General features: G+C 63.7%; 54 protein-coding genes (2 of these 54 running past the window's edge). 26 read left to right on the top strand and 28 right to left on the bottom strand.

The window, feature by feature from the left end; translation table 11 throughout:
* A protein-coding gene (locus tag NX784_RS08150) for a GNAT family N-acetyltransferase (RefSeq protein WP_258816151.1) crosses the window boundary here: on the top strand, window positions 1–562 show its 3' portion. The gene continues 602 nt to the left of window position 1, outside the view; 562 of the gene's 1,164 nt are visible here — the last part of the coding sequence; its start codon lies off the left edge, out of view; it ends in the stop codon at window positions 560–562.
* Here NX784_RS08150 and NX784_RS08145 read toward each other — a convergent pair.
* The 3 genes from NX784_RS08145 to NX784_RS08135 are packed head-to-tail and all read right to left on the bottom strand — an operon-like array spanning window position 516 to window position 3,388.
* Complete coding sequence (locus NX784_RS08145) at window positions 516–1,223, bottom strand: hypothetical protein (protein ID WP_258816150.1); 708 nt, start codon at window positions 1,221–1,223, stop codon at window positions 516–518. The two genes, NX784_RS08150 and NX784_RS08145, sit on opposite strands and share 47 nt — an antisense overlap.
* A 43-nt stretch (window positions 1,224–1,266) precedes the next feature.
* Window positions 1,267–2,700, bottom strand: a complete 1,434-nt coding sequence (locus NX784_RS08140; protein ID WP_258816149.1) for a sensor histidine kinase — start codon at window positions 2,698–2,700, stop codon at window positions 1,267–1,269.
* A gap of 4 nt (window positions 2,701–2,704) precedes the next feature.
* Window positions 2,705–3,388, bottom strand: a complete 684-nt coding sequence (locus NX784_RS08135) for a response regulator (RefSeq protein ID WP_258816148.1) — start codon at window positions 3,386–3,388, stop codon at window positions 2,705–2,707.
* Window positions 3,389–3,545: 157 nt separating this feature from the next.
* Here NX784_RS08135 and NX784_RS08130 point away from each other — a divergent pair, with 157 nt between their 5' ends.
* The 14 genes from NX784_RS08130 to NX784_RS08065 all read left to right on the top strand — a co-directional run bounded on the left by NX784_RS08130 (window position 3,546) and on the right by NX784_RS08065 (window position 19,393).
* Window positions 3,546–4,931, top strand: a complete 1,386-nt coding sequence (locus NX784_RS08130; protein WP_258816147.1) for a porin — start codon at window positions 3,546–3,548, stop codon at window positions 4,929–4,931.
* Between the two features lie 89 nt (window positions 4,932–5,020).
* A complete protein-coding gene (locus NX784_RS08125) occupies window positions 5,021–6,016 on the top strand; it encodes an ABC transporter substrate-binding protein (RefSeq protein ID WP_258816146.1) in 996 nt (331 codons plus the stop codon).
* Window positions 6,016–6,789, top strand: a complete 774-nt coding sequence (locus tag NX784_RS08120; RefSeq protein WP_258816145.1) for an ABC transporter ATP-binding protein — start codon at window positions 6,016–6,018, stop codon at window positions 6,787–6,789. The genes NX784_RS08125 and NX784_RS08120 overlap by 1 nt, the downstream gene beginning before the upstream one ends.
* Before the next feature lie 11 nt (window positions 6,790–6,800).
* Complete coding sequence (locus NX784_RS08115; protein WP_258816144.1) at window positions 6,801–7,664, top strand: ABC transporter permease; 864 nt, start codon at window positions 6,801–6,803, stop codon at window positions 7,662–7,664.
* A 462-nt stretch (window positions 7,665–8,126) separates the two neighbouring features.
* Window positions 8,127–8,984: an alpha/beta hydrolase gene (locus NX784_RS08110; protein ID WP_258816143.1), complete on the top strand. Its 858-nt coding sequence runs from the start codon at window positions 8,127–8,129 to the stop codon at window positions 8,982–8,984.
* Window positions 8,985–9,003: 19 nt separating this feature from the next.
* Window positions 9,004–9,243: an acyl carrier protein gene (locus tag NX784_RS08105; protein WP_258816142.1), complete on the top strand. Its 240-nt coding sequence runs from the start codon at window positions 9,004–9,006 to the stop codon at window positions 9,241–9,243.
* Complete coding sequence (locus tag NX784_RS08100) at window positions 9,240–10,448, top strand: beta-ketoacyl-[acyl-carrier-protein] synthase family protein (protein WP_258816141.1); 1,209 nt, start codon at window positions 9,240–9,242, stop codon at window positions 10,446–10,448. The genes NX784_RS08105 and NX784_RS08100 overlap by 4 nt, the downstream gene beginning before the upstream one ends.
* A gap of 147 nt (window positions 10,449–10,595) precedes the next feature.
* Entirely contained in the window at window positions 10,596–10,733 is a 138-nt protein-coding gene (locus tag NX784_RS08095; protein WP_258816140.1) for a hypothetical protein, read from the top strand.
* Window positions 10,734–10,833: 100 nt separating this feature from the next.
* The gene (locus tag NX784_RS08090; RefSeq protein WP_258816139.1) at window positions 10,834–12,165 is read left to right on the top strand and encodes a TolC family protein; all 1,332 of its coding nucleotides are present in this window, start codon (window positions 10,834–10,836) and stop codon (window positions 12,163–12,165) included.
* A complete protein-coding gene (locus NX784_RS08085) occupies window positions 12,162–13,232 on the top strand; it encodes an efflux RND transporter periplasmic adaptor subunit (RefSeq protein WP_258816138.1) in 1,071 nt (356 codons plus the stop codon). The genes NX784_RS08090 and NX784_RS08085 overlap by 4 nt, the downstream gene beginning before the upstream one ends.
* Window positions 13,229–16,282, top strand: a complete 3,054-nt coding sequence (locus NX784_RS08080) for an efflux RND transporter permease subunit (protein ID WP_258816137.1) — start codon at window positions 13,229–13,231, stop codon at window positions 16,280–16,282. The genes NX784_RS08085 and NX784_RS08080 overlap by 4 nt, the downstream gene beginning before the upstream one ends.
* A 24-nt stretch (window positions 16,283–16,306) precedes the next feature.
* On the top strand, window positions 16,307–17,284 hold the full coding sequence (locus NX784_RS08075; protein ID WP_258816136.1) for a hypothetical protein: 978 nt from the start codon (window positions 16,307–16,309) through the stop codon (window positions 17,282–17,284).
* Window positions 17,285–17,362: 78 nt separating this feature from the next.
* Complete coding sequence (locus NX784_RS08070; protein ID WP_258816135.1) at window positions 17,363–18,025, top strand: response regulator; 663 nt, start codon at window positions 17,363–17,365, stop codon at window positions 18,023–18,025.
* Between the two features lie 18 nt (window positions 18,026–18,043).
* A complete protein-coding gene (locus NX784_RS08065) occupies window positions 18,044–19,393 on the top strand; it encodes an ATP-binding protein (RefSeq protein ID WP_258816134.1) in 1,350 nt (449 codons plus the stop codon).
* Here NX784_RS08065 and NX784_RS08060 read toward each other — a convergent pair.
* From NX784_RS08060 to leuC, 6 genes are all read right to left on the bottom strand, one after another.
* Window positions 19,390–20,037, bottom strand: a complete 648-nt coding sequence (locus NX784_RS08060) for an SRPBCC family protein (protein WP_258816133.1) — start codon at window positions 20,035–20,037, stop codon at window positions 19,390–19,392. The genes NX784_RS08065 and NX784_RS08060 overlap by 4 nt on opposite strands.
* Window positions 20,038–20,499: 462 nt before the next feature.
* Window positions 20,500–21,435 carry a 2-hydroxyacid dehydrogenase gene (locus NX784_RS08055; protein ID WP_370662919.1) on the bottom strand — a complete coding sequence of 312 codons (936 nt, stop codon included), beginning with the start codon at window positions 21,433–21,435 and terminating at the stop codon, window positions 20,500–20,502.
* Window positions 21,436–21,498: 63 nt separating this feature from the next.
* Window positions 21,499–22,272: a sulfite exporter TauE/SafE family protein gene (locus NX784_RS08050; RefSeq protein WP_258816131.1), complete on the bottom strand. Its 774-nt coding sequence runs from the start codon at window positions 22,270–22,272 to the stop codon at window positions 21,499–21,501.
* Between the two features lie 84 nt (window positions 22,273–22,356).
* Window positions 22,357–23,691, bottom strand: coding sequence for a 2-hydroxycarboxylate transporter family protein (locus NX784_RS08045; protein ID WP_258816130.1), 1,335 nt, complete (start codon window positions 23,689–23,691; stop codon window positions 22,357–22,359).
* Between the two features lie 81 nt (window positions 23,692–23,772).
* Window positions 23,773–24,432, bottom strand: a complete 660-nt coding sequence (gene leuD, locus NX784_RS08040) for a 3-isopropylmalate dehydratase small subunit (RefSeq protein ID WP_370662918.1) — start codon at window positions 24,430–24,432, stop codon at window positions 23,773–23,775.
* A gap of 1 nt (window position 24,433) precedes the next feature.
* On the bottom strand, window positions 24,434–25,849 hold the full coding sequence (gene leuC, locus NX784_RS08035; RefSeq protein WP_258816128.1) for a 3-isopropylmalate dehydratase large subunit: 1,416 nt from the start codon (window positions 25,847–25,849) through the stop codon (window positions 24,434–24,436).
* 113 nt (window positions 25,850–25,962) lie between these two features.
* Here leuC and NX784_RS08030 point away from each other — a divergent pair, with 113 nt between their 5' ends.
* Window positions 25,963–26,877, top strand: a complete 915-nt coding sequence (locus NX784_RS08030) for a LysR family transcriptional regulator (RefSeq protein WP_105378313.1) — start codon at window positions 25,963–25,965, stop codon at window positions 26,875–26,877.
* Here the strand turns inward: NX784_RS08030 and NX784_RS08025 are convergent.
* The 5 genes from NX784_RS08025 to NX784_RS08005 all read right to left on the bottom strand — a co-directional run bounded on the left by NX784_RS08025 (window position 26,840) and on the right by NX784_RS08005 (window position 35,026).
* Complete coding sequence (locus NX784_RS08025; RefSeq protein WP_258816127.1) at window positions 26,840–28,492, bottom strand: methyl-accepting chemotaxis protein; 1,653 nt, start codon at window positions 28,490–28,492, stop codon at window positions 26,840–26,842. The genes NX784_RS08030 and NX784_RS08025 overlap by 38 nt on opposite strands.
* A gap of 109 nt (window positions 28,493–28,601) precedes the next feature.
* Window positions 28,602–29,684, bottom strand: a complete 1,083-nt coding sequence (locus tag NX784_RS08020) for a porin (RefSeq protein ID WP_258816126.1) — start codon at window positions 29,682–29,684, stop codon at window positions 28,602–28,604.
* 125 nt (window positions 29,685–29,809) lie between these two features.
* On the bottom strand, window positions 29,810–32,116 hold the full coding sequence (locus NX784_RS08015) for an NADP-dependent malic enzyme (RefSeq protein ID WP_258816125.1): 2,307 nt from the start codon (window positions 32,114–32,116) through the stop codon (window positions 29,810–29,812).
* A gap of 241 nt (window positions 32,117–32,357) precedes the next feature.
* Window positions 32,358–33,707, bottom strand: a complete 1,350-nt coding sequence (gene dctA / locus NX784_RS08010) for a C4-dicarboxylate transporter DctA (RefSeq protein ID WP_258816124.1) — start codon at window positions 33,705–33,707, stop codon at window positions 32,358–32,360.
* A gap of 152 nt (window positions 33,708–33,859) precedes the next feature.
* The gene (locus NX784_RS08005; RefSeq protein ID WP_105378317.1) at window positions 33,860–35,026 is read right to left on the bottom strand and encodes a mandelate racemase/muconate lactonizing enzyme family protein; all 1,167 of its coding nucleotides are present in this window, start codon (window positions 35,024–35,026) and stop codon (window positions 33,860–33,862) included.
* 118 nt (window positions 35,027–35,144) lie between these two features.
* On the opposite strand from NX784_RS08005, the gene NX784_RS08000 reads away from it, so the two are divergent.
* The 3 genes from NX784_RS08000 to NX784_RS07990 all read left to right on the top strand — a co-directional run bounded on the left by NX784_RS08000 (window position 35,145) and on the right by NX784_RS07990 (window position 40,007).
* Window positions 35,145–36,089 (top strand): LysR family transcriptional regulator, encoded by a 945-nt coding sequence (locus tag NX784_RS08000; protein ID WP_258816123.1) that lies wholly within the window; start codon window positions 35,145–35,147, stop codon window positions 36,087–36,089.
* A gap of 214 nt (window positions 36,090–36,303) precedes the next feature.
* Window positions 36,304–39,045, top strand: coding sequence for a DNA mismatch repair protein MutS (gene mutS, locus NX784_RS07995; protein WP_370662917.1), 2,742 nt, complete (start codon window positions 36,304–36,306; stop codon window positions 39,043–39,045).
* 2 nt (window positions 39,046–39,047) lie between these two features.
* On the top strand, window positions 39,048–40,007 hold the full coding sequence (locus NX784_RS07990) for a hypothetical protein (RefSeq protein ID WP_258816121.1): 960 nt from the start codon (window positions 39,048–39,050) through the stop codon (window positions 40,005–40,007).
* A gap of 28 nt (window positions 40,008–40,035) precedes the next feature.
* Here NX784_RS07990 and NX784_RS07985 read toward each other — a convergent pair whose 3' ends face one another.
* The gene (locus tag NX784_RS07985; protein WP_258816120.1) at window positions 40,036–40,578 is read right to left on the bottom strand and encodes an FKBP-type peptidyl-prolyl cis-trans isomerase; all 543 of its coding nucleotides are present in this window, start codon (window positions 40,576–40,578) and stop codon (window positions 40,036–40,038) included.
* Window positions 40,579–40,784: 206 nt separating this feature from the next.
* Here NX784_RS07985 and NX784_RS07980 point away from each other — a divergent pair, with 206 nt between their 5' ends.
* From NX784_RS07980 to NX784_RS07970, 3 genes are all read left to right on the top strand, one after another.
* Window positions 40,785–41,906 carry a cupin domain-containing protein gene (locus tag NX784_RS07980; RefSeq protein ID WP_258816119.1) on the top strand — a complete coding sequence of 374 codons (1,122 nt, stop codon included), beginning with the start codon at window positions 40,785–40,787 and terminating at the stop codon, window positions 41,904–41,906.
* 13 nt (window positions 41,907–41,919) lie between these two features.
* Complete coding sequence (locus tag NX784_RS07975; protein WP_258816118.1) at window positions 41,920–42,399, top strand: DUF7931 domain-containing protein; 480 nt, start codon at window positions 41,920–41,922, stop codon at window positions 42,397–42,399.
* Between the two features lie 274 nt (window positions 42,400–42,673).
* Window positions 42,674–42,946, top strand: a complete 273-nt coding sequence (locus tag NX784_RS07970; protein WP_105378322.1) for a hypothetical protein — start codon at window positions 42,674–42,676, stop codon at window positions 42,944–42,946.
* A 281-nt stretch (window positions 42,947–43,227) separates the two neighbouring features.
* Here NX784_RS07970 and bamC read toward each other — a convergent pair whose 3' ends face one another.
* The 9 genes from bamC to NX784_RS07925 all read right to left on the bottom strand — a co-directional run bounded on the left by bamC (window position 43,228) and on the right by NX784_RS07925 (window position 51,350).
* Window positions 43,228–44,343, bottom strand: coding sequence for an NlpB/DapX family lipoprotein (bamC, locus tag NX784_RS07965; protein WP_258816117.1), 1,116 nt, complete (start codon window positions 44,341–44,343; stop codon window positions 43,228–43,230).
* Window positions 44,344–44,399: 56 nt separating this feature from the next.
* Entirely contained in the window at window positions 44,400–45,296 is an 897-nt protein-coding gene (gene dapA / locus NX784_RS07960; protein ID WP_258816116.1) for a 4-hydroxy-tetrahydrodipicolinate synthase, read from the bottom strand.
* A gap of 112 nt (window positions 45,297–45,408) precedes the next feature.
* Complete coding sequence (locus NX784_RS07955) at window positions 45,409–45,963, bottom strand: class I SAM-dependent methyltransferase (protein WP_258816115.1); 555 nt, start codon at window positions 45,961–45,963, stop codon at window positions 45,409–45,411.
* A complete protein-coding gene (locus NX784_RS07950; protein ID WP_258816114.1) occupies window positions 45,963–47,165 on the bottom strand; it encodes a tryptophan--tRNA ligase in 1,203 nt (400 codons plus the stop codon). The genes NX784_RS07955 and NX784_RS07950 overlap by 1 nt, the downstream gene beginning before the upstream one ends.
* A 7-nt stretch (window positions 47,166–47,172) precedes the next feature.
* Window positions 47,173–47,844: a site-2 protease family protein gene (locus NX784_RS07945; RefSeq protein WP_258816113.1), complete on the bottom strand. Its 672-nt coding sequence runs from the start codon at window positions 47,842–47,844 to the stop codon at window positions 47,173–47,175.
* A gap of 43 nt (window positions 47,845–47,887) precedes the next feature.
* The gene (locus tag NX784_RS07940) at window positions 47,888–48,511 is read right to left on the bottom strand and encodes an L-threonylcarbamoyladenylate synthase (RefSeq protein ID WP_258816112.1); all 624 of its coding nucleotides are present in this window, start codon (window positions 48,509–48,511) and stop codon (window positions 47,888–47,890) included.
* The gene (htpX, locus tag NX784_RS07935) at window positions 48,508–49,407 is read right to left on the bottom strand and encodes a protease HtpX (RefSeq protein WP_258816111.1); all 900 of its coding nucleotides are present in this window, start codon (window positions 49,405–49,407) and stop codon (window positions 48,508–48,510) included. The genes NX784_RS07940 and htpX overlap by 4 nt, the downstream gene beginning before the upstream one ends.
* Window positions 49,408–49,523: 116 nt before the next feature.
* A complete protein-coding gene (locus NX784_RS07930; protein ID WP_258816110.1) occupies window positions 49,524–50,354 on the bottom strand; it encodes a 3',5'-nucleoside bisphosphate phosphatase in 831 nt (276 codons plus the stop codon).
* A 120-nt stretch (window positions 50,355–50,474) separates the two neighbouring features.
* The gene (locus NX784_RS07925; RefSeq protein ID WP_258816109.1) at window positions 50,475–51,350 is read right to left on the bottom strand and encodes an alpha/beta fold hydrolase; all 876 of its coding nucleotides are present in this window, start codon (window positions 51,348–51,350) and stop codon (window positions 50,475–50,477) included.
* A gap of 167 nt (window positions 51,351–51,517) precedes the next feature.
* On the opposite strand from NX784_RS07925, the gene NX784_RS07920 reads away from it, so the two are divergent.
* The 4 genes from NX784_RS07920 to NX784_RS07905 all read left to right on the top strand — a co-directional run bounded on the left by NX784_RS07920 (window position 51,518) and on the right by NX784_RS07905 (window position 54,290).
* Window positions 51,518–52,042, top strand: a complete 525-nt coding sequence (locus NX784_RS07920; protein WP_258816108.1) for a gamma carbonic anhydrase family protein — start codon at window positions 51,518–51,520, stop codon at window positions 52,040–52,042.
* Window positions 52,043–52,045: 3 nt separating this feature from the next.
* On the top strand, window positions 52,046–53,002 hold the full coding sequence (gene hslO, locus NX784_RS07915; protein ID WP_258816107.1) for an Hsp33 family molecular chaperone HslO: 957 nt from the start codon (window positions 52,046–52,048) through the stop codon (window positions 53,000–53,002).
* 123 nt (window positions 53,003–53,125) lie between these two features.
* Window positions 53,126–53,614 carry a Dps family protein gene (locus NX784_RS07910; RefSeq protein ID WP_258816106.1) on the top strand — a complete coding sequence of 163 codons (489 nt, stop codon included), beginning with the start codon at window positions 53,126–53,128 and terminating at the stop codon, window positions 53,612–53,614.
* A 250-nt stretch (window positions 53,615–53,864) separates the two neighbouring features.
* A complete protein-coding gene (locus NX784_RS07905) occupies window positions 53,865–54,290 on the top strand; it encodes a PAAR domain-containing protein (RefSeq protein WP_258816105.1) in 426 nt (141 codons plus the stop codon).
* A gap of 163 nt (window positions 54,291–54,453) precedes the next feature.
* On the opposite strand, the gene NX784_RS07900 is transcribed toward NX784_RS07905, so the two are convergent.
* From NX784_RS07900 to kdsA, 4 genes are all read right to left on the bottom strand, one after another.
* Window positions 54,454–54,732 carry a helix-turn-helix domain-containing protein gene (locus NX784_RS07900; RefSeq protein ID WP_258816104.1) on the bottom strand — a complete coding sequence of 93 codons (279 nt, stop codon included), beginning with the start codon at window positions 54,730–54,732 and terminating at the stop codon, window positions 54,454–54,456.
* Window positions 54,733–54,736: 4 nt separating this feature from the next.
* Entirely contained in the window at window positions 54,737–55,087 is a 351-nt protein-coding gene (gene ftsB, locus NX784_RS07895; protein WP_258816103.1) for a cell division protein FtsB, read from the bottom strand.
* Between the two features lie 68 nt (window positions 55,088–55,155).
* Complete coding sequence (gene eno, locus NX784_RS07890; RefSeq protein WP_258816102.1) at window positions 55,156–56,442, bottom strand: phosphopyruvate hydratase; 1,287 nt, start codon at window positions 56,440–56,442, stop codon at window positions 55,156–55,158.
* A gap of 118 nt (window positions 56,443–56,560) precedes the next feature.
* A protein-coding gene (gene kdsA, locus NX784_RS07885) for a 3-deoxy-8-phosphooctulonate synthase (RefSeq protein ID WP_258816101.1) crosses the window boundary here: on the bottom strand, window positions 56,561–56,827 show its 3' end. The gene runs 585 nt beyond the window's last position; the window shows 267 of its 852 coding nt (coding positions 586–852); its start codon lies beyond the right edge, outside the window; the stop codon is at window positions 56,561–56,563.

Raw genomic sequence — 56,827 nt, 5'->3', positions numbered from 1 at the left:
ACGCTTTGAAAAACTGGCTCGTCATGGCCTCCTGCTGTCCTATGTGATCCGCTGCGGTAACGAGGATGTTGCAGTCGTTCTTGGCTCGCGTTCACCGCGCGTGTGGCACGTCCACAAAATCGTCGGTCAGCAGAAATACATGCGCTTATCGGTAGGCATGAGTGCAATGCATCTGGCGGTGTTGGACGTACTGGCCAATTTCACCTTCCGGTTGATCGACTACGGCTACGGTACACCCAATGCCGAATTCCGCTCAACGCACGTGCTGAAGTCGCGCGGCCAAGTCCTCCTGCACCGTTCGCGCAGCCTAATGGGTCTGCTGCTGACGTTTCACGACAAGTACAACACCATGAACGAAGCGCTGATCCGTCGAATCACGTCCGCAAAAAATGGTGCGCACAACGCAAGCAGACCATCAAAAAGACGATGCCAAAGGTCGGGAAGGCGGCAGGCACTTCCTGACCGATTAACGTCAGTTGACATGCGCCTGCCGCACATTAACGGTACGCCGGGCGCTAAGACAAGATGTTTACGGCTCGCGCCGCCACTAAGCCAACTGTGAGCAAGGACGCAAACGCTTCCACCATAAATAACAACTTGGCGCGCACACTCAGCGGCAGCGTATCGGTCGGCGAAAACGCCGTCGCATTCGTGAACGACACAAAGACGTAATCGAAAAAGCCCGGTGTCCATGTCTCGTGCCCTGGGCAATCCGCATTCATTTGAGGGAACATCAAATCAGCGACCGGTTGTTTGATCAAGTCACGTGCTGCCGGACCGCCGCGGTCCATATTCCAGAACCACAAGGCAAATACGACGATGTTTGTCAGCCAGATGTTCAACGCGTCGATCAGAAGGCTCTGTCCAGTGGTTCCTCTCGCACCGTAAAGTAGAGCCTTCAGTACGCCAAACAGCGACTGAAAATTGATGAGTGTAATAATTATCGTCAGTACGATTGCAGCCTGACGAATTTTCCGGCGCCGATGATGAATCAGGGTCCAGTGATGCTGGCTCGTCGCGCGCAGCATCTGGGTATGCATCCATGCGGTCGCCACCGACAGCGGAACGAGCAAGGCCAGTTCGACCACGGACGCAAGCCACCATGGAAATGCGGTCAGATCATTGATGAGAAACGCATTGAGCGCCGCCGTGACAACGATTGCGGCGCGTGCGATCCATATCTCCCGCATATGTCGCTTCAGGTTGCTTTCGAGGTTAGGCATAAGTAACTCTTTAACTTTACGATACGAATGTTCACAATTTCACTCACGAGCATTCACGCAAATCTGGGTGACTCAGCGCCTGCAATTCCGCTGGTACGCCTACGACGGCCAGCGGGAGCTTGACGTCGACCTGCAATCCTCTAGCCTGGTCCCCTGCCCCCATTCGGATCTCTCCGTTCAGTGAGTCACAGATCTCCTTGACGATCGACAACCCCAACCCGAAGCTGTTCGGCTTGTCAGGATTCGCGCGGTAGAAACGTTCGAACACACGATCCAAATGCGGCGGCGCGATACCAGGCCCCGTATCGACGATGCGCAGCAGAGCGCAATTACCGGCGCGCTGGATTCGCACGCTGACCGAGCCTGGCCCGTCCATGTGTTTGATGGCGTTGTCGATCAGGTTGAACGTGACCTCGCGTACAAGATGGGACGGCGCCGCCAGGACAAGCCCGGCATCGGACGCATCCAGGCCAAGCTCGATGTTGCAACGCTGGGCCAACGGCGCAAGCTCCTCGATCACTGAGGTGACGATCTCGCTCAGTACACTGTATGAGGAAGCCTGCTCGCGGGCACCATGCGGGCGGCCCTGCTCGATGCTGGCCAGGATCAGCAGTTGGTTGATCACCTTCGTGCCCTGGACCGTCGTGTTCTGCATGGCGGCAAGCAGGGCCTTCTGCTCGGGCGTAATCCGCTCGTCACGCATGCCGTAGTTCAGCTGCGAGGTCAAAATGGCGAATGACGTGCGCAGGTGATGCGCGGTGCTGGCGACGAACCGCTCGTAGGCGGACAGAGTCTGATCCAATCTTACGACGTAGCCGTTCAACGCACCAATTACGGGCAGCAACTCGCGCGGCACCGCGTCCGCGTCCAGTTGTTCGAGTGAGCCCGGCTGGCGTTCAGCGACACGTTCGCTGAATTGCATCAAGGGGCGCAGCAGCCAGCGGAATGCGACGGCCAGTGCCGCGAGTACGAGCGCAAGCAGTATGAGGTGCTCGCGCGCGGTCATCAAGAACAGCCGTTTCCGCAGCGCCGCGTGCCCCCGCATCGTCTGCGCCACCTCGACTGTGATGTGGCCGCCATCGCGCAGGTCTTGACCGTAGGCGACCACGCGGACGGGTTCGCCCCGCACACGGCTTTTGAAATAGGTCTCCTGGTCGCCCTGGCCGGGCGACTGCGACGAAGTGAGCGCAGCGTCTCCATCGAGCAGACGGCCATCCGCCCTGCGCACCGCGTAGAACACCCGATCCTGGTTTTCGTCGGCGAACAATTCAAATGCGGCCGGCGGTGCGCCGTTACTGGCGCCGCCGTCGGCTGCCATCTGTTCGGCGATGATTCGCGCCGATCCTTTCAGCAATTGGCGCTGAACTTCCGTCGCAACACGGTCAGCGCTGCGATAAGTGACCACCAGGTCGATTGCCGAGCAGACCAGCATCGGCAAGAACACCCATGCCGCAAGACGCGATTTGAGGCTGTGCATCGTCTCAGGCCTCGATTGCACTCAACATATAGCCCAGCCCGCGCAAGGTGATGATGGCGACCCCGCTGTCTTCCAGTTTCTTGCGCAGGCGGACGATGTAGACCTCGAGCGCCTTCGGCGTGACCATGTCGTTCAATATGACCAGGCTGTCGGCGAGGTCCTGCTTGGAGACCGTCTTGCCCACCTTGCGCAGCAGGGCCTCAAGCACCGCGTGCTCGCGCGGAGTCAGTTGCAACAGCTGGTCACGGACGCGGAAGATCTTCGAATTGCTGTCGTAATGAAGATTGCCGCAACTGACCAGCGGGTTCGCCTTGCCGCTGGAGCGTCGCAACAGCGAGCGCAAACGTGCCTCCAGCTCCTGGATGTCGAACGGCTTCGCGAGGTAGTCGTCCGCGCCGAGGTTCAAGTGCTCGACGATGCATTGCAGCGAATCCTGTGCGCTGATGATCAGTACAGGTACCCCGTTGTCCTGACTGCGCAGCCGGCGCAGCAATGTCTGTCCGCTCAGCTGCGGCAGGGTCAGGTCGAGCAGAATCGCATCGTAGGTCTGCGTACGGAGCAAGAGGTCGGCCTCCTCACCGCTGAACGCCTGTTCGACTGCATACCCGGACTGGTTCAGCAACCGGGTCAGCCAGCCCGACAAGTCACGATTATCTTCGGTAAGTAAGAGTTTCATTTCGATAATCATGTGCCTTACGGTCGCGTGCGGCAAGTCCTGAAGATTAATTTTTGGATAGACAGTTGATTGTAGGCATTTAGTAGGGTTGCCATTCCTATAGTGGGTTCCGTATGCCTGAAACGACATGGCTACAGCCACCCCACACATAAAAACGATGGAGACCCGTATGAAAAAGCTGATGGCAATCGCCGTTTTCGGCACGCTGAGCGCGGCCGCGCAGGCACAGACCCAATCCGTGCAGGAGTTGCAGGACGCGCTGGCGAAGGCGCAGAAGGCGGCTGCCGACGCGCAGCTTGCGGCCGCGCAGGCGCAACAGGCACTGGCTCAGGTGCAGCAAGCCATGGCCGCGCACGACGCCCACCCTGCAGCCGACAGCGCCGCGGCCAATCGCACGGCCGCGACCGGTCCCGCGACGTCGAGCGACGAGACCGGCCGTCAGATCGATCCCCTGGGGGCCAGCTCCGCAGGCTCCGGTGGGTTGGTGTACCGTCGTGGCGGCGACGTCGTGCGCCTGTACGGCTTGATTGACCTGAGCATGAGCCGCAAGACCAATGCCGACGCCGCCGGCCACACCCAGAACGACATGTCGGTTGCCTGGTTCAGCGGCAACCGCTGGGGTCTCGAGGGCGAACACCTGTTGCCCGATACCGGCGGCCTCAAGGCAATCTTCAAGCTCGAGAGCGAATACGAACTCCCTACCGGGAACATGGACACCCCTGGCGTCCTCTTTAACCGGGATGCCTGGCTGGGCCTGGAAAGCCCGACGTTGGGTAAACTGACCTTTGGCCGCCAGAACACGCTCGCACGCGAATTCTCGAAGATCTACGGCGACGCCTACGGCAGCGCCGGCGTCACCTATGACGAGGGCGGCTACACCAACAACAACAACTTCAAGCAATTTATTTTCTACTCGGGCAGCGCCACCGGCACCCGCTACGACAAGGGCATCGTGTGGAAGAAGAGCTACGGCAAACTGATGGCGGGCCTGGGTTACCAAGTGGGCGGCGAACCCGGTAACAATCGCGAGGGCACCACGAAGTCGATCGCGCTGGCCTACAACGGCGGCGACCTCAACGTATCAGGCTTCTACAACACGGCTGTCGTCAACGACTTCACGCACACGTCCTACTCGGTCGGCGGCAACTACAAGATCGGCATGGTGCGCATGAATGCCGGCTATGTCCACTACACGGCTGAACAGCCGGCGGCCCTCGGCGACCGCCACGACAACGCGTACACGATTTCCGCAAAGTTCGCGCCGGGCGGTCACTTCGACTATGAGCTGGGCTGGCAGACAATGAACGCGACCAACGCAGCCGTCAACGGTGGCGGCTTCGTCCTGAATGCCTATGCCGACACGTCGGGCGCCAAAGCGACTGCAACCGGCAAGCGCAAGACGGTGTATGGCTCAGTGTTCTATCACTTCGACAAGCGCACCGAACTGTACCTCGCATCGGACTACCTCAGCACGGACGGCAGCTACAAGGCCGCGCAGGCGCATGGCGCCGACTCCCAGTTTGAACTCGCCACCGGCTTGCGCTTCCGTTTCTGAGCAGGCAGCAGTAATGTAGACGGGCCGGGCGGGCAGCGCCGGCATACGGCGCGCTGCCCGGCCACGACAATAACCAATAAGGAGACAACATGAACGTTCCATACAAAACCTTGGCTGCCATTACATTCGCATTGCTGGCCGGGCAAGCATCCGCCGCGGAGAAAATCACCATCATGGTCGGCGGCATGGAAAAGCAGATCTACCTGCCGGCCAAGCTGGCCGAGCAGCTCGGCTACCTGAAGGAGACCGGGCTGGACATCGAACTGCTCAGCGAACCGGCCGGCGTCAACGCCGAGACCGAAATGCTGTCCGGCGCGGCCCAGGGCGTCGTCGGTTTCTACGACCACACGATCGATCTCCAGGCCCGCGGCAAGATGGTGGAATCGGTGGTGCAGTTCAGCCAGGCCCCCGGCGAAGTCATCCTCGTATCGAAGGCCGCGTCCGCGCGCATCAAGTCGCCTGCCGACTTCAAGGGCAAGACGCTGGGTGTGACGGGCCTCGGCTCGTCGACGAATTTCCTGACCCAGTACCTGGCCGCGCGCGCCGGCGTCAAGTACAGCGAGTTCACGACGTTGCCGGTGGGCGCCGGCTCGACCTTCATCGCCGCCATGGGACAGGGCAAGATCGACGCGGGCATGACCACCGAGCCGACCATCGCGCGCCTGGTCTCGACGAATGCGGCAAGCGTACTGGTCGACTTGCGCAGCCTGAAGAGCACGGTGGCAGCGCTGGGCGGTCCGTATCCCGCCGCGTCGCTGTACATGCAGACCTCGTGGGTCAACAGCCACAAGGAGCAGGTCCAGAAGATCGTGACAGCCTTCGTCAAGACGCTCCGCTACATCAACACGCACAGCGCCAAAGAGATCGCCGAGAAACTCCCGCCAGAATACTATGCGGGCAACAAGCAGCTGTACATCGACGCGCTCGAGTCGGGCAAGCAGATGTTCACGCCAGACGGCGTGATGCCGGCCGAGGGCCCGGCGACCGTCCTGAAGGTTCTCGCCACCTTCGACAAGGCCGTGGAGGGCAAGACGATCAACCTGTCCAGCACCTATACGACGGAATTCGTGAAAGCAGCCAAGTAATGAATGCCCCCGCAATCGAACTCAGTAACGTCAGCCGCAAATTTGTCAGCCCCGAGGGCAAGGTCACGTTGGCCCTGCGTGATTTCAGTCTGCAGGTGAGAGAGGGCGAATTCTGCGCCATTGTCGGTCCGACCGGCTGCGGCAAGTCGACCACGCTCGGCATGATCACTGGACTGAACCCACCCTCCTCCGGTTCGGTAAAGGTGTTCGGCAAGCCCGTCACCGGCATCGACCCGAGAATCGGGTTCGTCTTCCAGGCCGATGCAGTCTTCCCCTGGAAAAACGTGCTCGACAACGTGGCGAGCGGCCCGATTTTCCGTGGCCTCGACCCGAGCGCAGCGCGCGACAAGGCGGCCGACTGGGTGCACAGGGTCGGCCTGGCCGGCTTCGAACACCATTACCCGCACCAGCTGTCGGGCGGCATGCGCAAACGCGTGGCGTTGGCGCAGACCTTTATCAACGAACCGGCCATCCTTTTGATGGACGAGCCGTTTTCAGCGCTGGACGTGCAGACGCGCGCCATGATGCAGGAAGAACTGCTCGGCCTGTGGTCGGAGCGCAAGGCATCGGTCGTCTTCGTGACACATGACATCGACGAGGCAATCACGCTGGCCGACCGAGTGGTCGTGCTCACCAAAGGACCTGGTTCCGTCAAGAGCGTGTACGACATTCCGCTGCCGCGTCCACGCGCCGCCGAGGCGCGCTATACCGCCGAGTTCATCGAGCTGTCCCGGCAGATCTGGGCCGACCTCAAGGCCGAAGTCACTATTTAACAGGGCATACCATGAACACGACAATATCCACGATGACGCCGACGGTCCCCAGCACGGAGGAACGATTGGCGTTGCGGCGCGCACAGAATTACCGGCGCCTGGTGATCGGGTTGCGGACCGGCCTTGCGCTGGCCGTCATCGCGGCCTGGGAAATGTCCGTCCGGATCGGCTGGCTCGACCCGTTCTTCTTCTCCCAACCGAGTGCTATCTACCAGCAACTGGTCACGTGGCTGACCGAAGGGACAGGACAGGGCCCGCTGTGGAGCGAACTGCTCGTAACGATGGAAGAAACGGCGCTCGGCTTCCTCATCGGCAGCGTGCTTGGCATCGTCTTCGGCATCGCCCTGGGACGCAACAAGCTCGCGGCGGACGTCTTCAGCGTCTACATCAAAGTGGCCAATGCGATACCACGCGTCGTGCTCGGTTCGATCTTCATCATCATGTTCGGCCTCGGCATGGGCTCGAAGGTAGCACTGGCCGTCGTCATGGTGTTCTTCGTGGTGTTCGGGAACGCCTTCCAGGGTGTGCGCGAAGCGGACCGCAACATGATCGCGAACGCCTACATTTTGGGTGCCAACGCGCGTCAGGTGACCACTTCGGTCGTCCTGCCGTCGGCGCTGAGCTGGATCCTGGCCAGCCTGCACGTCAGCTTCGGTTTTGCGCTGGTCGGCGCAGTCGTCGGCGAATTCTTGGGCGCCCGTCACGGCATCGGCCTGTTGATCTCGACGGCACAGGGCACGTTTAATGCCGCCGGCGTGTTCGCGGCCATGATTGTCCTGGCCGTCGTGGCGCTGGGAGCAGAATACTTGTTGACGGCTGTCGAAAACAAACTCCTGAAGTGGAAGCCACCTCAGTTCGTTGAAATGGGCATGTAGGTCTTCATCCGGCGGAACGTCGTCGTACGGCGCGGGATCGACAAGACGCGCGGTGCAGGTCACGCCTGCACCGTTCGCCGCCGCAAGCATTGATCGTTAGCCCTATCGAAACGCTTGGGTCCGCGCCGGCCCAAGCTTGACTCTATACGCTGACGGAAAACACCGAAGCGCCAGGGTACTCGTTCGCCGATGTCCCCTTTTGCCGCACGTGTGCCGTCCACCGGGTCTCGTTTCTATCGCCGAACGGACACATGCGCTTTTCAGCGACGTTCGGTCACCTCGGGAAACGGTGCTGGAAATCTAGGCCGGCATCTGAAGCGGCGCGTACCCGATACGGATTGTGACATTACAAAAATGTAATGATAATGATGATCTTTACGTACTTCATGGGCGATGTGATCTGCGATACTGTACGCAGAATGTTGGCATCTCGCTAATAAAGTATGAGCTTGGCTGCATTGCATGAGATCTCCCCACAATCCTTCGCTTGCAAAAATCCTCTTGTTCCACGGGCTGATGTCGTCGCCGCAAGAGTTCGGGCTGATCGCGCATGCCATACGTAGCAAAGGTCTGCCGTACGAAGCCGTAACGGTTCCGAGCTACACACTCGCCAGCGACAATGCGCCCGATTGGCGTCGCTGGCGTGCCGCAGGCAGCGACGTCATCAATGCACATGTATCGGACGATGGTCCCGTAATACTCGGCGGGCTTTGCATGGGTGGTGTTCTCGCTGCCGCGGTGGCGCTCCAGGTGCCCCGGCGGGTCGCGGGACTGGTGTTGATGTCGCCCAGTTTCGACTTCGATGGATGGGGCGTTTCGCCCCTTCGTTACCTGCGCCATATCGGCTATTGGACTGGGCTGGACCGTTTTTTCTTCGTGGCCGAGCAGGAGCCGTACGGCGTAAAGAACGAGCGGATCCGCGAGTGGATCGCGCGAGAACTGCATGAACGGAACCAATCGGCCGCAGGCCCCGCCCGCGTACCGCTACGCGCATTGCGCGAGGCCGAGCGCATGATGAAAGACGTCCGGGCGCGCTTGCACGAACTGACCTGTCCGATATTAATGATCCATGCGCGCGAGGACGAAATTACCAGCCTCGACAGTGTCGTTCGCCTCTTCGACGCGCTACCGCAAACCGACAAGGAACTGGTCGTCCTGGAAAACAGTTACCACATGATCACGATCGACAATGACCGTCAGCAAATCCCTATGCTGCTCGACCGATTTTGCCGGCGGCTCTCGGCAGACGCCGTCGTTGTCCCGCAGGAGAATCGGGCACTCGTCCACTCGGAGGATGTGCGCGGAACCGTCTCGTTATAGCATCTCTTCCAATGTGACTATGAACACTTTAGAACAACTCACGCAGTTGCTGCACGACAAGTTCGACATCGACAAGACATCGCTTCAGCCCGACCTGCCTTTGTCCGAGTACGGATTGGACTCGCTGGCGCTGGCCGAGCTGCTGTTCACGATCGAGGAAGAATTCGATATCAAGTTTCCGGACCGGCCGGAAAACATCAATACGCTAGCAGAACTTTCAGCGGCGATCGACGAACTGCGATTATCCCAACAAGCATGAAGCGCCGGGTCGCGATCACGGGTCTCGGGTTGATCTCGCCCCATGGCGACTCGCCGCTGGGTGTGTTCGACGCACTGCTCGCGGGCCGCTCGGCAGTCTCCGTGTGGGATGAGGACGGCGCGCCGGCGGCTGCCGTTGCGCGGGCACCGTTCGACGTCACGCGCTGGTTTACGCGGCTGCAACTGGCGGGCGTGGACCGAGTCAGCCAGATCGCCGTCGCGGCCGCACAAATGGCCCGCGATGACGCCGGCATCGATACGTTCGACGCGTCGACAGGCGTCTACGTCGGTACCGGCATGGGCGGCGCCACGGCAGTCGAAGAGTCGTTCCGCAGTCATCACGAGTCCGGACGCGTGCCTCCCTTGTCGGTGCCTGCGTTCATGCCGAACGCGCCGGCGGCACACGTTGCCATGCGTGAAAAAGTACACGGTCCGGTGTACACCTACTCCATCGCCTGTGCGTCATCTGCCGTGGCGCTTGCAGAAGCCGCAAAGGCAGTCGCATATGGCGAGATCGACTGCGCGCTTGCCGGCGGGAGTGAAGCGCTGCTGGTACCGGGCGCGATCCGTGCCTGGCACGCCTTGCAGACGCTGGCACGGCTCGATGACGAACCAGGGCGGGCGTGTCGTCCCTTCAGTGTCGACCGTACCGGCCTCGTCCTCGGCGAAGGGGCGGCGTTCGTCGTGCTCGAGCCGTATGACGACGCACTCGCCCGCGGCGCACGCATTTACGCTGAATTCGCCGGCAGCGGCGTGTCGTGCGACGCGACGCACCTTACGAAACCGGACACCGATGGCCAGATCAGCGCTCTGAAGGCTGCTTTGCGTAACAGCGGTCTGACTCCCGGCGATATCGGCTACTGCAATGCACATGGCACCGCCACGCGGATCGGCGACGTCGTGGAGTGCACCGCGCTCGAACGCGTGTGGGGCGAAGCGATCGGCAAGCTGGCCGTGAGCTCGACGAAATCCATGCATGGCCACCTGCTGGGTGCCGCGGGTGCGCTCGAAGCCATCGTCACCATATTGGCGGTGTACCGTGGGGCCATTCCGCCCAATATGCATTGTGACAGGCAAGATGCCGATTGCAACGTCGCACTGGTTCGCGAGCCCGGCCACGCTGCGCCGGCACTCCATGCCGCGATCAGCAATTCATTCGCGTTCGGTGGAACAAACGCCACTCTGGTCTTCAAGCGGGCAACGTAGCGCAGGGATACGTGCGCATTTCGTCGCCTGTTCACCGTGACCTCGGTGAACAAACCTGTTTCAGGGCGGACCGGCCCTTCGAACCGGACGTCGTCACGTCGGGGCGACCTCAGGCGATTCAAGATACAAGTTGTGTGTCGCGGGATCATGCGTGACCGTGCGCTCGCGCGGCATGGTATTGAGCGGCCCACGTACGGCGAACAGTGGCGCGCCGCCACGACGGTGGGCGTCCGTCCCGTCGTCATTAGCGACAAAGACGAGCTTGCGCTGCAGGTCGACCAGTGAATGCAACAGTCCTTTAATGGTCCATTCATTGTCCGATTGGTAAGCTGGTAAACAATGTCACGTGTGCCCCGCTACGATGGTCTACCAATTCCTTTCGTGTATGTGTTGTCTGGCACTAGCCGGCTGTGCGACGTACCGGCCGCTGCCGCTCGAGCCTGTCCCCGAGCCGCCCGGGCATCCTGCCCAGATCCAGGTCGACACGCGCAGCCTGCCGTTTCCCGTATTGGCTGCGCACCGCTTCGATCCGCGCGACGGCCTCGACGAGATCGAGGTCGCGACGCTGGCCGTGGTGAACAATCCCGATCTGAAACTGGCGCGCGACGATCTTGCCGTGTCGCGTGCCCAGGCGTTCGCCGCCGGCCTGCTGCCCGACCCGCAGTTGGCGCTGGCCGGCGATTTGTCGAATAGCGGCGGCGGCACACGCGCTTTCAGTTTTGGCCTCAACTACGACGTCGGCGCGTTGATCAATCACGCCGCCGGCCGCCGCGCCGCCCAGGCCGACGTCCAGAAGACCGACCTGGCGCTGCTGTGGCAGGAATGGCAGGTCGCCTCGCAGGCGCGGCTGGCGTTCGTCCGGTTGACCCATGGCCGGCGCCTGCTGGCCGTGCTGGACGCGAACCGGGCGCTGTTCGCCGACCGCGCCACGCGCACGGAACAAGCGCAGCAGCGCGGCCTGCTCACCAGCGACGCCGTGCTGCCCAATCTCACGGCGCTGCAGGACATCGATAAACAAATCCACGACCTGCAGCGCCAGCTGAGCCAGACTGCGCATGACCTGAACACCTTGCTCGGCCTGGACGCCCGCTTCGATCTGCGCCTCCAGGACGGCACGCCGCCCGCGTTCGCGGACGAGGGTGCGGCGGACGGCGCGCTGACCGACCTTCCCCGGCGCCGTCCCGATCTGCGCGCCCTGGTCGCAGGCTACACGGCACAGGACCAGCGTTACCGCGCGGCGCTGCTGGCCCAGTTTCCTTCACTGAACGTGGGTCTGACCCGCTCGCGCGACAACAGCAACGTGTATTCGAACAGCCTGGGCATCACGCTGTCGCTGCCCTTGCTGAACCGCAACCGCGGCAACATCGCCATCGAGCAGGCCACGCGCCAGAAACTGCACGACGAATACCAGGTGCGCGTCCAGGCGGCGCGTAACGAGATCCGCGCCGTCCTCGATCAGCAGCGCCTCGACCGCGCGCAGCTGGAACGCATCGATACCGCGCTGGCCCGGCTGGAGCCGGCCATCCAACGCAGTGAGCTGGCGGCGCGCGCCGGGTTGATCGATGCGCTCGCGTACGCGAATGCGCGCGCAGCGCTGCTGGCCAAGCAGGCCGAGCAGATCACCCTGCAGCAGCAGATCGCCGAACAGCGCGTCGCGCTGCAAACCTTGCTCGGGATCGTCCCCGATGCATCCTCGACGGAACATCCCCAACCATGAAGACATCCATTCTCGTGATCGGCGCCCTCGTCGTGGCCGTGGGTGCCGCGGCCGCATGGCATTGGCACGCCGGGGCCGGCACCGCCGATGCCGCGCCGGAAAAGGCGGGAGAGCCCAGCGCGCTGGTTCGCGTGCAGCAGGTGGCCCGCCAGAGCATGCCCCGGACCCTGGACACCTTCGGCGACATTGCAGCGGGCAAGCCGGAATCGCTCAGCTTTCCACAACCCGGCCAGCTGCTCCGCTTGCCGCTGGTGCCGGGGCAGCGCCTGCGCCGCGGCGATACCGTCGCGGTAATCGGTACCGATCCGAATACCACCGCCGCCTATGCGCAGGCAGCGAACGCGGTCGGCTTCGCCCAACGCGAACTGAAGCGCCAGCAGGAACTCGCTGGCCTGCAGCTGGCCACGCAGTCCCAGGTCGATGCCGCGCGCAAGCAGCTGGAGGACAGCCAGGCTGCGCTGGCGGCGCAGGCGAAACTGGGCGGGGCCCATGCGAGCATGACGCTGACGGCGCCTTTCGACGCGGTCGTGACCGCATTGCCTGTCGCGCAGGGCGAACGTGTCGCCGCCGGTGCACCGGTCGCACAGCTTGGTCCCACCGGCCACCCGCGCGCACTGCTGGCGATCGAGCCGGCCCGCAGCGCGGCCGTGAAACCGGGCATGGCGGTCACGCTCAAGCCGCTGCTGGACGGTGCCGCACCGATCACGGCGCACGTCGCGACTGTCGATGGCGTGATCGATCCGAAGAGCCAGATGGTGACCGCGATCGTGGACCTGCCGGCGAGCGCGGCTGCGGGCCTTGTGGTCGGGACGCGCGTGGAGGCGACGATCACGCTTGGCGAAGGTAACGCCTGGAGCGTCCCCCGCCAGGCCGTGCTGAGCGACGACCAGGGCAGCTACCTGTTCCAGGTCGCGGGCGGCCATGCGCGTCGCGTCGCCGTGAACGTGCTGGGCGAGACGGCGCGGACCTATGGCGTGGACGGTCCGATCGACCCGGCGCAACAGGTCGTCGTGCTCGGCAACTACGAGCTGCACGACGGCATGCCGGTACGCGAGGCGAAGCAATGACGCTGGCCGGGTGGACCCAGGCGCACCGGCGCTCGATTCTGTTCCTGCTCGCGCTGCTGGCGTTGGCGGGCCTCGTCGCGGCGTTCCGCCTGCCGGTATCGTTGTTCCCGACCGTGGACTTTCCGCGCGTGGTTGTCTCGATCGATGCGGGCGACCAGCCGGCCGAACAGATGGAAATGCTGGTCACGCGGCCGGTCGAGGAAGCGGTGCGCCGGGTGCCGGGTATGCGCAACGTGCGCTCGACCACGAGCCGGGGTTCGGCCGAAGTCTCGATCACCTTCGACTGGGGCCTCGACATGGCGGCCGCCGCGCTGCAGGTGAACGCCGCCATCGCCCAGGTGCAGGGCACGCTGCCGGCGGCGACGCAGGTGCTCGTGCGGCGCATGGACCCGACCGTGTTCCCGATCATCGCCTACAGCCTGGTTTCGAGCACGATGTCCGAGGTTGCACTGCACGACCTGGCCGAGTTCACGTTGCGTCCCGCGCTGTCGAGCGTGGATGGCGTGGCGCGCGTGCAGGTGCAGGGTGGCGCGATCGAGGAATACCGCGTGACGGTCGATCCGGCGCGCCTCGCGGCGGTCGGCCTGGCGCTGGACGACGTGGCGAAGGCCGTGTCGGCGGCGAACGTGATCAGCGCGGTCGGCCGCCTGGAAGACCACTACAAGCTGTATCTCGCAGTGTCGGACACCCGCCTCGATTCCCTCGCGCGGCTACGCGCACTGGTGCTGCGCAACCCCGCGGGCGGCATGGTGCGGCTCGCCGACGTCGCCGGCGTCGATGCCAGCACGGCCCCGAACTGGACCCGCGTGACCGCCGACGGCCGCGACGCCGTGCTGTTCTCCGTCTACCAGCAGCCGGGCAGCAACAGCGTGCAGATCGCGCAGGACATCAAGGCGCGCCTGGACGGCCTGCGCAAGCAACTGCCGCCAGGCGTGCAGATCGCCAGCTGGTACGACCAGAGCGAACTGGTGACGGCGTCGGCGGCCAGCGTGCGCGACGCCGTCCTGATCGGCATCGGCCTGTCGGCGGCCGTCCTGCTGCTGTTCCTGCGTAACCTGAAGGTCACGCTGATCGCGATCGTCGTCGTGCCGGCCGTGCTGGCCAGTACCGTCGTGCTGCTGTACGTGCTCGGCATGAGCTTCAACATCATGACCCTGGGCGGCATGGCGGCCGCGGTCGGCCTGATCATCGACGATGCGATCGTGATGATCGAGCACATCATGCGACGTCTCCAGGGCGGCGAAGGCGAGGTGCACAAGCGCGTGATGGCCGCCGCGCTGGAATTCCTGCGTCCGCTGGCCGGTTCCAGCGCGTCGACGCTGGTGATCTTCGTGCCCCTGGCTTTCCTCTCCGGCGTGACCGGCGCGTTCTTCAAGGCGCTGTCGCTGACGATGGCGGCGGCGCTGTTCATCTCCTTCCTGGTCAGCTGGCTGGCGGTGCCGCTGCTGGCCGACCGCTTCCTGAATGCGAAGGACGCCGAGCACGCACCCGATTCGCGCCTTGTGCGCTGGCTGCACGGGCACTACCGGCGCGTGTTCGGTGCGCTGCTGGCGCGGCCCTGGCTGCTCTTGATCGGCGTCCTGCCGCTGCTGCTGGCCGGTGTTGCCGCCTACCGCGCGGTCGGTTCCGGCTTCATGCCGGCCATGGACGAAGGCGGCTTCGTGCTCGACTACCGCGCGCCGCCCGGCACCGCGCTGACCGAGACCGACCGCCTGCTGCGCCAGGTCGAAGGCATCATCCGCGCGACCCCCGACGTCGCCACCTATTCGCGCCGCACCGGCGCCGGCCTGGGCGGCGGCCTGAACGAAGCCAACCAGGGCGACTTCTTCGTGCGTCTGAAACCGTCGGGACGGCGTCCGGTGGACCAGGTGATGGACGATATCCGCGGCCGCATCGAGCACCAGGTGCCGGGCGTCGAGGTCGAGATGGCCCAGCTGATGGAAGACCTGATCGGCGATTTGACCGCCGTGCCGCAGCCGGTCGAAATCAAGATCTTCGGCGACCGTCCAGGCACGCTGGCCGCGAGCGCGCGGGCGGTGGCGGCGCGCCTCTCCAAGATCGACGGCGTGGTCGACGTCAAGGATGGCATCAACCCGGCCGGCGACGCGCTCGACATCCGCGTCGATCCGGCGCGGGCGGCACTCGAGGGCATGGACGCCGACGCCATCACGCGCTATGTGTCCAGCGTCCTCTCAGGCACCGTCGCGACGCACGTGCCAGGGGGCGTCAAGATGGTCGACGTGCGCATCTGGGTACCGCAGAACCAGCGCACCACCGAGACCGATCTGCGCCAGCTGCGCGTGGTCGCGCCGGACGGCCACGTGTTCCCGCTGCAGCGCGTGGCCGGGATCCATGCGGTCACCGGCCAGGCGCAGATCACCCGCGAGAACCTCAAGCGCATGGTGGCCGTCACCGCACGCATCAGCGGGCGCGACCTCGGCTCCGTGATCGCCGATGTCCAGAAAATGATGGCCCAGCCGCGCACGCTGCCTGCCGACAGCTATTACCAGCTGGGTGGCCTGTACGAGCAGCAGCAGATCGCCTTCCATGGCCTGATGGCGGTGTTCGCCGCCGCCAGCGCGCTCGTGTTCCTGCTGCTGCTGTTCATGTACGAGAGCTTCCGGCTGGCGCTGTCGATCCTCGTCACCGCGCTACTGGCCGTGTCGGCCGTGTTCATCGGCCTGTGGCTGACCCACATCGAGCTGAACATCTCGGCCATGATGGGCATGACCATGATCATCGGCATGGCCACGGAGGTCGCGATCTTTTACTACTCGGAGCAGCAGGAGCTGGTCGCCGACCGTCCTCGCGAGCAGGCCTTGCTGGAAGCGGGATTGAACCGCATGCGGCCGATCGCGATGACGACGCTGGCCGCGATCCTGACCTTGCTGCCGCTCGCGTTCGCGCTCGGGCGCGGCGCCGAGATGCAGCAGCCGCTGGCGATCGCCATCATTTCCGGACTGGTCGTGCAGTTGCCGCTCGTGCTGCTGCTGATGCCGGTCCTGTTCCACCTGATGCGCGGACGCTCGTCCGGCGCCGACGAAGCCTGACGTTGTCCTTCATAAGGAGAAACCGTGAAACCTGTCCTGATCAAACCGTTCTTCGCCGGCGCCGCGTTGGCGGCCTGCCTGTCCTCGGCCGCCGCCGCGGAGCCCGTCCATTACACCGTGCAGCAGCGCTGGGACCTCGGCCCGGCGACGCGCTGGGACTATGCCGCCATCGACACGCAGCGCAACCGCCTGTTCGTCACGCGTGGCGACCGGGTGCAGGTGCTCGACGCCGCCAGCGGCAAGCCGGTCGGCGAGATCCCGGATACGGCGGGCGTGCACGGCGTGGCATTTGCACAGGATCTCAAGCTCGGCTTCACCAGCAACGGCCGCGCGAATACCGTCACCGTATTCGATCTTGATACGCTGAAGATCAAGGGCGATTGGAAGGTAGCGGGCGCCAACCCGGACGCCATCCTGTACGACTCCGCCACCCGCAAGCTGTACACGTTCAACGGCAAGAGCCAGGACGTGAGCGTGTTCGACGCCGCCAGCGGCAAGCCACTTGCCACGATTCCCGTCGGCGGCAGGCCGGAGTTCGCGGTCACCGACGGCAAGCGCGTCTACGTGAACATCGAGGACAAGAACGAGATCGTTGCCATCGACGCCGGCACGGACCGCGTGCTCGCGCACTGGCCGCTGGCCGGCTGCGACGAACCGAGCGGACTGGCGCTGGACAGCGCGCACGCGCGGCTGTTCTCGGTATGCGGCAACCGCGCGATGATGGTCACCGACAGCGCGAGCGGCAAGGTGGTGGCGCGCATCGCGATCGGCGACCATCCGGACGCGGCATACTACGATGCCGGCACCGCCACGGTGTTGTCCTCCAATGGCGCGGGCACGCTGAGCGTGGTGCGCCAGCTGGACGCCGACCGTTACGCGCCGGCGGTCGAGGTGCCGACCGCGAAGGGCGCGCGCACGATGGCGTTCGATCCGGCGAGCCATCGGGTGTTCCTGCCGACCGTCGTCGACAAGACGTTCATCATGGTCGTGGTCGGCCCATGAGCGCACGGTTTGCGGTAAGCTGGCGGCGCGATTTCCGAGGTGTCCCATGACAAATTCACGCTCCCGCGACAACCACCCATGCGCCTGCTGCTGATCGAGGACGACCCGATGATCGGCGACAGCATCGCCGAAGGCCTGCGCGCGGAACGCTATGCGCTCGACTGGGTGCAGGACAGCGGGGCCGCCCAGCTGGCGCTGGTGACGGACGTCTACGACCTGTTGTTGCTCGACCTCGGCCTACCGGGCCGAGACGGCCTCGAAGTACTGCGCCAGTACCGCGCCCGCGGCGGCCAGGCACCGGTCCTGATCATCACGGCGCGGGACAGCACCGCCGACCGCGTACGGGGACTGGACGGCGGTGCCGACGATTACCTGGTCAAACCGTTCGACCTGGAAGAGTTGTTCGCGCGGGTGCGCGCGCTGCTCAGGCGCGGCGCCGGCCGCGCGCAACCCGACATCGTGCACCGCGGCGTGACCTTGCGCCTGACCGCGCACGAGGCCCTGCTCGATGGGAAACCGTTACCGTTGTCGGCGCGCGAGTTCGCGCTGCTGGCCGCGTTGCTCGACCCGCCCGGACGCGTCATGTCGAAGGCATTGCTGGAACAGAAGCTGTACGGCTGGAACGAAGAAGTCGAGAGCAATACCGTCGACGTCTACGTGCACCGCCTGCGCAAGAAGCTCGGCGCGGATTTCATCAGGAACGTGCGCGGCGTGGGTTATTTGGCGCCGCTGGCTTCGTGAGGCCCGCATGAGGACCTCATGAGGACAATCCGCAGCCAGCTGCTGCTCGGCCTTTTGGGCGGGACCCTGGCCTGCACGCTCGTGGCCGGTGGCGCCATCTACTTCAAGGTCCTGGAAGAGTCCAACGAACTGTTCGACTACCAGCTGCGCCAGATGGCGACGACGCTGCCGACCACGCACGCCGGCTTGCCGGCGCGGCACCAACATGGCGATCCCGAGGAGGAGGTGATGATCCAGGTCTGGGACAGGTCCGGGCGGCTCGGTTACGTCTCGACCACCGCGCACGTCCTGCCTGCCGCGGCGCGGCCCGGCTACGCGACACTGACCGGCAACGACGATACGTGGCGCGTGTATCTCGCCGAGCGCGGCGGCGACCGGGTACAGGTGGCGCAATCCGTGTCGGCGCGTGAAGAACTCGCGGCGCGGCTGGCGTTGCGCTCGCTGCTCCCGTTCCTGGTCATGCTGCCGATACTGGGGGTGCTGATCTATGCCGTGGTGGGGCGCAGCCTGAAACCCTTGACGCGGCTCGCGCAAGCACTGGGCCGCCGGTCGCCGAGCGACCTCCAGCCACTCGCCGAGCGGGACGAGCCGCCCGAGCTCAGGCCCGTCGTCGCGGCAATGGACGACCTGCTGCTGCGGCTCGACCATGCACTGCATAGCCAGCGGACCTTCGTGGCGGACGCGGCGCATGAGCTCCGTACGCCGCTGACCGCCCTGCAGCTGCAGTTGCAACTGGCGGAGCGCGCTGGTGACGACGAACAGCGCGCAGCCGCCTTCACCAAGCTGCATCAGCGCCTCGATCGCGCCATCCATCTGGTGCAGCAGTTGCTCACTGCGGCGCGGCAGGAAGGCGGCGCTGGAGAGGCGGCCCAGGTACCGGTCAATCTGCTGGAAGTGGCGCGTGCCTGCATCGGGGAGCGCTACGACCAGGCCAGCGCGAAGAACATCGACCTGGGCATCGTCGAGGCCGAGGCGGATCTCGATGGTCCGTGCCTGCCCGGTAACGCCGATGGTCTGCGTATCCTGATCGGCAACCTGCTCGACAATGCGTTGCGCTACACGGCGCCCGGCGGCCGCATCGACGTGACCGTCGCGCAAACCGAGCGGGAGATCGTGCTGCAGGTGGCCGACGACGGCATCGGCATCGCGCCTGCGGAGCGCAACCGGGTGTTCGATCGGTTCTACCGGGGCGCGGGGCATGCCGAATGGGGCAGTGGGCTGGGCCTGTCGATCGTACGCAGCGTCGCCAATGCGCATCGAGCCACCGTGGCACTTGACGACGGGCCGACAGGGCGTGGGCTGTTGGTGACGGTGCGCTTTAGCATGCCTGACAAGACCGTCGGCGCCGGATCGAGCATTCGGCGTTAGTCACCGGCACCGGCAGATTGTTTACGGCGCAGCATTTCCAAACGCAGGCTTTCCAGATCCTTTCGAATACGGGATGCGATGGCCGCATCGCCGATCCCGAACGGTAGCCAGTACCCCATGGTCGCCTTGCTGTCGTAGGTGACGACTGTTTGTCCATTCAACGCCTGCAGGGATGTCGTGACATCGCCCTGCTTGACACTACCCGACACGACATGCGAAACGAGTCTCGTGCCTGGAAAAAGCTCGACACGTCTCACGTAGTCGAACGGGATGCTGAACCAGCCGAATCGCACCTTGCCCGCCTGCCGGACCAGCATGCTGTCTTCCGTACGCGATAGAATGCGGCTCTCGTCCAGGTCGGCCAGGAATTCGGTCATATGGTCATAGTCCGTCAGGACGGCATATGCCTGCCGGGCGCTGACCGGCACCGCAAACTGCGCATGAGCGGTGACGACATCACCCTGCCGGGTCACCTTGACCTGCATCTCCTCCTCGGGGCGTGCGGCATGGCTGCCAACCGGCGTGGCCAACAGCAGGGCAAGGGACAGAGCCCGGCATGCGGGTCGGAGGTCGGAAGAAAGGAACATGTACGGGCACGCGGCGAAGGAACACGAGCATATTAGACCACGTTGGCTGAATTCCATGCCCTTCCATCCGCTGGCCTTAGCGGTACAACGACGGCCTTGTCCTGGTTGGCGCCCTGCCCGGCCGATACTTTTCTGAATTATGACTGTCCCACACGAAGTTCACGCCGCCACGGCGAATACCATTGCTGCACAGCCATCGGCCGAAAAACATACGGCTATCAATCCGCAGGGTGTGAAGCCGGGCAAGAGCACCTTCTCTCCTATGATGCATGGGTGTATTCTCGAGTAAGCAAACGGGAAAGATAGAAAAACCTACGCCAGATGCTACGCTAACGAATCGCGGCAGTTCGTTGGTCGCGACAGCGTTCATTTGCTCCCATAAAGCACCTTTTCGCCCTCCAAGGGCTCGCGTCAACCAAGTAAATAATTTATACTATTTACTTGCTTTAAGAAAATGCGCCTCAAAGGGAGTTGAGACTCCTACTTTTCCGGCGCAATTTGAACACTACAATGCTGCGACTAATACGGCGCAGACGAGACTCTATCGCGCGGAGTGCCACCAGCAAGAACATCGGCCACATTGTCGAGCGCACGATGGCCCATCGCCACTCTCGTCTCGACGGTCGCCGCGCCCATATGCGGGGTCATGAACACATTCGGCAGATCTTTGACTCGCAGATCGTATTCAGGCTCCGAGCAAAAGACGTCGAGTCCCACGGCTGCGATATGACCGCCGCTTAACGCCGCGATCAGGTCATCTTCGTCAACGAGCGTGCCTCGAGAGGTATTCACCAGCACCGCGCCGCGAGGCAGCAACGCCATCATGTCACTATCGAAATACGCGTTCGATGAAGACCCGCCAGGAACATGCAGGGAAAGTATCTGGCAGTGCGGCAGCATCTCGCGTACGTCGCTGAAGTATGTCGCACCGTGTTCCAGATCGGGATTCAGTCGATGCCGATTGTGGTACAGCACTTTGATGCCAAACCCACGTGCGCGCTTCGCGACAGCTTGGCCGATGCGGCCCATGCCAATGATGCCAAGTGATTTACCGTGCACGTCGATCCCCAGCATGTCGCTCAACCCGAATCGCTGGCGCCACCCCTGGTCCATAATCGAAGCGTATTCGCGTCCTCTCCGCATGGCACCCAGCATCAGAAAGAGTGTGGGATCTGCGGTTGCCTCGGTAACGACATCAGGTGTGTTCGTGACAAAGATCCGACGTGCGTTGGCGGCTGCGACATCGATGTGCTCATATCCAACGCTGCAAGTCGCGATGACTTTGATGTGAGATGGCAGCATTGCGATTGCATTCGCGTCGAAACGAATTCGACTGGATATGAGCACACTCATCAAGGTCGGTGTGAGGTCGAGCGCCTGGATGATCTCGTTAACGCTCAGTTGCCGTTTCTGAGACGTAATCGCATCGAAGTCAGCTTCTGCACGTTGAACGATGGATGGCAGAAGTGGAGTAGCTCAAAACAGACGAGCAGTCATAAGGCCTTTCTTTTGGATACTTCAATGTGGTGCGAGCAGCATGCCTCCAGCTGTCCCGAGCAGTACTAAACAGAACAATACTCGCAAGCGTGCCGCCGGCAGCGTATGGGCCAGCGCCACACCCCACGACACGCTCAGGACGCCACCGAGCGCCATCGGCAAGCCAATGGCCCAGCTGACGTGACCTCCCTGGGAGTAAGCGAACAGCGCAACCAGTGCGCTCGGTACGACGAGCGCAAGCGCCATGCCTTGGGCACATGTCTGCTGCATGCCGAACAGACTCACGAGCGCCGGCACGACCACCAGCCCACCGCCGACGGTGAAGATGCCGGACATGCCGCCGCTCGCAATGCCGAGCAATGGAAAGGCTGCGCGCGGTATGCGTTGCGGCGGCGATGCGTGCACGTCGTCATGCGCAACCGACGAACGCTTTGGCCATCCGAAATACAGTGCGAGCACGACCAGGAAGACTGCGAACGCAGTGTGCAATCCTCCAGAGCTGATACCTGCGGCCAGGCGTGCCGCAACATAGCTGCTGGCGGTCGCGAACACGACCATGGCTGCCGCCGAGCGCAAGTCGATACGATGCTTCTGGTGGTAGCGCAAGAAGCCGATCAGGACGTTCGGCACGATCATCACCAGCGCAGTGCCCTGTGCCAGGTGCTGGTCCATACCGTACAGATAGCCAAGTACGGGGATCGCAATCAGGCCACCGCCAATACCCAGAAGTCCACCGGCTGCGCCGAGGAGTGCACCCAATCCGAAGTTGAATGCGGCAAGAAGTAGATTGTGCACGGTAGACCTTGGTGAAACCCGGCAGTATAAGGCGTTTGCTGCAGGCAGGTGAACGCAGGCGCCGCAAGGGCGCCCGCATTCGCTTCAATGGAACAACTTCAGGAGCAAGGTGGCTGCCACGATCATCGCCGCCCCACCGATGCGTGTTGAAATCTGCGCGAAGGGCATCAGGCCCATGCGGTTCGACGCCGTCAGGATCGCCACGTCGCCGGTACCGCCCAGGCCGCTGTGGCAGGCCGTCACGATACCCGACTCGACCGGATACATGTTCAGCCATTTGCCGACAAAGAAGCCGCAGGTGACCATGGCACCCACGCTTGCTGCGCAGATCGCGATGTAGCCCGGCGTAAATGCATGGACCAAGTCCTTCCACGACACGAACAGGGCACCGAGTCCGACGAGGATCGCGAACGTCAGGTTCTTCGAGAAGAACTGGTACATCTGGTAGGCGCCGAGCTCCATCCTGGCGGGCAGGACCTTGAAGACCTTGACCAGTGCGGCACTGACAATCATCAGGATCGGACCGGGGATACCCGTTACCTTGGCGAGCAATGCGCCCAGAATGAAGAAGGCGCAAGCGATAAGCAGGCCCGCCCCCATCAAACTCAGGTCCAGCGGCTGGCTCTCCTGGGTATCGTTCAGCAGTTCGGCGTCGTCGCCCGATTTGACCAGCATGCCATGACCGTTCAGCTCCGGTTTGCGGTCGCCGAGCCAGCGCAGGATGCCGCTGGCCACGATCGCAACCACGTTACCGACCAGGGCGGCGGGTACCATCATCGCGACCAGTTCCGCCTGCGACTTGCCGAGGATTTCCGCATACCCGATCGACAGCGGCAGGATGCCTTCGCCGATGCCCCCGCCGAGGATCGGGATGACGATGAAGAAGAACGTGTGCATCGGATCGTAGCCGAACATCAGGCCGACCAGCACGCCGGCTGTGACCGCCGCCGCGGTGCCGGCCAGCAGCGGTACGAACATGCGCATAAAGCCTTGCACCAGCACCCGATGGCGCATCCCCAGGATGCTGCCGGCGACCAGGCCCGCAATGTACAGGTATTGTACGTTGGCCGTCTTCATCGTGGTCGTGAGCGCCTTCTGCATACCCGGGTCAAGCAACCCGTAACCGATCAGGGCCGAAGGCACGAACAGGCACAGGATCGCGGCGCCGCCGATCTGCTTCAGCACAGGAATGCGGTTACCGATATCGCCGAGCAAAAAGCCCATCAACATGAGGACGGACAGGCCGCCGATCATGTCGTTGGGGAGTTTGCCGTTCAGCGCCGCGGCAATCGTGATGCCTGCGATGGTAACGTAGACTGGCAACGGTAGAGGGCCGATCTGGCGCCGCATGAGGGCCTGCCACATATTCGGACGTACAACGGGCGCGTGCGAGCCTGCTGCTTTGGTTGCTGCTTCCATATTGTCTCCTTGTGGGACACATGGTCCCTTATGAATGGGTGTCCACCCGGGCAAGCGATGCGCCCGGGCGATGCCACCGTGTTACTGTTGCTTCGTCGACGACGCAAGGCGTGCCTTCGTCGTGTGAGCAACATCCTTCAACCAGGGCCGGGCGGCCCAGTGCCCTTGCTGGAAAGCGTGAATCCGTTCCTGCAACGCCAGGGTTGCGCCGATCATGTCCAGCCCTTCGAGGAACATGTGACGATGGCGTTCAGACAGGCTGAATGTCGCCTCAACGCTGTGGCTCTTTACGGTCATGCGTTCGACGTCGATCGTGACCTGGCTGGTCGCCGGATCGGACACGTCGGCCATAATTCTCTGGACCACGTCCTCGGGCAGCATCACCAGCAGGAGGCGGTTGTTCATCGCATTGCTGTAGAAGATTTCGCCATAGCTGGACGCGATCACGGCACGGATGCCGTACTGCTGCAGTCCCCAGACGGCATGTTCGCGGCTCGATCCGCATCCAAAGTTGCTGCCGCCGACCAGGATGGCGGTATCGCGGTATTCCGCACGGTTCAGGACGAAGTCCGGGCGCGGGCGATGCTCGCCGTCGAAGCGCATGTCGTACAGCAGGCCCCGGTCGAGGCCCGATTTATCGATCCCGCGCAGGAACTGCTTGGGCATGATCTGGTCGGTGTCCAGGTTCGGCGTCGGCAGCGGCGCCGCAATACCTTCGAAACGAGTCACGTCAGGGTTCATGTCACGCATGGGATGCTCCAAATTGTCGTACATCAGTGATGCGGCCGGTGACCGCGGCGGCGGCGGCCATCGCTGGGCTCATCAGGTGGGTGATGCCGCCCCGCCCCTGGCGGCCTTCGAAGTTGCGGTTGGTCGTCGAGGCGCAGCGTTCGCCCGGCTGCAGGAAGTCGTCGTTCATCGCAAGGCACATCGAGCAGCCCGGCTGGCGCCATTCGAAGCCGCTTTCCAGCAATACCTGGGCAATACCCTCCTCTTCGGCCTGGCGCCGCACCGCACCGGAACCCGGCACGACCATCGCCCGCACCCCCGGCGCAACCTTGCGGCCGCGGACGATGCCCGCGACGGCGCGCAGGTCTTCGATGCGGGCATTGGTGCACGAGCCGATGAAGACGCGCTGCACGGGAATGCCTTCGATCGGCGTGCCGCCTTCCAGTCCGGTGTAGCGCAGGGCCTGTTCGGCCGCCGCACGGACAGTCGCATCGTCTGCATCGGCGGGGAGCGGAATCGTGGCGGTCACCGGCGCTGCCTGATCGGGGCTCGTGCCCCAGGTGACATACGGTGCAACGTCACGTGGATCGAACACATGCTCGACGTCGAACTTCGCGTCGGCATCGCTGCGCAGCGTGGCCCACTCGGCGAGCGCGGCATCGCGGACCAGGCCGACGATATCCAGCGCGTGCTCCAGCACATACTCGATCGCCTTGGCGTCGGGCGCGATCAGCGCACCGCGCGCGCCGGCTTCCACGGCCATGTTACACAGCGTCATGCGCGCCTCGACCGACAGGGCTTCGATCGCACTGCCGCTGAACTCGACCGCGTAGCCACGCGCGCCCTGGGCGCCGATACGGGCGATGATGTGCATGATGAGGTCCTTGGCGGTCGCGCCCTGTCCCAGCTCGCCATCGACGCGGATGCGCATATCCTTGGCCAGGCGGTAGACGAGCGTCTGGGTGGCGAGCACGTGTTCGACCTCCGACGTGCCGATGCCGAAACCCAGCGCGCCGAGCGCACCGTACGTCGTTGTGTGGCTATCGCCGCACAGGACCACCATGCCGGGACGGATCATGCCGAGTTCGGGCGCGATTACGTGCTCGATGCCTTGCAGGGCATCGTTGGTGTCGAACAGCACGATGTCGTGCGTGCCGCAGTTCTTGGCCAAGTTCGTGGCCTGCAGCGCGGATGGCGGATCCTGGATGATCCGGAACGTCACGGGGTGGGTCGGAATAATGTGGTCGACGACCGCCATCTGCTGGCCGGAGACGGCGACACCGCGCCCGGCTTCGTGCAGTCCCGCGAATGCCTGGGGACTGGTGTATTCGTTCATGATGTGCAGGTCGGCGTACAGGAGCACGTTCTGCGCGTCGAGCCGTGCAACGGTATGCGTCTCGACCAGTTTCTGGTACAGCGTTGTGGCCATTGTTCCTCCAAGGTGAGCGGCACGTGATGAGCCGCCGATGAGAGAAGTTTAGTCATTCCAGATTCCTATATAATGCATAATTACTTCATCTATTCTTAAGCTCCGGATTAACAATGGATCGCCTGTCCGACCTTGAATTTTTTGTCCAGTTGGTGCATCAGGGCTCCCTTGCCTCACTGGCTCGCGAGTTGGGCGTGACGCCGCCGGCGATCACGGCGCGCCTGGCGCAACTGGAGAAGCGGCTCGGGGTACGGCTGCTGAACCGCACAACGCGCCGGATCAGCGTTACGCACGAAGGGGAAATGTATCTGGCGACGGGCGGTCGACTTTTGGCCGAACTGCAGGAACTGGAGCAGGCAATTTCGAGCAGCAAGGCGGTTCCGAAAGGTCTGCTGCGCGTGAATGCGACATTCGGATTTGGCCGACGCCACATCGCCCCGGCGGTCGTCGAATTCGCGCGCCGCTACCCCGAAGTCGAAGTGCAACTCGAACTGACCGACCGCTCGGTCAACCTGGCCGACCAGGCCTACGACATCGGGATCTGGTTTGGGACGATCCCGGATTCACGCATGGTTGCGCGGCGCATCGTCCGCAACCGCCGGCTGCTGTGCGCCTCGCCCGATTACCTGGCAAGGCACGGTGTACCGGCAACGCCGCGCGACCTGCAGACGCACCGCTGTATCGTCCTGCGCGAGAATGATGCCGCGTTCGGCACCTGGCATCTCACCCGGGGCAGCAAACAGGAAACTGTGAAAGTGCGCGGTACCATGAGCACGAACGACGGCGAGACCGGCGTGGTCTGGGCATTGGCCGGCTTCGGCATCCTGATGCGTTCGGAATGGGATATCCATGCGGATATCGCTGCAGGCCGGCTTGTGCCCATATTGAAGGAGTGGGCGTTGCCGAGCGGGGATATCTTTGCGGTCTATCCTGAACGCGCCAACCTCTCGGCCAAGGTCAGCGCCTTCATCGACTTCCTGGTCGAATGGTTCAAGCGCGACGCCGCGTGGACGCATCCCCAGAGTTAGCCTGCTTCGATGAAGGTAGAACGGATAGCCGGGGCGACACGACATCGCTCACGCGGTTCCCATCGTCCCGCATCTTGAATACGCTGACCGCTTCGATCAGGCGGCTGGTTTCCTGACTCATCATTTGTGTTGCGGCGGCGGCCTCTTCGACGAGTGCCGCGTTGCGCTGCGTGACATCGTCCATCTGAGCAATCGCCTGGTTGACCTGGGCGATTCCGAGGCTCTGTTCCTTGCTGGCTTCGGCGATGTCGATCACGATGTCGGCTACCTTGCGTACGCTTGCGGCCGTCTCATCCATAGTCTGACGCGCCCGGGTTGCGAGTGCGCTGCCGCCTTGCACCTTGCCGACCGAATCTTCGATCAAACTCTTGATTTCCTTGGCTGCGACAGCGCTCCGATGCGCGAGGGTACGAACCTCATCTGCCACGACGGCAAACCCTTTGCCATGCTCTCTTGCCCGCGCAGCCTCCACTGCCGCGTTCAATGCCAGCATGTTCGTCTGGAACGATATGCTGTCGATGACGGCAATAATATCGGCAACCTTGCGCGACGAAGCATCGATCTGGACCATCGTCTCCACCATGTCTCCCATTACGCGGCTGCTGGTCGATGCGGTGAGTGACGCCGTACGAGCGAGCTCGCGCGCCAGGTGCGTATTCTCGGTGGTCTGCTGGACAGTGCTCGTCAACTCCTCCATCGAGGCGGCCGTCTCTTCCAGCGAACTGGCCAGGGTTTCGGTACGCGCGGACAGGTCGGCGTTCCCGCTCGCCACCTCGTGCGCCACATGATCGATCGACTGCGCGCCGTGGCGAACTTCCGTCACCGTCTTGATGAGGCTACTCTGCATGTGTGCGATTCCTCCCATCAGGCGATCGATCTCGGTCTGGCTGCCCGCCGGCACGCTGTGCGTCAGGTCGCCTCGTGCGACCTGTTCGAGGATGTCGATGGCATTGTCCAGAGGCGTCAACACGGCCCGCTTCAGGAAGCGATGCACTCCGATCACCAACGCAAGTGCGAGCAGAATACCGGCCGCGACCAGGGCCATGACCGTGCGGTATTCGGCGTCGCGCCGTGCCATCAATTGTTTGCTGAGCTCGGTATTCTGCTTCTGCAGACGATCGAGAAGACTGGACACCGCTGCCCCTTCCACGGTCAGGCTTTTCAGATTGATGTTATTAAACGTGGCGAGATCGTCGGCACGCAGGGCGCCGATTGCCTGATCCAGTGAGCCGTACAGCTTGCGAAGTGCCGACAGGAGGTCGCCGCGCAATTGGGCATCGGTGTCGTCGGACGCGGGCATCGCAACGAAGCTCCGCAACGCGTTTTGCCCACGCTGTTCGTATTTCTGTGCGGTGACGAGGTTGGCGCTGGCCGATGGTTGCTTGCCCGCCTCCTTCAAGTCGGTGTACACGCGCATCAGAGCGATACGGGTGCGCGCCGTATCGGCGTAGATGTCGTTGATATTGCGCGTTTCGTCGGCAACCTGTTGCGCCACGATGCTGCTATGGTTCGCGCGCGACAGCATCGCGATGCCGATGCCGGCACCGACGATCAGCATCAACGTGAACAAGCCTAGGGTCGCCATGAGGCTGAACCGGATGGTAAGCGTTTTCATGATTTGAATCGGAGTGATGCAGAAAGTGATACGGATGCGACGCGCTCGTGTTGGGCGTGAAAACGACACGCTGTCCATGAGATGCGTGTCGTCTTGGTCTATCAGAGCGTCAGAAGGTATGACGGATACCGAGGTTCGATGCGCGGTTGCCGGTCCCGGCTTCGGAATTGTTGGCCACGGTATATCCGGCCCCGTTGCTGTTCACGATGGCACCATAGACCGCATACAGGTCGGTGCGTTTCGACAGCGCGTATAGGTAGCCAATGCCCCAGGCGTGCGCGTCCTGGTTCAGGCTAGTCTTGTCGTTCTTGCGCGTATAAGAAGCGAGCAGCCTGCCGTGACCGAGCGGTGCCGCGACACCGACCATGGCCTCGTTGCTATCCGTGGAAGGCGTCGGCTTCACGCCGCCATAAGGATTATTGTTGTTGCCCATCGGGGCACTGTTGAATCCCTTGTCCATGCCATACGCGAAATATGCCTTTGCCACGCCAAAGTCATAGTTTGCGGCCAGCAGCGAGTTGGTGCCGATCGACCGGCTCACGGCTGCGACACCGGGCGCTGGCGCCACATCGGAATTCTTGTTGTTGTAGGCGAGGCGCACGTTGAGCGGGCCACGCGAATAGCCGAGCGCTGCGCCAAACTGGCGTCCTGCTGCGTTGCTGCCGGCCTGCTCTCCCGCAGCGTAGGCAATGTCTGCGCTCACGCCGGCAACGGACGGTGCCGCGTACACGATGGTATTGCTGGTGCGGACGTTGGTGCTCCAATCCGGGAACAGGTTCTTGGCGCCGCCCGCGAAGCCCGTGCCGAACGGATCGGCGACCTGGACCAGCGCCTGATGCCAGGGGGTGTACTGTCGCCCCAAGGTCAGCGTGCCGGCGTTGGTCTTCAATCCGACAAAGGCCTGGCGGTTAAAGATCGTGCCTGCGGTATCCACCTCGCCCGTGTCGATACGATATCCCGTCTCGAGCGTGAAGATGGCGGACATGCCACCGCCCAGATCTTCCGTGCCACGGAAGCCGAGACGCGACGCCGACCCGACGCCGCTGGTGAGCTTGGTCACGCTTCCCGCGACGCCACCACTCTCATGGACGAAGCCGGCATCCGCGATGCCATAGATGTTCACCGATGTCTGCGCCAGCGCGGCGTGCGCGCCGATCATCAAAAGGACTGGACTGGCTAACCATTTATTCATACATCTCCTTATTATCGGGTCTGAGCCCGTTCGTTATTGGTAGGTACGGCTGTGTTGACACAGAACGAGTGCATTGCTGCACTCGCCTTTGTCGTCTTGAATCCGCTTGTTTGCGGACGCGATCGTTATGCCGCCGTGCGGGGCTGGCCGCTCGCGATGTCGCCAACGAGCACGGCCGTCATGTTGACGATACGACGGACCGTGGCCGACGGCGTCAACACTTGTACAGGCTTGGCTGCGCCGAGCAGCATGGGGCCGATGGCGACGTTATTGCCGGCTGCGACTTTCAGCAGGTTGTAAGAGATGTTCGCCGAGTCGATATCGGGCAGCACCAACAGGTTCGCGTCACCTTCGAGCGTCGACGTGGGGAGGAATTTACGTCGCAGCGTCGCGTCGAGCGCGACGTCGCCGTGCATTTCGCCATCGAGCTCGAGATCGGGCGCGCGCTCGCGCAGGATGGCGAGAACCTCACGCATCTTCCTGGCGGAAGGGGCATCACTCGTCCCGAAATTGGAGTGCGACAGCAAGGCGACCTTCGGCACGATACCGAAACGTCGGACTTCCTCGGCTGCCAGCAGGGTAATCTCCGCGAGTTCCGCGGCGCTCGGATTGACGTTGACGTGCGTGTCCACAATGAAGAGCTGGCGACCCGGCAGGATCAGCGCGTTCATCGCCGCGTAGACGCTCGAGCCATCCTTCTTCCCGATCACCTGGTCGATGAAATGCAGATGGCGATGGGTCGTGCTGATCATGCCGCACATCAGCCCGTCGGCTTCGCCCTTGCGTACCATCATCGCGCCGATCAAGGTCGTACGCCGGCGCATTTCGAGCTTCGCCATCTGCTCGGTGATGCCGCGCCGGGCCATGAGATCCAGGTACGTCGTCCAGTACTCCCGGTAGCGCGGATCGTGATCGGTGTCGACCACTGTGAAATCCTTGTCCCTGACGAGGCGCAGGCCGAGCTTGGCGATGCGCTGCTCGATGACGGCGGGCCTGCCGATCAGGATCGGCTGGGCGATGCGCTCGTCGGCGACGATCTGCACGGCGCGCAGTACCCGCTCCTCCTCGCCTTCGGCGAACACGATGCGCTTCCTGTCAGGACTGGTGTTCCGCGCTGCCTGGAAGACAGGACGCATCATGCTGCCGCTGTGATACACGAACTGCTGCAGGTGCTGCACGTAGGCATCCAGATCCTCGATCGGCCGCGTCGCGACACCGCTTTCCATCGCCGCTTTCGCAACCGCTGGCGCGATCTTGACGATCAGACGTGGATCGAACGGCGTCGGAATTAGATAGTTCGGTCCGAACGACAGGTCGCCGGTGCCGTAGGCCGCGGCCACGATGTCGCTCTGTTCCTGGCGGGCGAGATCGGCGATCGCATTCACCGCCGCGATCTCCATCTCGCGCGTGATCGTCGTCGCGCCCACATCCAGCGCGCCGCGGAAAATGTAGGGGAAGCACAGCACGTTGTTGACCTGGTTCGGATAATCCGCGCGTCCGGTCGCCAGGATGGCGTCTGGACGCACTTCCAGGGCCAATGCCGGCGCAATCTCCGGAGTCGGATTGGCGAGCGCCATGATCAGCGGCCGCGTGCCCATGCTCTTTACCATGTCGGGCTTCAACACATTCCCTGCCGACAGGCCAAGGAAAATGTCGGCGCCTTCGATGACCTCGCGGAGGCTGCGCGCGCTCGTAGGGCGGGCATACCGGGCCTTCTTCGGGTCCATCAGCTCCGTACGGCCTTCGTAGACGACCCCGGCCAGGTCGGTCACATGGATGTTTTCGAGTTTCAGGCCGAGGTCGACCAGCAGGTCGAGACAGGCCAGCGCCGCGGCACCCGCGCCGGATGCCACCAGCTTGACCTCTCCAATCGGCTTGCCGACGACCTTCAGACCGTTCGTGATCGCCGCGGCGACCACGATGGCCGTACCGTGCTGGTCGTCATGAAACACCGGGATGTTCATGCGCGCGCGGCATTCGCTTTCGACCGTGAAGCAGTCCGGTGCCTTGATATCCTCGAGGTTGATACCGCCGAACGTCGGTTCGAGCGCGGCGATGATGTCCACCAGTTTGTGGGGATCCTTCTCGTTGATTTCGATGTCGAACACATCGATGCCAGCAAACTTCTTGAACAGGACGGCCTTGCCTTCCATGACCGGCTTGGACGCCAGCGGCCCGATATCGCCAAGGCCAAGCACTGCGGTACCGTTGCTGATGACGCCAACCAGGTTGCCGCGGGCCGTGTAGCGTGCGGCATTGATCGGGTTGGCCACGATCTCCTCGCAGGGAAACGCTACACCAGGCGAATAGGCAAGTGCCAGGTCGCGCTGGTTGATCATCTGTTTTGTCGGGACGGTGGCGAGCTTGCCCGGCTTGGGAAACTCGTGATAATCAAGTGCCGCCTGACGCAGCAAGGAGGGTTCTGAAGTCATGATGGATCTTGTCGGTTATGGATGAGACATTGCCGTTTAGCGGGAGAATCAGTCTAGCGATACTTCGTGCTTTTATAATGAACGTCAGTTTTATCTACTATTAAATTTAACTGAATAATTCATTGATGATCCGGCCGTCTGCGCTGGACTCGCATAGTCATGGATCAGGAAACAGGTAGTGATCGCATGCGCTCTGGCGCCGTGACCGGATTTCCCGTGTCACAGCGCCATGCCGTCAGACTCAGTGTTTTCTCAGCGAAGCCGCAGGTACGCTCGTGGTATCGGAAACGGTGCCCGCCGTCGTATCCACAGGCAGGGCGGAACCGCGCTCGAGCACGGCTCGAGCCTGCTTGAGATCGAGCACCCTTTCCCAGCGCGCGACCACGACGGTCGCGACGCCATTGCCAACGAGGTTGGTCAGGGCACGTGCTTCGTTCAGGAAGCGGTCGACGCCCAGCAGCAGCACGAGGCCGGTCACCGGAATCTTGTGCATCGATGCCAGCGTGGCGGCAAGCGCAACGAAGCCGGCACCGGCGACACCCGCCGATCCCTTGGACGTGAACAGCAGCACGCCGAGCAAGACGAGCTGGTCCGTCAGCGTGAGATCGATATTCATCGCCTGCGCAATGAAGATCGCGGCCATGGTGAGGTAAATCGCCGTGCCGTCGGCATTGAATGCATAGCCGGTCGGCAGCACCAGGCCGACGACGGGTTTCGGAATGCCCATCTTTTCCAGCTTCACCAGCATTTGCGGCAGCACGGACTCGGTCGACGCCGTGCCGAAGGTCACCAGCAGTTCGTCCTTGATGTAGCGAAGGAACTGGAACAGGGACAGGCCGCACATCCGCATGATCAGGCCGAGTATCACGAAAACGAATACAGCCGAAGTCAGGTAGAGGCAAACGATGAGCTGGCCATAGGATGCCAGCGTACCGATCCCGTATTTGCCGACAGTGAACGCGATGCCGCCGAAGGCGCCGAGCGGAGCGAGGTACATGGCGATGCGGACGACACCGAACATTCCCTGCAGGAACATGTCCAGCATATCGACGAAAGGCTCGACCGGTTTACCCAGGCGTGCCAGCGCGATCGCAAACAGTACCGAGAAAAAGATGATCGGCAACATTTCGCCGTTCGCGAACGCGCCGACGACACTGTTCGGGACCATGTTCATGAAGAAGTCCAGCGCACCGCCCTGCTGATGGGCTCTCTGCGTGTAGGTGGCGATGGCCGCGCCGTCGATATGGGATGGGTCGATGTTCATGCCGATGCCAGGCTTGAACACGTTGACCACCACGAGGCCGACAGCCAGGGCAAGCGTCGAGGCGACTTCAAAGTACAAAATGGCCTTGAAGCCGACACGTCCCGCTTCGTGGACGTTGTTCATACGTGCGACGCCGACGACGACCGAAGCAAAAATGATCGGTGCCAACAACATCTTGATCATCTTGATGAACAGGTCGCCAAGCGGCTTGGCTTGCGCAGCCAGATCGGACATGTAGTGTCCGAGCAGGATGCCGGCGACGATGGCAATCATGACCTGGACATATAGTTTGGAAAGATATTTTCCAGCGAAGGAAGTGGACCGCATGGTTGTCTCCTCGTGCGAGTTCTTTTGGCCTGCTGAAGAACAGGTGTGACCGCGGCCGTTGCGCCTTGAGGCGCCGCCGCATTGGTCACAACCTGAACGGATTTGAGTGTTTCGACCGCGCCTCTTTACCGGGCGTTAAGGTCAGGCGTCGGTCACGCCGACAGCTTCTGCATCTCGGCGAAGAGATCCGCCTTGCCTTCGAAGCCGATACCCGGCAGGTCCGGCATCGTGATGAAGCCGTTATCGACCTTGACGCCGTCCGGGAAGCCGCCGTACGGCTGGAACAGGTCCGGATAAGATTCGTTACCGCCCAGGCCCAGGCCGGCCGCGATATTCAGCGACATCTGGTGACCACCGTGCGGGATGCAGCGGCTCGGCGACCAGCCGTGTTCGCGCAGCATGTCGAGCGTGCGCAGGTACTCGACCAGGCCGTACGACAGGGCGCAGTCGAACTGCAGCCAGTCGCGGTCCGCGCGCATGCCGCCGTAACGGATCAGGTTGCGAGCGTCCTGCATCGAGAACAGGTCTTCGCCAGTTGCCATCGGGTTCTTGTAGTAGTTGCGCAGCGTGGCCTGCAGCTCGAAGTCGAGGGGGTCGCCCGGTTCCTCGTACCAGAACAGGTCGTACTGCGACAGCGCTTTCGCATACTGGATCGCCGTGTCGAGATCGAACCGGCCGTTGGCGTCGACCGCCAGCTTCTGGCCGTCCTTCAGCACCGACAGGATGCTGTCGATACGGCGCAGGTCTTCGTCCAGCGAGGCGCCGCCGATCTTCTTCTTGACCACTGTGTAGCCGCGGTCGATGTAGCTGCGCATCTCGTCCTTCAGCTTTTCGTGGTCCTGGCCCGGGTAGTAGTAACCGCCGGCGGCGTACACGAAGATCTTGCGGTTCGGCTTGCCGTCGCCGTAGCGGTCGGCCAGCAGCTGGAACAGCGGCTTGCCTTCGATCTTGGCAACTGCATCCCACACGGCCATGTCGATGGTACCGATAGCGACCGAGCGTTCGCCATGGCCGCCCGGCTTTTCGTTGGTGAACATGCAGTTCCAGATCTTGTGCGGATCCAGGTTGGTGCCGGCGTCGTCGACCAGCGAAGCAGGATCGGCTTCCAGGATGCGGGGGATGAAACGCTCGCGCATCAGCTTGCCTTGGCCATAGCGGCCGTTGGAGTTGAAGCCGTAGCCGATGACCGGTTTGCCGTCGCGGATCACATCGGTGACCACGGCAACCAGGCTCAGCGTCATCTTGCTGAAGTCGATGTACGCGTTGCGGATCGGCGAGCTGATGGGGACGGTTTTTTCACGGATTTCTACGATTCTCACGGGAGTCTCCTTAAGGACAATCGCATGTCTTGGATGCGATCAGGTGTCGGAAAGCCGTAGATTAAGGCCTTGAATATCTCCTATAATTCACCTGGATTCATTTATGAAATGAGTTGAGATGAAGAACGAACCCGCATCGGACATGCAGTTTTTCGTGCTCGTGGCCAAGCACGGCAGCCTGGCCGCGGCTGCACGAGCCATCGATTTGACGCCACCGGCAGCCACGAAACGGCTTGCCACGCTCGAAAGCCGACTGGGTGTTCGGCTTGTAAACCGGACCACGCGCACGCTCAGCCTCACAAGCGAAGGCGAGACCTACCTACAGCATGCGAGCCGCATCCTTGCTGAGATCAAGGAAATGGAGGACGCGGTATCGCAGGGCCGCTCCGCACCTCGTGGACTCTTGCGCGTGAACGCGACCTTGGGTTTTGGACGTACGACGATCGCGCCGTTGGTGTCTACATTCACGGCTCGCTATCCGGAAGTTGAAATACAGATGGAAGTGACCGACCGGCCAGTCGATCTGGTCGAAAGCGGCTTCGACCTGGCGATCCGCTTCGGCGCCCTGCCGGATAAGCGCCTCAACGCACGCAAGATCATGTCGAACCGTCGCTTCCTGTGCGCCTCGCCGGGCTATCTGGAGCGCCACGGCGTTCCTAAGAGCCTCGCCGACCTTGCGAACCACCGCTGCATCATCCATAGACAAAATGACGACGCCTACGGCATCTGGCGCTTCATGCACCAGGACCATACCGAGATCGTCAAAGTGCATGGTGCACTGTCGAGCAACGACGGCGACATCGTCCTCGGGTGGGCCTTGGACGGTCACGGCATCCTGATCCGGTCGGAGTGGGACCTGGCCAAGTACCTCGACAGCGGCAGGCTGAAGATCGTGCTGCCGGAGTTCGATCTGCCTGCGGCTGACCTGTTCGTTTACTACCCCAGCAAACGCAATCAGACCATTCGTGCACGCGCATTCATTGACTTTCTTGTCGAGCATTTTCGGGGACCGCAGGACAGTCAAAACGGCGGCGGAAAAAGACGCGAGCGCAAGGGCAAATGAACCTAAAACTTGCTTTTAACGCGACACAATACACCTAAAATCGTTCAGGTTTAGAGACTCTCCGAACTCTGTCATTCAGCTGGGTCGATACCGAAGACCGAAAAGCCGCAGCTTTCCTGCACACCGGCTAACCGCGATTCAACCTTTCGTCCGCTGGGCTTAGCGGTAAAATGATGGCCCTCCGGTCTAAGTTGCATGGTCACTACTACTTCGAATTATGAACGTTCCACGCGAAATCAACGCCGCCGCAGCGGAGAGCCCGGCTGAACGCCCATCCGCTGAAAAACACAAGCCCATGGATCCGCAGGATTTGAAGCCGGGTAAAAGCCCCTTCTCTCCTATGATGCAGCAGTACCTGAGCATCAAGGCCGACTACCCCACGATGCTCGTCTTCTACCGGATGGGCGACTTCTACGAGCTGTTCTTCGAGGACGCCGAGAAGGCCGCGCGCATCCTGGGCATCACGTTGACGGCGCGCGGCAGCTCGGGCGGCAACCCGATCAAGATGGCCGGCGTGCCCTTCCACTCGCTCGACCCTTATCTCGCGAAACTGGTCAAGCTGGGCGAGTCGTGCGCGATCTGCGAGCAGATCGGTGACCCGGCCCTCAGCAAAGGCCCCGTCGAACGCAAGGTCGTGCGCGTCGTCACGCCGGGCACGTTGACGGATGCCGACCTGCTGCCGGAGAAGGCCGAGCGTCCGCTGCTCGCCGTGTGCACGGTCGCGAACCGCAAGGTGGTCACGACGGGTCTCGCGTGGATGTCGCTGGCGAGCGGCGCGCTGAAGCTGATGGAATTTTCCGGCGACGCGCGCACGGCCGCCGTGCGACTCGTGCAGGAACTGGAACGCATCGCGCCGGCCGAAGTGCTGCGCGCCGACGGCGGTGCCGACCTGTTCGAGGAATCGCCGGTCGGCCACACGGCGCGCGTGCCGGAATGGCATTTCGAGGTCGTGCACGGCCACAGGGCGCTGCTCGACCAGCTGGGTGTCGCCACGTTGTCCGGCTTCGGCGCGGACGGCCTCGGTGCCGCGTTCGGCGCGGCCGGTGCGCTGCTGCGCTATGCGCAAGCGACGCAAGGCCGCGGCCTGCAGCACGTGAAGAGCCTCGCCGTCGAATCGGAGAGCGAATTTATCGGCCTCGACGCCGCCACGCGCCGCAACCTCGAATTGACGGAGACGATCCGCGGCTTCGAATCGCCCACGTTGTTCTCGCTGCTGGACGGCTGCCGCACGGCGATGGGCTCGCGCCTGCTGCGCCACTGGCTGCACCATGCGCGGCGCGACCAGCGCGTGGCCAGAGCGCGCCACGAGGCGATCGCCGCGCTGACCCAGCGCGAGGCGATGCATGGCCTGTCCGCGACGCTCGCGCACGTGCCGGACATCGAACGCATCACGACGCGCATCGCGCTGCTGACGGCGCGTCCGCGCGACCTCGCGAGCCTGCGCGACGGCCTCGCGCAGCTGCCGGGACTGCGCGAGCAGGTCGCACGCTGCTTCATCCCCGGCGACTCGTGCCTGCTGCGCGACATCCACGACGCCATCGCGATCCCCGAAGCGTGCGCCGACCTCCTGCAACGCGCCATCGCGACGGAACCGGCCGCGATGGTGCGCGACGGCGGCGTGTTCGCGCGCGGCTTCGACGCGGAGCTCGACGAGCTGCGCGCGCTGTCGGAAAACGCGGGCCAGTTCCTCGTCGACCTGGAAGCGCGCGAGCGCGCCCGCACGGGCATCGCCAACCTGCGCGTCGAATACAACAAGGTGCACGGCTTCTACATCGAGGTGACGAACGGCCAGGCCGACAAGGTGCCGGACGATTACCGCCGCCGCCAGACCCTGAAGAACTGCGAGCGCTACATCACGCCGGAACTGAAGGCGTTCGAGGACAAGGCCTTGTCCGCGCAGGACCGCGCGCTCGCGCGCGAAAAACTCCTGTACGAGCTGCTGCTGGCCGACCTCGCGCCGCACATCGTGTGCCTGCAGCGCATTGCGTCCGGCATCGCGCAGCTCGATACGCTGACGGCCCTCGCCTCGCACGCTGCGCGCTACAACTGGTGCATGCCGCAGCTCGTCGAGGAGCCGTGCCTGACGATCACCGAAGGCCGCCACCCCGTCGTCGAAAACCAGATCGAGCGCTTCATCGCCAACGACTGCAAGCTCTCCAACGACCGCCGCCTCCTGTTGATCACGGGCCCGAACATGGGCGGTAAATCGACGTTCATGCGCCAGGTCGCGCTGATCACGCTGCTCGCGTACGTGGGCAGCTACGTGCCGGCGACGAGTGCGACAATCGGTCCCATCGACCGCATCTTCACGCGCATCGGTGCGTCGGACGACCTCGCGGGCGGCCGCTCCACGTTCATGGTGGAGATGACGGAATCGGCCACGATCCTCAACGGCGCGACGGAGCATTCGCTCGTGCTGATGGACGAAGTGGGCCGCGGCACGTCGACGTTCGACGGCCTCGCGCTCGCGTGGGCCATCGCGCGCCACCTGATCGAGACGAGCCGCAGCTTCACCTTGTTCGCCACCCACTACTTCGAACTGACGCAGCTGCCCGAGCAGCACCCGAGCGCCGCCAACGTGCACCTGTCGGCCGTCGAGCACAAGGACAGCATCGTGTTCCTGCACGCCGTGCAGGACGGCCCTGCGTCGCAAAGCTACGGCCTGCAGGTGGCACAGCTCGCGGGCGTGCCGCCGGCCGTCATCCGCGCCGCGCGCAAGCACCTGGCGCGGCTGGAAGCACAGGCGCTCGACGCGACGCCGCAGCTCGACCTGTTCGCGCCGGCACCGTGCGACGAGGGCGATGCCGGCGCCGCGCCGGGAGCCGCCCCGGCGCCGGTGCCGCCAGCGGACGAATCGCCCGCATTGGTCCTGCTGGACGCCATCGATCCCGATGCCCTGAGCCCGCGCGAAGCGCTCGAGCGGCTGTACGAGCTCAAGCGCCTGGCGTCGGCGTGACGATGCCGCGACGCCGTTCGGTACTCCTGCTCGCCCTCGCCCTGCTGCTCGCGGGCGGCGCGCGCGCCGCGGTGCGCGAGGACGAGGCGCACCGCTTCGCCATCATCGGCCACGGCTTCACGGACGGCGGCGAAAAACACTTGAAGCAGGCGCTCGCCGACAACGACGACGGCGACGTCGCCTTCCTCGTCGTCACGGGCATCAAGGGCGCGAACGAGCCCTGCACGGACAAGCTGTACCAGAAGCGGCGCGACTTGATCGACGAAGCGCACCGGCCCGTCGTCGTGCTGCCGGCCGGCAGCGACTGGACCGAGTGCCGCAACACGGCCGGCCGCACGAACGCGATCGAACGCCTGAACCGCATCCGCGAACTGTTCTACGGTGAACCGAACACGCTGGGCGTACGCAAGGTGGCGCTGACGCGCCAGTCGATGAGCCCGCGCTTTCGCAGCTATGCGGAGAATGCGCACTGGTCGGTCGGCAAGGTGCTGTACGCCACGATCAACATGCCGGCCAATAACAACCACTACCTGAACGAGGCGGGCCGCAACAGCGAGTACGAAGACCGGCTCGTCGCCAACCGCTTCTGGCTGAACCGCCTGTTCGCCATCGCGCGGCGCGACAAGCTGGAGGCGGTCGTGCTGTTTTCCGAAGGGGACGTGAAGGCGTTGTCGCAGCCGACGGGCCTGCAGGCCCTGCTGCGCGACACGGCGCCGGACAACGACGGCTTCGCCGAACCGCGGCGGCTGATCGTGTCGCTGGCGCAGAAATTCCACGGCAAGGTATTGCTCGTCGATGGCACGCGCGTGCGCGGGAAGCCGGCGATCGAATGGCGGGGGAATGTCGGCCATCTGGCGGCCGGTGCCGATGCGCTCGAGGTCGTCGTCGATCCGGCGACGAAGACCTTGTTCAAGGTCGATCCGCGCAAGGTGGAGACGGCGAAGCCGGCCAGGGGCCAGTAACCACCCGGCCGACGCGAGGCGCCGTGGATTACTGCAGCGGCTGGCTGCGGAAGTGGTCGCCCGGCTCGCCGTCTTCCATGTCGTCGTGGCCGTGGTCATGGCCATGGGCACCGTGCACGTGGCCGTGCGCGATCTCTTCCGGCGTCGCGGCACGCACGTCGATCACGGACAGGTCGAAGCGCAGGGCCATGCCGGCCAGCGGGTGGTTGCCGTCCAGGACGACCTTGTCGTCGGCGATCTCGGTGACGGTGAAGATCACGGGCTCTTCGTCGCTGCCTTCGGCCACGCCTTCGAATTGCATGCCGACTTCGATCGGTTCCGGCAGGCGGTTGCGTTCCTCGACCTTCACCAGGTTCGGATCGTAGTCGCCGAACGCGTCTTCCGGCTCGATCTGGATGGTCGACGTGTAACCCACGTCCTTGCCGTCCAGCTCTTCTTCGATCTTCGGCAGCGTGTTCTCGTAACCGCCGTGCAGGTAGACCATCGGCTGGGCGCCGTCTTCGATCAGGTTGTTCTGGGCGTCGGACAGCTTATAGTTCACCGACACAACCGTGTTCTGGGCAATCTTCATTGCACTTCCTTTCGTGGGTAAGGTTGCGATTATAACCCTACCACCAGTGGCGCCAAAAACCTACTGCGCGTCGCACTGGCGCCCGGGCCGCGCAGGCTGCGACGCTCACTGTACTGTCGTACAGCTGCGCTTCTCGACCACCATTGCTTCCGCTCGCGACGGTTTTAGGAGCCACTGACCACAACAGGCGCTGGTTATAATGGCGCATGCAAAAATTACAGCTCCTCGGGAACATCACCCCCGCCCAGTTCCTCCGCGACTACTGGCACAAGAAACCCCTGCTCATCCGCCAGGCGATCCCCAATTTCAAGCCGCTGCTCAAGGTGGACAAGCTGGCCGAGCTGGCCAAGCTCAACCACGTCGAATCCCGCCTCGTCACCTTGACCGATGGCACCTGGGACATGCAACACGGCCCGCTGGCCGAGCTGCCGCCGACAACGCAGCGCGAATGGACCATGCTCGTGCAGGGCGTCAACCTGCACGAACCGAAGGCCGACGCCCTGCTGCGCCAGTTCCGCTTCGTGCCGGACGCGCGCCTGGACGACCTGATGGTCAGCTACGCGACGGACGGCGGCGGCGTGGGCCCGCACTTCGATTCCTACGACGTGTTCCTTCTGCAAGCGCAGGGCAAGCGCCGCTGGCGCATCGGCGCACAGCAGGACCTGACACTCGTCGAAGGCCTGCCGCTGAAGATCCTCGCGAACTTCGAACCGGAACAGGAATTCGTGCTGGAGCCGGGCGACATGCTGTACCTGCCGCCGCACTACGCGCACGACGGTGTGGCCGAGGGCGAATGCATGACGTATTCGATCGGCTTCCGCGCGCCGTCGTTCCAGGAACTGGGCGAAGCGTTCCTGCAATTCATGGCCGACTCGATCGACCTGCCCGGCCGCTATGCCGACCCCGGCCTCGCACCCGCGAAGAACCCGGCCGAGATCCCGCGCGACATGCTGACCACGGTCACCGAGGAACTCAACAAGGTGCGCTGGGACGAGGAAGACGTCACGATCTTCCTGGGCGAATATCTGTCCGAGCCTAAGCACAACGTGTTCTTCACGCCGGTGGCCAAGCCCCTGACGGTGGGCCGCTTCATGGAACAGGCCGCGAAGAAGGGTCTGCAGTTGTCGCCCAAGACGCTGATGCTGTACCGTGGTAAGCACGTGTTCATCAATGGCGAATCGTTTGCCGTCGGACGCGCGGACAAGACCGTGCTCGACGTCCTCGCCAACGAACGTGGCCTGCCCGGCAACGTGCTCGACCAGGCGTCCGACGACGTGCTGGACGCGCTGTACACGTGGTACCAGGACGGTTGGCTCGAATTGGCCTGATAATGTACTGATCATGACGGATCCCGTGCTCCTGCCCTTCGACACCCGCGCCGCGTTCCAGCAGCATCTGGGCGCGGTGCTGGCGCGCGCGCAGGCGACGCTCGTCATGTTCGATCCGGATTTCGCCCTGTTCCGGCTGGGCGCGCCGGACGTCGATGCCACGCTGCGCCGCTTCCTGCACGGCGGCGGCCAGCTGCGCCTCGCGCTGCACGACCCGGCGTATCTGGAACGCGAGGCGCCGCGTTTCATCCGGCTGTTGCAGGACTATGCGCACGGCATCGAATGCCGGCGCACGCCGCGCGGGTTGCGATCGCTCACGGATTCGTTCTGCATCGCGGACGACCAGCATATCGTGCGGCGCTTCCACAGCGATCACCTGCGCGGTGAGGCCGCTTTTGACGCACCGCAACAAACCGAGTTGTCGCGCCAGCGTTTCGACGCGATTTGGGCAGAATCACAGCCTGGCCTGCAGACAAGTGTTACCGGGCTGTAATTACATGTGTTGCGTGTTTTCTCCTATGAGAACTAGCGCACGGACGGCGGCATCCCGTTGCCAGAAAATGAATGTTGCCCGTTCTGGCAACTGTTACGTCTTGACACGACTTTTCTATTGCGATTCAGTAAATTTGGCTATAATATCGGGTTAGGAAGGTTCCGTTGTCTGTAGGCACTTTTTCCAAAGTATACAAACAAGAGAATTCCTGACGAGCGATAATTACCGGTAATTATTCATCGCACCACCCTTTTGAATCAATTAAGGAAAAACCATGAAAAAATCTCTGCTGATCGTTTCCCTGCTGGCTGTTGCTCTGGCTGCCTGCTCGAAGAAAGAAGAAACCACCGTGACCCCGGCGGCTCCGGCTGCTGAGACCACCGCTCCGGCTGCTGCTCCGGCCGCTCCGGCTGCTGACGCTGCCGCTACCCCGGCTGCTCCGGCCGCTGCTGACGCTGCCGCTTCGGCTGCGTCGGCTGCTGCTTCGGCTGCTTCGGCTGCTGCTGAAGCCGCTTCGGCTGCTGCTGCTCCGGCTGCTTCGAAGTAATTCGAATCGCTCTGAAAAAACCGGCCTGCGGGCCGGTTTTTTTACGCCTGTACGGTCCTGCTTACGCACGCGCATTTGCGTAGAGTGGACGGCTATAACGCGAATGCCGCTTATTGCTGGCGCTCGCGCCGTCCACGCGTTCAAGGGACAGATGCATATCGCGCGATCGATCGGCACTGGTTGGACGCGTGGACGGCGCAGCCGTCCACCCTACCCGTAATGCGGCGTCGTCCAATAAAAAAACCGGCCAGCGGCCGGTTTTTTATTTGCGCGAAACGCGATTACTTCAGCTCGTCCGCCAGCAGCTTGAGGATCTTCGCACCGGTCGGCGACGTGTCCGGCTTGCCGTCATTCGTCTGCACGGTGACGTCGGTCGACGTCGCGCCCTGCACGGTCGAGACGAGCACGCGGTACTTCTGCGCTTCCTTGTTCTTGTCGTCGCTGCCGAACAGCTTGCTGAAGAAGCCTTCCTTCTTGACGGCGTCCGGATCGACGTAGCGCACGTAGTAGATGCCCTGCACGCGGTCGCGGTCTTCGACGGTGAAGCCGACGCGGTCCAGCGCCAGGCCCACGCGGCGCCAGGCACGGTCGAAGACTTCGTCGACGACGACCTTGTTGCCTTCCAGCTTCGCGTGCTGCGGCTCCAGCGGCGCGTTCGTCACGAATGCCGTCGCGTCCTTGACCTTCGTACCCGTCAGCTGGGCCATCAGGCGGCCCAGGAATTCCGCTTCCAGCTCCGGATCGTTCGGACGCGCGGTCCACGTCGTCGTTTCCTTCTGCGGACCCGTCAGCACTTCCTCGGCGCCGCGGTGGCTGATGTAGATCTCGGTCGTGCCGTCGGCACGGCGCTCGAGGCGGGTGCGGAACTTGTCGCGCTCGCCCGTCGAATACGCGGAATCGAACACCTTGCCGATCGTGCGGCGGATGAAGTCCTGCGGGATCTTGGCGCGGTTCTCGGCCCAGTTCGTTTCCATGATGCCGGTCTGCGGCGACTCGGTCTCGACGGTGAAGCCCGAGTTATGCCAGAACTCCAGCAGCTGCGGCCACAGTTGCTCCGGCGTTTCCTTGATCACGAGCCAGCGCTGGTTGCCGTTGCGCTCGATGCGGATCGTGTCGGTAGGCACTTGCCCGATCTGCTCGCCGGACGCGGCCGCGATGGCCGGTGCGGTGCTGCGCTGCTGCTGGAAGCCCGAGGCCGTCGCGACGCCGCGGCCATCCGGCACGGCGTAGCGGTTGTCCTTTTGCAGTTGCGTCAGGTCGGGCGGGATGTCCAGCGGGGCCGCCTTCTTGGAAGCCTTGTAGTCCACCTTGTCGGATTCGAACACGGTCGTGCACGCGGCCAGGCTGAACGCGATGGCGGTCAGCGCCACGGTGCGGGCTGCGGTGGAAGTCATCATCTTGCGATTCGTCATGTCGTTAAAGCTGGTAATGCAGCAGGGTCCGGGGACCGTTATCAAAGGACGCCGGAAGCGCGCAATGCGGCGCGTACCGTGTCGTGGTATTGCGCGGCCAGCGGCGCCAGCGGCAGGCGCAGGCCGGGCGGCATCTTGCCCATCTCGGCCAGTGCCCATTTCACCGGCACCGGGTTCGGCTCGACGAACAGCTTGCTGTGCAGGTCCAGCACGCGGTTGTTGATCTCGATCGCGCGCGCGGCGTCGCCGGCGAGCGCCGCCTTGCACATCTCGGCCATCGCACGGGGTGCCACGTTCGCGGACACGGAGATGTTGCCGGCGCCGCCGCACAGCATCAGCGCCAGCGCGCTCGCATCGTCGCCCGAGAACACGCCGAACGATTTGCCCTTGCCGGCGAACGAACGGTCGATGTCGCGCAGCAGCTCGATGCAGCGCGCGAGGTTGCCCGTCGCATCCTTGATGCCAACGATGTTGTCGATGGCGGCCAGGCGCACCACCGTCTCGTTGCTCATGTCGGCCACGGTACGGCCCGGCACGTTGTACAGATACACGGGCAGGTCGGTCGATTCGGCGATCGCCTTGAAGTGGCGATACATGCCTTCCTGCGACGGACGGTTGTAGTACGGGACGACCTGCAGCGAGGCGTCGGCACCGACTTCCTTGGCGTGGCGCGTCAGCGCGATCGCTTCGGCCGTCGAATTGCCGCCCGTGCCGGCCATGACCGGGATGCGGCCGGCGATGTGGTCGACCGCCAGCTTGATCAGTTCGCAGTGTTCGTCCGGGCTCACGGTGGCCGACTCGCCGGTCGTACCGACGATGCAGATTGCGTCCGTACCTTCCGCCACATGCCAGTCGAGCAGTTTGCGCAGGCTGTCCCTGTCCAAACTTCCATCCTCGAACATCGGTGTGACGATTGCTACTATGCTGCCCTTAATCATAATCAGTGGACCGTGCCGTTAATAAATAAATGTCGATTGTAGCGGATAGCCTGGTGTTATGGTTCATTCCACACCATATAAATGGCATGGTTACAGGTTCGTTACATCTCCGTCAGGTGTCGAGCCGGACGCTCCCGGGATCGACGTCCGGCGCCGCCGCGCACAGCCGCTGCACGCGCGCGGGACGGGGCGCGTCGACGACGCCATCCTCGTACGCCAGCACCCGCAAGCCGTGGGCGAGCGCCATCTTCAGCAACTCGCCGGGCGCCAGCAGGAACGCCGGATTCGATGGCTTGCCGAAGCGTTCGTTCCCCTGCGCGAAGGTTTCGTAAATCAGGATCCCGTCCGGCGCCAGCGCGGCGGCAAGGTGCGCGAACAGCGGGCAATGCAGGTAGTTCGTGACGACGACGCCGGCGAAGCGGCGCGGTGCGAACGGCCAGGCCGCGCCGTCGGCTTCCAGGTCGTGCTGCATGGTCGTGATGCCGGGCCCGGCCGCCTGCGCCAATGCCGTGGCGTCGCGGTCGACGGCCTGCACGGGGTGACCGAGCGCCGCCAGCAGGCGCGCGTGGCGCCCGCCGCCGCACGCGAGGTCGAGCACCTCGCCGTGCGGGATCGCCGGCGCCCAGCGCGCGACCCAGGTCGATGGAGTGTCGGTCGCGCCGTGCATCAGGTGTACGACAGACCCATGGCTTCGCGCACGTCGCGCATCGTTTCCTGCGCCAGCTTGCGGGCCTTCTCGCAGCCGTCGGCGACGATGGCGCGCACGAGCGACGGGTCGTCGACGTATTGCTGGGCACGCTCGTGCATCGGTTCCTGCTCGGCCAGCACGGCATCCACGACGGGCTGCTTGCACTCGAGGCAGCCGATGCCGGCGCTCGTGCAGCCCTTCATGACCCAGTCTTTCGTGTCCGCGTCGGAATAGACTTCGTGCAGCTGCCACACGGGGCATTTCAGCGGGTCGCCCGCGTCGCTGCGGCGCACGCGCGCGGGGTCGGTCGGCATCGTGCGGATCTTCTTCGTGACGGATTCCGGATCTTCGCGCAGCGAGATCGAATTGCCGTAGCTCTTCGACATCTTGCGGCCGTCGAGACCCGGCAGGCGTGACGCTTCCGTCAGCTTGACCTGCGGCTCGACGAGGATGATCTTGCGGCTGCCCTCGAGATAGCCGAACAGGCGCTCGCGGTCGATGTTCGACAGGCTGCCCGCCTCGTCCAGCATGGCCTGCGCCTGCTCCAGCGCCGCGTCGTCGCCATCCTGCTGGTACGCCGTGCGCAATTCCGCGTACAGCTTGGCGCGCTTGCTGCCGAGTTTTTTGACGGCTTCCAGCGCCTTCTGCTCGAAGCCCGGTTCCTTGCCGTACAGGTGGTTAAAACGGCGTGCGATCTCGCGCATCATCTCGATGTGCGGCACCTGGTCTTCGCCCACGGGCACCTGCGTGGCGCGGTAGATCAGCACGTCGGCCGCCTGCAGCAGCGGGTAGCCGAGGAAGCCGTACGTGGCGAGGTCGCGGTTGGCGAGGTTCTCGATCTGGTCCTTGTACGTCGGCACGCGCTCGAGCCAGCCGAGCGGCGTCGCCATCGACAGCAGCAAATGCAGTTCCGCGTGCTCCGGCACCTTCGACTGGATGAAGATCGTGGCCTGCGCCGGGTCGATGCCGGCCGCCAGCCAGTCGATCACCATGTCCCAGGTGCTCTTCTCGATGATCGTGGGGTCATCGTAGTGCGTGGTCAGCGCGTGCCAGTCGGCGACGAAGAACAGGCACGGCAGTTCGGACTGCATGCGGATCCAGTTCTTCAGCGCGCCATGGTAGTGGCCAAGGTGCATCAGCCCGGTGGGGCGCATGCCGGAAACGACACGGTCGGGAAACATAGCGATCTCAGGTCAGGAGAATGTTCAGGGGGGAGACGATCAGGTGCAGCAGCAGCTTCGCGATCAGCTCGACGAAGAACAGCCAGTAGCCGATCACGTTCGGGAACCCGATCCGCGGCAGGAAGATCAGTGCCAGCAGGATGATGAAGCTGTACGGCTCCAGACGCGCGAACTGGAACGCGGCCTTGTGCGGCAGGATCGAAAACAGCACGCGGCCGCCATCCATCGACGGGATCGGCAGCAGGTTGAACGCCATCAGCCACAGATTCGTCTTCAGGCCGGCATCCGCCACGAGGTGCGGGAACGACTCCTGCACGCTGAAGTAGTCGAGGAAGATGCCCAGCAGAACCCATATCAGCGCCATCAGGAAATTGGCGCCCGGGCCGGACAGCGCGACCCATGCCATGTCGCGCTTCGGATGGCGCATCTGGCCGTAATTGATCGGCAGCGGTTTCGCGTAGCCGAACACGAAGCCGGACATCAGGTACATCACGACCGGGATCAGGATGGTGCCGACGGGATCGATGTGGGCCAGCGGGTTGAGCGTGGTACGCCCTGCGGCGTGGGCGGTATTGTCCCCGAAGCGCTTTGCGACGAATGCCTGGGCGGCGTCGTGCATCGTGATCGCAAAGAGGACCGGCAGTGCGTAGACCGCCAAGTTGCGTATAAGTTCATCCATAAACTGCGATTCTATCAGAGCGCGCGACCGGACCGGCGGCGCCCTACAGGCCGAAGGCGGCCGGGTCGCCGCGGCCCGCGCGCACGAGTTCCGCGTCGGGGCCGGTGAGGTCGACGATCGTCGTGGGCTCCAGCGTGCCGGCGCCGCCGTCGATCACGAGTTCGATCTGGCGGTCGAGGCGGTCGCGCACCTCGTCCGGGTCGGACAGCATCTGGTCGTCCCCCGGCAGCTGCAACGTGGTGCCGATCAGCGGCTCGCCCAGCTCATCGAGCAGCGCCAGGAGGATCGCGTTTTCCGGCACCCGGATGCCGATCGTCTTGCGCGACGGGTGCGACAGGCGGCGCGGCACTTCCTTCGTCGCTTCCAGGATCACCGTGTACGGCCCCGGCGTGACGGCCTTCAGTTGCCGGTACTGGCGGTTGTCGACGCGGGCATACGTGGCGATCTCGGACAGGTCGCGCACGAGCAAGGTGAGGTGGTGCTTCTCGTCGACGCCGCGGATGCGCCGCAGCTTTTCGACGGCGGCCTTGTCGTCGAGGCGGCACACGAGCGCATACGCGGAATCGGTGGGCGCGGCGACGATGCCGCCGGCCTGGATGATCTGCGCGGCCTGGCGGATCAGCCGCGCCTGCGGATTTTGCGGATGGACTTCGAAGTACTGGGTCATCGCGCGAATCCCGTCTGGCGCAGGGCCTGGAGTGCCGCGATGCGTTCTTCCATCGGCGGGTGCGATGCGAACAGCGCGCCCCAGCCGCTGCCGTGGCCGGAAATGCCGGACGCCGCCATCGACTGCGGCAGCGCGCCCGGCTGCAGGCCGCCCAGGCGCGCGAGCGCATGCTGCATCGGCAGCGGGCTGCCCAGCAGCTGCGCGGAGCCGGCGTCGGCGCGGAATTCGCGCTGGCGCGAGAACCACGCGACGATCATCGACGCGACAAGGCCGAACAGGATCTCGCACACGAACACGGTGATCCCGTAGCCGATGCCGGGCCCGCGCTCGTCGTTCCCGCGGCGGAGCACGACGCTGTCGACGAAGAAGCCGACGACGCGCGCGAGGAACACGACGAACGTGTTGACGACGCCCTGGATCAACGTGAGCGTCACCATGTCACCGTTCGCCACGTGCGCGATCTCGTGGCCCAGCACGGCCTCCACTTCCTCGCGGTTCATGTTCGCAAGCAGGCCCGTCGACACGGCGACCAGTGCGGAATTTTTAAACGCGCCGGTGGCGAACGCATTCGGCTCGCCGTCGTACACGGCCACTTCCGGCATGGCGATGCCGGCGCGCTGCGCGAGGTTGCCTACGACGCGGAGGAGCCACGCTTCCGAATCGTTACCCGGCTGCTCGATGACGCGGGCGCCGGTCGACCACTTGGCCATCGGCTTGCTCATCAACAGCGACACGATGGCGCCCGTGAAGCCGACGACGAGCGAGAACACGAGCAATGCCCCGACGTTGATGCCGCGCACGCCGACGGCCCGGCCGACGCCGAGGACGTTCAGCACGATCGACAGCACCAACACGACGGCGAGGTTGGTGGCGAGGAACAGCAGTATGCGCTTCATGTTGGAACGGATCTCCTGTTGCGTGGGCACGCGTGTTTGCATTGCGCCGACGCGCCCACCCTACGGTTCAATATTAGTCCGACAAGATAAGGCCGGAATGCCGAAAGTTCAAGCGTTCAAAACCAGTCATGCCAGACCGGCGTCACCCCGGCCGGCAACTGCGGCAACCGGTCGAACTCCACGCGCGACTCCCCCGGCGCGTGAAAATCCGTCCCGCGCGACGCAAGGAAGCCGTAGCGGCGCGCCACCTCGGCATACGTGGCGTACTGGTCCGGCGTGTGGCTGCCCGTGACGACTTCGATCGCATTGCCGCCCAGCTGCTTGAACTCGTCGAACAGCGCGCCCTCTGCCGTCGCGTCGAAGCGGTAGCGGCCCGGATGCGCGATCACGGGGATGCCGCCGGCGGCGCGGATCCAGCCCATCGCATCGGCCAAGGTGGCCCAGCGGTGCGGCACGTAGCCCGGCTTGCCTTCCGTGAGGAAGCGCCGGAACACGTCGGACGTCGTGGAGCAGGCGCCCGTCTCGCACAGGTAGCGCGCGAAGTGGGTGCGCGACAGCAGGTCGGGGTTGCCGACGTATTTCAGCGCGCCTTCATAGGCGTTCGGGATGCCGGCCTTGTCCAGCTGCGCGGCGATCTCGCGCCCGCGCGCGTCACGCCCGTTGCGCGTGGCGGCGAGGCCTTGCAGCAACGTGGGATTGTCTTCGTCGATGCGCAGGCCGACGAGGTGCACGGTCGCGCCGGCCCACGTCACGGAGATTTCCACGCCGGACACGAAACGCATGCCCAGCTCCTCGGCTTTTGCGCGCGCGGCCTTGATGCCTTTGAGCTCGTCGTGGTCCGTCAGTGCCCACACGTCGACGCCGCCCTTGCGGGCATACGTGGCCACGGCGGCCGGAGCGAGCACGCCGTCGGAGACGTTGGAGTGGCAGTGGAGGTCGACTTTCATGGTGGAGTCCGGACGCAAATAATCTATACGAACATCCATTGTACGCGGTTCAACTCGGACAGATGCGCGGTCGAGGTAGGGTGGACGGCAAAGCCGTCCACCCTACCGACAGGCCACGTATCAGGCCAGGAAATCCTCGATCATGCGCGCCAGCATCTCCGGCTGGTCGTGATGCAGCATATGTCCCGCGTCCGGCATCATGCGCGGCGTGACCTTCGCCAGTTGGGCCAGGCGGCGGTCGACTTCATGGCGCGCCTCTTCCTTCGGTCCCATCCAGCGCCACATGTCCGTGTGTTCCGCCTCGACCCACAGCACGGGCGCCGTGATGCGGCGCCAGCAGGCGAGCACCTCGTCGATCTGGTACAGCAGCGGCCCCGGCATCTTGTGCGCCGGGTCGCCCAGGATCTCCCACTCGCCCTGCCCGTTCTGCGCCGCCCAGTGCTGCGCGAGGAAGCCGGCGCGCTCGGCCGGCAGGCGGGGGTTGGTCTTCTGCAGCCGCACCGCCACCTCTTCCAGGCTCGCATAACCGCGCATCGTGGGTGCCGCCTTCACCTCGTCCAGCCACTTGGCGTAGCGGCCGGGCGCCTGTTCGGGACGCGTGGCGGGCAATCCGAAGCCTTCCAGGTTGACGAGCTTCGCGATGCGTTCCGGCCGCACGCCGGCATACACGCTGACGATGTTGCCGCCCATGCTGTGGCCCAGCAGGTTGACGGGCGCGTCCGGCGAGTAATGGTCGACGATCGCTTCCAGGTCGGCGAAATAGTCGGGGAACCAGTACGTGTCGTTGCCGGAGCGCTCGGTCAGGCCGAAGCCGCGCCAGTCGTGGGCGATCACGTGCCAGTCGCCCTGCAACGCGTCGACGACGAACTGGAACGAGGCCGACATATCCATCCAGCCATGTGCCATGAACAACTTGGGCGCGCCCTCGCGGCCCCAGTGGCGGACGTGGGTGCGCAGGCCGCGGATGGTGAGGAATTCGGAGCGGGACGGTGTCATGGCGGTTCCTGTCTGGAGATTAAAATTAGTACGACCGTTCGCATTATAAGCACGAAGCTTGTTTTTCCGCTGGCGGGCCCCATCTGCCCTGCTTGCCGGCGACGGTGGACGCGACGGCGGGCGCGAGGGCGTAAAATACCGCCATCTCAACCTTCCGCGAGCACTCCATGGCGATTTACCAGTTGGGCGACGATGCGCCCGAGATCGATCCATCGGCCTACGTCGCCGATACGGCCAGCCTGATCGGCAAGGTCACGGTCGAGGCGGATGCGTCGGTGTGGTTCGGCGTGACGATCCGCGGCGACAACGAACGAATCACGATCGGCGCCGGGAGCAATGTGCAGGAAGGTACCGTGATGCACACGGACATGGGGTTCCCGCTCGTGCTCGGCAAGAACGTCACCGTCGGCCACCAGGCGATGCTACACGGTTGCACCGTCGGCGACGGCGCGCTGATCGGTATCCAGGCCGTGGTGCTGAACGGCGCGAAGATCGGCCGCGGCTGCCTCGTGGGGGCCGGCGCCGTCGTCACGGAAGGCAAGGAGTTCCCGGACCACTCGCTGATCCTGGGCGCCCCGGCCAAGGTGGTGCGTACGCTCACGGAAGACGACCTGCTCCGCCTGCAAGGCAATGCCGCCAGCTACGTCGAACGCGGCAAGCGCTTCAAGGCGGGGCTCAAGAAAATCGGATAAAGAATGACAACTGAAACCAGCAAGGACATCCTCCAGAAATTCATCTTCGACAACGCAGCCGTCCGCGGCGAGCTCGTCGAGATTTCCAACGCGTGGCGCGAGATCCAGTCGCGCCACGCCTATCCGAAGGCGGTGCGCGCCTTGCTGGGCGAAATGGTCGCCGCGGCGGCGCTGCTGTCCGCGAACCTCAAGTTCAACGGCTCGATCGTGATGCAGATCCACGGCGACGGCCTCGTGAAACTGCTCGTCGTCGAATGCGACGCGAACCTACGCATGCGCGCGACCGCGAAGCTGCGCGACGGCGCCGACGTGCCCGACGATGCAACGGCCACCCAGTTGCTGAACCAGCACGGCCGCGGCCGCTTCGTGATCACGCTCGACCCGCTGGACAAGGTACCGGGCCAGCAGCCGTACCAGGGCGTCGTCCCGCTGATCGGCGACGATATCGCGACCGTGATCGAAAACTACATGCTGCGCTCGGAACAGATGGACACGAAGCTGTGGCTGGCGGCCGACGAGCACGTCGCGCGTGGCCTGCTGCTGCAAAAACTGCCGCGCAACAGCGCCATCGAAGGCCAGGTCAAGCAGGCGAGCGAGGAAGAAGACCTCGAGACGTGGAACCGCGCCGTCATGCTGGGCCAGACGCTCAAACAGTCGGAACTGCTCTCGACGGACGTGGAAACCTTGCTCAGGCGCCTGTTCTGGGAAGAGACGATTCGCGTGTTCGACCCGCTCTATCCGCAATTCCATTGCACGTGTTCGCGGGAAAAAGTCGCGAACATGCTGCGCACGTTGGGCCAGACGGAAGTCGAGGCCGCCCTGCACGACCTGGGCGAACTGGGCGTCAACTGCGACTTCTGCGGCAAGCACTACGGCTTTGACGCCGTCGACTGCGCTCAGCTGTTCGCGAGCGATACGACGGCCGATGCTGTCGCACCGGCGTCCGGCGTCAAGCATTGATGCACACGCCGATGGTTATGTTTTGCCATCGGCGTTTTCTATCGATTTCATTGAAAATATAAACCGCAGCTATCGGCGCATCCTGTTAAGCTGTCTTCATTGACACACTGACAGGAGAAATCGATGAGCAAGATCAATATCGGCATCAGCACCGAAGACCGCGCCAATATCGCCGCCGCGCTGTCGCGCGTTCTGGCGGACAGCTACATGCTGTACCTCAAAACGCACAATTTCCACTGGAACGTGACGGGCCCGATGTTCCAGACGCTGCACATCATGTTCATGGAGCAGTACACGGAGCTGTGGAACGCGCTGGACAACATCGCGGAACGCATCCGCGCGCTGGGCCATTTCGCGCCGGGCACGTATGCCCGCTTCGTGGAACTGTCGTCGATCAAGGAAGAAGCCGGCGTGCCGAACGCGCAGGAAATGATTCGCCAGCTCGTCGACGGTCAGGAAGCGCTGATCCGCACGGTGCGCGAAGCGTTCAAGATCGCCGACGACGCGAACGACCAGCCGAGCGCCGGCATGCTGAGCGACCGCATGGAAATCCACGAAAAGAATGCGTGGATGCTGCGCTCGTTCCTCGAGAACGGCGGCCAGGGCGCCTGATCCCTTCCTTTTTGCCGCATCGCCCCACCGCTTGGGCCGATGCGGCATCCTCTTTATTGCTGATCGGAAGTTAACCGCCGCCCCTGTCGGAATCCCCTGATTCCGGATGACTGCCGGGACCGATTTGCGCGTCATCAATTGGCATAAATCAACGCCGCGTTTCAATGGCCTCCAGTGTACGAACCCGTGCACTTGTTATCGGGAATGTGTCGCTTTTTCGCGTCCCGTTTTACAACTATTGGAGAACCGGATGAAATCAGTACGTGCCATTGATGCAGACAGCCTCGCCAACACAGCCGCCGGCCACGACGCCGCCTCGCCTCGCAAAGTCATCGCCCGCTATCCCATTGCGACGATTGGCTCGCGCACCCGCCGCGGGGGCGAAGTCGTGCTCGGGGAGCAAGGCGAACCGGCCGACGACTACCGCATCGCCTGCGTCGGTGACCGGGTGCGCTACCCGGACGGCAGCGAGAGCGTGATCGTGTCGGGCGCCGGTCATGCGTCGACGTATGCGAACCGGCCGATCGCCCTCGTCGGCAGCCACATCGCGAACGGCGACCGCATCGTGGCGCGCGCGCAAAGCATCGGCGAGATCGTCGTCGTGGAAGGCGAACCGATCGCCGGCCTGCTGGAACCGGGTTACGCGCTGCCGGCCGCGGCGGCCGCGGCGGCCTGAAGCGGCCGCCGGCGTGCGCGGCTGCTTTCAGTCAGCGGCAGTGGACGCGGGCGGACGCAAATTGGTAGGGTGGACGGCTCGTCATTGAGTCCCCCGGACTCAATGACTCCACGCGGTGATACGTAACGGCTGCGTGTTGGTACACGAATCGGGTGACATTGACTTAGTTCAGCCCCCCGTCCGCCGGACGGTGCAGATCGATGACCTTCATGATGGACAACAGCGCATCGAGGCCGATTTCCCCGGCCTCGAGCGCGGCGGCCAGTTCGGCGCGCGGCAGGCCGGCCGCGGCGGCCAGCGGCGCGAGGCCCGCGGCGCGCGCGACGAGCGCCAGCGCCTGCGTCATGGTGTCCGGGTCGCCGGCGTCGAACGCGGCGGCGAGGTAGCCGGCGACGCCTTCGAGCGTGTCGAGCGCCGGCGGGGAAGACTCTGCGGCGGTCACGGCATCAATCCTTGCGCCCGTCTTTCTTGACCTTAGTCGCGGGCGGCGGGGGCGGTTCCGTCATCATGACGGCCGGCTTCTCGTCCTTGCGCAATACCTGCACGAAGATCTCGTTCGACTTGATCATGCCCAGTTCGTAGCGCGCGCGTTCCTCGACGGCGCCGAGGCCGTCCTTCAGGTCGCGCACTTCCGATTCGAGCTTGGCGTTGCGCGCCTTCAGCTGTTCGGTCTTGGCGCGCGTGGCCGCCACCTGGGATTCCAGGTCGGCCACGGTGAGCCAGCCGCCCTTCCCCAGCCACAGGGGATACTGGATCAGCAGCAGCAGGGCTGCCAGGGCAAGGGTGATGAGGCGCATGGTGGAAACGGCTGGGCGGGATGACAATACGGGCCCGGCGCACCGGACCCGTATCGAATACTACTCGATTACTTCAGGTTATAGAAGGCGTCGCGGCCCGGGTAGCTGGCGATGTCGCCCAGGTCTTCCTCGATGCGCAGCAGCTGGTTGTATTTCGCCATGCGGTCGGAACGCGACAGCGAGCCCGTCTTGATCTGCAGCGCGTTCATGCCGACGGCGATGTCGGCGATGGTCGAGTCCTCGGTCTCGCCCGAACGGTGCGAGATCACGGCCGTGTAGCCGGCGCGCTTGGCCATCTCGATGGCGGCGAACGTTTCCGTCAGCGTGCCGATCTGGTTGATCTTGATCAGGATCGAGTTGCCGATGCCCTTCTGGATGCCTTCCTTCAGGATCTTGGTGTTGGTGACGAACAGGTCGTCGCCCACCAGCTGGACGCGCTTGCCCAGGGCAGCCGTCAGCGTGGCCCAGCCTTCCCAGTCGCCTTCGGCCATGGCGTCCTCGATCGAGACGATCGGGTATTTGTCGCACCAGGTCGCGAGCATGTTCGTGAAGTCCTGCGCGGACAGCTGCAGGCCGCCTTCGCCTTCCAGCACGTACTTGCCGTCCTTGTAGAACTCGCTGGCGGCGCAGTCCAGGCCGATGGCGATGTCCTGGCCGGCCACGTAGCCGGCCTGCTCGATCGCTTGCATGATCAGCTTGATGGCTTCTTCGTGGTTCGCGACGGACGGAGCAAAGCCGCCTTCGTCGCCGACCGCGGTGTTCAGGCCCTTGCTGTGCAGGATCTTCTTCAGCGTGTGGAACACCTCGGCACCGTAGCGCACGGCTTCCTTGAACGACGGGGCGCCGACCGGGATGATCATGAATTCCTGGATGTCCAGGTTGTTGTCGGCGTGCGCGCCGCCGTTGATGACGTTCATCATCGGCACCGGCATCTGCATCGCGCCCGAACCGCCGAAGTAGCGGTACAGCGGCAGGCCCGCTTCTTCCGCGGCGGCCTTGGCGACGGCCATGGAGACGGCCAGCATCGCGTTCGCGCCCAGGCGGCTCTTGTTCTCGGTGCCGTCCAGGTCGATCAGGGTGCGGTCCAGGAATGCCTGTTCGTTGGCGTCCAGGCCCATGATGGCTTCGCTGATCTCGGTGTTGATGTTCTCGCAGGCCTGCAGGACACCCTTGCCGAAATAGCGCTTCGGATCGCCGTCGCGCAGCTCGATGGCTTCGCGCGAACCGGTCGAGGCGCCCGACGGGACGGCAGCGCGGCCCATCACGCCGGATTCCAGCAGGACATCGCACTCGACGGTCGGATTGCCGCGCGAGTCGATGATTTCGCGGCCGATGATATCAACGATAGCACTCATGGTTCTTTAATCTCCAGAAAGTAAGAATCGATACAGGCGCGCGAAGCCGCAGGGCGCGCCGTCGTTAGTCAGTCGGGGTCAGAGCCCACATGCGTAATTCGGGCTCTGACCCCGAATATCATTGAAAGTCCGTCTCGATAAAGCCGGCCTTCTTGACGATGCGGTCGATATCGACCAGGGTGGTCAGCAAATCCTTCATGCGGCCCAGCGGCACGGCATTGGGGCCGTCCGACAGCGCGCACGCGGGATCCGGATGTGTTTCCATGAACAGGCCCGACACGCCCGCCGCCACCGCCGCGCGCGCCAGCACGGGCACGTGTTCGCGCTGGCCGCCCGACGACGTGCCCTGCCCGCCCGGCAGCTGCACGGAGTGGGTGGCGTCGAA

Source organism: Massilia pinisoli (assembly GCF_024753285.1).
GTDB classification, from domain to species: Bacteria; Pseudomonadota; Gammaproteobacteria; order Burkholderiales; family Burkholderiaceae_D; genus Telluria; species Telluria pinisoli.
This window is presented reverse-complemented; position numbering and strand designations above follow the sequence as displayed.

What these genes read in the sequence shown, in the direction of transcription:
- NX784_RS08105 (WP_258816142.1), top strand. Translation starts at nt 9,004, where the DNA reads ATGAACACTTTAGAACAACTCACGCAGTTGCTGCACGACAAGTTCGAC.
- NX784_RS08045 (WP_258816130.1), bottom strand. Translation starts at nt 23,691, where the DNA reads ATGGAAGCAGCAACCAAAGCAGCAGGCTCGCACGCGCCCGTTGTACGT.
- NX784_RS08100 (WP_258816141.1), top strand. Translation starts at nt 9,240, where the DNA reads ATGAAGCGCCGGGTCGCGATCACGGGTCTCGGGTTGATCTCGCCCCAT.
- NX784_RS07940 (WP_258816112.1), bottom strand. Translation starts at nt 48,511, where the DNA reads ATGACCCAGTACTTCGAAGTCCATCCGCAAAATCCGCAGGCGCGGCTG.
- NX784_RS08025 (WP_258816127.1), bottom strand. Translation starts at nt 28,492, where the DNA reads ATGAAAACGCTTACCATCCGGTTCAGCCTCATGGCGACCCTAGGCTTG.
- NX784_RS07930 (WP_258816110.1), bottom strand. Translation starts at nt 50,354, where the DNA reads ATGAAAGTCGACCTCCACTGCCACTCCAACGTCTCCGACGGCGTGCTC.
- NX784_RS08135 (WP_258816148.1), bottom strand. Translation starts at nt 3,388, where the DNA reads ATGATTATCGAAATGAAACTCTTACTTACCGAAGATAATCGTGACTTG.
- NX784_RS07985 (WP_258816120.1), bottom strand. Translation starts at nt 40,578, where the DNA reads ATGAAGATTGCCCAGAACACGGTTGTGTCGGTGAACTATAAGCTGTCC.
- dctA (WP_258816124.1), bottom strand. Translation starts at nt 33,707, where the DNA reads ATGCGGTCCACTTCCTTCGCTGGAAAATATCTTTCCAAACTATATGTC.
- bamC (WP_258816117.1), bottom strand. Translation starts at nt 44,343, where the DNA reads ATGATGACTTCCACCGCAGCCCGCACCGTGGCGCTGACCGCCATCGCG.
- NX784_RS08030 (WP_105378313.1), top strand. Translation starts at nt 25,963, where the DNA reads ATGGATCGCCTGTCCGACCTTGAATTTTTTGTCCAGTTGGTGCATCAG.
- NX784_RS08090 (WP_258816139.1), top strand. Translation starts at nt 10,834, where the DNA reads ATGTGTTGTCTGGCACTAGCCGGCTGTGCGACGTACCGGCCGCTGCCG.
- htpX (WP_258816111.1), bottom strand. Translation starts at nt 49,407, where the DNA reads ATGAAGCGCATACTGCTGTTCCTCGCCACCAACCTCGCCGTCGTGTTG.
- leuD (WP_370662918.1), bottom strand. Translation starts at nt 24,432, where the DNA reads ATGAACCCTGACGTGACTCGTTTCGAAGGTATTGCGGCGCCGCTGCCG.
- NX784_RS08130 (WP_258816147.1), top strand. Translation starts at nt 3,546, where the DNA reads ATGAAAAAGCTGATGGCAATCGCCGTTTTCGGCACGCTGAGCGCGGCC.
- NX784_RS08060 (WP_258816133.1), bottom strand. Translation starts at nt 20,037, where the DNA reads ATGGAATTCAGCCAACGTGGTCTAATATGCTCGTGTTCCTTCGCCGCG.
- NX784_RS07950 (WP_258816114.1), bottom strand. Translation starts at nt 47,165, where the DNA reads ATGTTTCCCGACCGTGTCGTTTCCGGCATGCGCCCCACCGGGCTGATG.
- eno (WP_258816102.1), bottom strand. Translation starts at nt 56,442, where the DNA reads ATGAGTGCTATCGTTGATATCATCGGCCGCGAAATCATCGACTCGCGC.
- NX784_RS08020 (WP_258816126.1), bottom strand. Translation starts at nt 29,684, where the DNA reads ATGAATAAATGGTTAGCCAGTCCAGTCCTTTTGATGATCGGCGCGCAC.
- ftsB (WP_258816103.1), bottom strand. Translation starts at nt 55,087, where the DNA reads ATGCGCCTCATCACCCTTGCCCTGGCAGCCCTGCTGCTGCTGATCCAG.
- dapA (WP_258816116.1), bottom strand. Translation starts at nt 45,296, where the DNA reads ATGATTAAGGGCAGCATAGTAGCAATCGTCACACCGATGTTCGAGGAT.
- NX784_RS08110 (WP_258816143.1), top strand. Translation starts at nt 8,127, where the DNA reads ATGAGATCTCCCCACAATCCTTCGCTTGCAAAAATCCTCTTGTTCCAC.
- NX784_RS07910 (WP_258816106.1), top strand. Translation starts at nt 53,126, where the DNA reads ATGAGCAAGATCAATATCGGCATCAGCACCGAAGACCGCGCCAATATC.
- NX784_RS08015 (WP_258816125.1), bottom strand. Translation starts at nt 32,116, where the DNA reads ATGACTTCAGAACCCTCCTTGCTGCGTCAGGCGGCACTTGATTATCAC.
- NX784_RS07955 (WP_258816115.1), bottom strand. Translation starts at nt 45,963, where the DNA reads ATGCACGGCGCGACCGACACTCCATCGACCTGGGTCGCGCGCTGGGCG.
- leuC (WP_258816128.1), bottom strand. Translation starts at nt 25,849, where the DNA reads ATGGCCACAACGCTGTACCAGAAACTGGTCGAGACGCATACCGTTGCA.
- NX784_RS08085 (WP_258816138.1), top strand. Translation starts at nt 12,162, where the DNA reads ATGAAGACATCCATTCTCGTGATCGGCGCCCTCGTCGTGGCCGTGGGT.
- NX784_RS08000 (WP_258816123.1), top strand. Translation starts at nt 35,145, where the DNA reads ATGAAGAACGAACCCGCATCGGACATGCAGTTTTTCGTGCTCGTGGCC.
- NX784_RS08095 (WP_258816140.1), top strand. Translation starts at nt 10,596, where the DNA reads ATGCGTGACCGTGCGCTCGCGCGGCATGGTATTGAGCGGCCCACGTAC.
- NX784_RS08070 (WP_258816135.1), top strand. Translation starts at nt 17,363, where the DNA reads ATGCGCCTGCTGCTGATCGAGGACGACCCGATGATCGGCGACAGCATC.
- NX784_RS07970 (WP_105378322.1), top strand. Translation starts at nt 42,674, where the DNA reads ATGAAAAAATCTCTGCTGATCGTTTCCCTGCTGGCTGTTGCTCTGGCT.
- NX784_RS07990 (WP_258816121.1), top strand. Translation starts at nt 39,048, where the DNA reads ATGCCGCGACGCCGTTCGGTACTCCTGCTCGCCCTCGCCCTGCTGCTC.
- NX784_RS07920 (WP_258816108.1), top strand. Translation starts at nt 51,518, where the DNA reads ATGGCGATTTACCAGTTGGGCGACGATGCGCCCGAGATCGATCCATCG.
- NX784_RS08145 (WP_258816150.1), bottom strand. Translation starts at nt 1,223, where the DNA reads ATGCCTAACCTCGAAAGCAACCTGAAGCGACATATGCGGGAGATATGG.
- NX784_RS07980 (WP_258816119.1), top strand. Translation starts at nt 40,785, where the DNA reads ATGCAAAAATTACAGCTCCTCGGGAACATCACCCCCGCCCAGTTCCTC.
- NX784_RS08140 (WP_258816149.1), bottom strand. Translation starts at nt 2,700, where the DNA reads ATGCACAGCCTCAAATCGCGTCTTGCGGCATGGGTGTTCTTGCCGATG.
- NX784_RS08065 (WP_258816134.1), top strand. Translation starts at nt 18,044, where the DNA reads ATGAGGACAATCCGCAGCCAGCTGCTGCTCGGCCTTTTGGGCGGGACC.
- NX784_RS07905 (WP_258816105.1), top strand. Translation starts at nt 53,865, where the DNA reads ATGAAATCAGTACGTGCCATTGATGCAGACAGCCTCGCCAACACAGCC.
- NX784_RS08080 (WP_258816137.1), top strand. Translation starts at nt 13,229, where the DNA reads ATGACGCTGGCCGGGTGGACCCAGGCGCACCGGCGCTCGATTCTGTTC.
- NX784_RS07925 (WP_258816109.1), bottom strand. Translation starts at nt 51,350, where the DNA reads ATGACACCGTCCCGCTCCGAATTCCTCACCATCCGCGGCCTGCGCACC.
- NX784_RS07945 (WP_258816113.1), bottom strand. Translation starts at nt 47,844, where the DNA reads ATGGATGAACTTATACGCAACTTGGCGGTCTACGCACTGCCGGTCCTC.
- NX784_RS08125 (WP_258816146.1), top strand. Translation starts at nt 5,021, where the DNA reads ATGAACGTTCCATACAAAACCTTGGCTGCCATTACATTCGCATTGCTG.
- NX784_RS08120 (WP_258816145.1), top strand. Translation starts at nt 6,016, where the DNA reads ATGAATGCCCCCGCAATCGAACTCAGTAACGTCAGCCGCAAATTTGTC.
- hslO (WP_258816107.1), top strand. Translation starts at nt 52,046, where the DNA reads ATGACAACTGAAACCAGCAAGGACATCCTCCAGAAATTCATCTTCGAC.
- NX784_RS07975 (WP_258816118.1), top strand. Translation starts at nt 41,920, where the DNA reads ATGACGGATCCCGTGCTCCTGCCCTTCGACACCCGCGCCGCGTTCCAG.
- NX784_RS08115 (WP_258816144.1), top strand. Translation starts at nt 6,801, where the DNA reads ATGAACACGACAATATCCACGATGACGCCGACGGTCCCCAGCACGGAG.